58 protein-coding genes and 1 tRNA gene (2 of these 59 only partly in view) are annotated in these 55,041 nt (G+C 67.1%); 29 read left to right on the top strand and 30 right to left on the bottom strand.

Annotated features, from left to right (window positions below):
* Positions 1-586, bottom strand: partial view of a 2-isopropylmalate synthase gene (leuA, locus tag A7X12_RS00715; RefSeq protein ID WP_064309716.1) — the start only. 1,073 nt of this gene lie to the left of the window's left edge; the window shows 586 of its 1,659 coding nt (coding positions 1-586); the start codon lies at positions 584-586; the stop codon falls past the left edge of the window.
* 284 nt (positions 587-870) lie between these two features.
* Between leuA and A7X12_RS00720 the strand changes: the two genes are divergently transcribed.
* Positions 871-1,266 carry a BLUF domain-containing protein gene (locus A7X12_RS00720; RefSeq protein ID WP_064309717.1) on the top strand — a complete coding sequence of 132 codons (396 nt, stop codon included), beginning with the start codon at positions 871-873 and terminating at the stop codon, positions 1,264-1,266.
* A 261-nt stretch (positions 1,267-1,527) separates the two neighbouring features.
* Positions 1,528-1,785: an SWIB/MDM2 domain-containing protein gene (locus A7X12_RS00725; protein WP_010543335.1), complete on the top strand. Its 258-nt coding sequence runs from the start codon at positions 1,528-1,530 to the stop codon at positions 1,783-1,785.
* A gap of 111 nt (positions 1,786-1,896) precedes the next feature.
* Here the strand turns inward: A7X12_RS00725 and A7X12_RS00730 are convergent, their stop codons facing one another.
* Together A7X12_RS00730 and A7X12_RS00735 are read right to left on the bottom strand one after the other, a co-directional pair.
* Entirely contained in the window at positions 1,897-2,697 is an 801-nt protein-coding gene (locus tag A7X12_RS00730) for a universal stress protein (protein WP_064309814.1), read from the bottom strand.
* Positions 2,698-2,777: 80 nt separating this feature from the next.
* On the bottom strand, positions 2,778-3,512 hold the full coding sequence (locus A7X12_RS00735) for a Crp/Fnr family transcriptional regulator (protein ID WP_064309718.1): 735 nt from the start codon (positions 3,510-3,512) through the stop codon (positions 2,778-2,780).
* A 178-nt stretch (positions 3,513-3,690) separates the two neighbouring features.
* On the opposite strand from A7X12_RS00735, the gene A7X12_RS00740 reads away from it, so the two are divergent.
* The gene (locus tag A7X12_RS00740) at positions 3,691-4,365 is read left to right on the top strand and encodes an OmpW/AlkL family protein (RefSeq protein ID WP_064309719.1); all 675 of its coding nucleotides are present in this window, start codon (positions 3,691-3,693) and stop codon (positions 4,363-4,365) included.
* A 127-nt stretch (positions 4,366-4,492) separates the two neighbouring features.
* On the opposite strand, the gene A7X12_RS00745 is transcribed toward A7X12_RS00740, so the two are convergent.
* The 5 genes from A7X12_RS00745 to A7X12_RS00765 form a co-directional block, all read right to left on the bottom strand.
* A tRNA-Arg gene (locus A7X12_RS00745) sits at positions 4,493-4,569 on the bottom strand.
* A gap of 34 nt (positions 4,570-4,603) precedes the next feature.
* A complete protein-coding gene (locus A7X12_RS00750; protein ID WP_064309720.1) occupies positions 4,604-5,041 on the bottom strand; it encodes a DUF1178 family protein in 438 nt (145 codons plus the stop codon).
* Entirely contained in the window at positions 5,038-5,862 is an 825-nt protein-coding gene (locus A7X12_RS00755) for a carbon-nitrogen hydrolase family protein (RefSeq protein ID WP_064309721.1), read from the bottom strand. Before A7X12_RS00755 ends, A7X12_RS00750 begins: the two co-directional genes overlap by 4 nt.
* On the bottom strand, positions 5,859-6,116 hold the full coding sequence (gene grxC / locus A7X12_RS00760) for a glutaredoxin 3 (RefSeq protein ID WP_064309722.1): 258 nt from the start codon (positions 6,114-6,116) through the stop codon (positions 5,859-5,861). Before grxC ends, A7X12_RS00755 begins: the two co-directional genes overlap by 4 nt.
* 35 nt (positions 6,117-6,151) lie before the next feature.
* On the bottom strand, positions 6,152-6,883 hold the full coding sequence (locus A7X12_RS00765; protein WP_064309723.1) for a ComF family protein: 732 nt from the start codon (positions 6,881-6,883) through the stop codon (positions 6,152-6,154).
* Between the two features lie 42 nt (positions 6,884-6,925).
* On the opposite strand from A7X12_RS00765, the gene A7X12_RS00770 reads away from it, so the two are divergent.
* Entirely contained in the window at positions 6,926-7,753 is an 828-nt protein-coding gene (locus A7X12_RS00770; RefSeq protein WP_064309724.1) for a methyltransferase domain-containing protein, read from the top strand.
* Between the two features lie 17 nt (positions 7,754-7,770).
* Positions 7,771-8,355: a class I SAM-dependent methyltransferase gene (locus A7X12_RS00775; protein ID WP_064309725.1), complete on the top strand. Its 585-nt coding sequence runs from the start codon at positions 7,771-7,773 to the stop codon at positions 8,353-8,355.
* Between the two features lie 48 nt (positions 8,356-8,403).
* Here the strand turns inward: A7X12_RS00775 and A7X12_RS00780 are convergent, their stop codons facing one another.
* Positions 8,404-8,628: a hypothetical protein gene (locus A7X12_RS00780; protein ID WP_064309726.1), complete on the bottom strand. Its 225-nt coding sequence runs from the start codon at positions 8,626-8,628 to the stop codon at positions 8,404-8,406.
* A gap of 24 nt (positions 8,629-8,652) precedes the next feature.
* A complete protein-coding gene (locus A7X12_RS00785; protein ID WP_064309727.1) occupies positions 8,653-9,075 on the bottom strand; it encodes a (deoxy)nucleoside triphosphate pyrophosphohydrolase in 423 nt (140 codons plus the stop codon).
* Between the two features lie 76 nt (positions 9,076-9,151).
* Here A7X12_RS00785 and A7X12_RS00790 point away from each other — a divergent pair, with 76 nt between their 5' ends.
* The 3 genes from A7X12_RS00790 to A7X12_RS00800 all read left to right on the top strand — a co-directional run bounded on the left by A7X12_RS00790 (position 9,152) and on the right by A7X12_RS00800 (position 9,874).
* Complete coding sequence (locus A7X12_RS00790; protein ID WP_064309728.1) at positions 9,152-9,337, top strand: Flp family type IVb pilin; 186 nt, start codon at positions 9,152-9,154, stop codon at positions 9,335-9,337.
* A 127-nt stretch (positions 9,338-9,464) separates the two neighbouring features.
* Complete coding sequence (locus tag A7X12_RS00795) at positions 9,465-9,626, top strand: Flp family type IVb pilin (RefSeq protein WP_064309815.1); 162 nt, start codon at positions 9,465-9,467, stop codon at positions 9,624-9,626.
* An 80-nt stretch (positions 9,627-9,706) separates the two neighbouring features.
* Positions 9,707-9,874, top strand: a complete 168-nt coding sequence (locus A7X12_RS00800; RefSeq protein ID WP_064309816.1) for a Flp family type IVb pilin — start codon at positions 9,707-9,709, stop codon at positions 9,872-9,874.
* A gap of 85 nt (positions 9,875-9,959) precedes the next feature.
* Here the strand turns inward: A7X12_RS00800 and A7X12_RS00805 are convergent, their stop codons facing one another.
* From A7X12_RS00805 to A7X12_RS25805, 4 genes are read right to left on the bottom strand one after another with little or no spacing between them, the layout of a single operon-like run.
* The gene (locus tag A7X12_RS00805; protein ID WP_064309729.1) at positions 9,960-10,907 is read right to left on the bottom strand and encodes an acetyl-CoA carboxylase carboxyltransferase subunit alpha; all 948 of its coding nucleotides are present in this window, start codon (positions 10,905-10,907) and stop codon (positions 9,960-9,962) included.
* A gap of 10 nt (positions 10,908-10,917) precedes the next feature.
* Positions 10,918-11,829, bottom strand: coding sequence for a tyrosine-type recombinase/integrase (locus A7X12_RS00810; protein WP_084444929.1), 912 nt, complete (start codon positions 11,827-11,829; stop codon positions 10,918-10,920).
* Positions 11,826-13,634: a hypothetical protein gene (locus A7X12_RS00815; protein ID WP_064309730.1), complete on the bottom strand. Its 1,809-nt coding sequence runs from the start codon at positions 13,632-13,634 to the stop codon at positions 11,826-11,828. Before A7X12_RS00815 ends, A7X12_RS00810 begins: the two co-directional genes overlap by 4 nt.
* On the bottom strand, positions 13,615-13,752 hold the full coding sequence (locus A7X12_RS25805; RefSeq protein ID WP_198161802.1) for a hypothetical protein: 138 nt from the start codon (positions 13,750-13,752) through the stop codon (positions 13,615-13,617). Before A7X12_RS25805 ends, A7X12_RS00815 begins: the two co-directional genes overlap by 20 nt.
* A 74-nt stretch (positions 13,753-13,826) precedes the next feature.
* Between A7X12_RS25805 and A7X12_RS00820 the strand changes: the two genes are divergently transcribed.
* On the top strand, positions 13,827-14,366 hold the full coding sequence (locus tag A7X12_RS00820) for a shikimate kinase (RefSeq protein WP_064309731.1): 540 nt from the start codon (positions 13,827-13,829) through the stop codon (positions 14,364-14,366).
* Positions 14,363-15,460 (top strand): 3-dehydroquinate synthase, encoded by a 1,098-nt coding sequence (aroB, locus tag A7X12_RS00825; protein ID WP_064309732.1) that lies wholly within the window; start codon positions 14,363-14,365, stop codon positions 15,458-15,460. The genes A7X12_RS00820 and aroB overlap by 4 nt, the downstream gene beginning before the upstream one ends.
* A gap of 117 nt (positions 15,461-15,577) precedes the next feature.
* On the opposite strand, the gene A7X12_RS00830 is transcribed toward aroB, so the two are convergent.
* Positions 15,578-16,552, bottom strand: coding sequence for a methyltransferase (locus tag A7X12_RS00830; RefSeq protein WP_064309733.1), 975 nt, complete (start codon positions 16,550-16,552; stop codon positions 15,578-15,580).
* A 119-nt stretch (positions 16,553-16,671) separates the two neighbouring features.
* Between A7X12_RS00830 and A7X12_RS00835 the strand changes: the two genes are divergently transcribed.
* Both A7X12_RS00835 and A7X12_RS24895 read left to right on the top strand, forming a co-directional pair.
* On the top strand, positions 16,672-18,549 hold the full coding sequence (locus A7X12_RS00835; RefSeq protein ID WP_064309734.1) for a M1 family metallopeptidase: 1,878 nt from the start codon (positions 16,672-16,674) through the stop codon (positions 18,547-18,549).
* A gap of 4 nt (positions 18,550-18,553) precedes the next feature.
* On the top strand, positions 18,554-18,697 hold the full coding sequence (locus A7X12_RS24895) for a DUF2256 domain-containing protein (RefSeq protein WP_084444931.1): 144 nt from the start codon (positions 18,554-18,556) through the stop codon (positions 18,695-18,697).
* Between the two features lie 126 nt (positions 18,698-18,823).
* Here the strand turns inward: A7X12_RS24895 and A7X12_RS00840 are convergent, their stop codons facing one another.
* The 5 genes from A7X12_RS00840 to A7X12_RS00860 form a co-directional block, all read right to left on the bottom strand.
* Entirely contained in the window at positions 18,824-19,183 is a 360-nt protein-coding gene (locus A7X12_RS00840; RefSeq protein ID WP_064309818.1) for a hypothetical protein, read from the bottom strand.
* Positions 19,180-19,521 (bottom strand): DUF423 domain-containing protein, encoded by a 342-nt coding sequence (locus tag A7X12_RS00845; protein ID WP_064309735.1) that lies wholly within the window; start codon positions 19,519-19,521, stop codon positions 19,180-19,182. The genes A7X12_RS00840 and A7X12_RS00845 overlap by 4 nt, the downstream gene beginning before the upstream one ends.
* A 15-nt stretch (positions 19,522-19,536) precedes the next feature.
* Positions 19,537-21,318, bottom strand: a complete 1,782-nt coding sequence (locus A7X12_RS00850) for a cation:proton antiporter domain-containing protein (protein WP_064309736.1) — start codon at positions 21,316-21,318, stop codon at positions 19,537-19,539.
* Positions 21,318-21,752, bottom strand: coding sequence for an iron-sulfur cluster assembly scaffold protein (locus A7X12_RS00855; RefSeq protein ID WP_064309737.1), 435 nt, complete (start codon positions 21,750-21,752; stop codon positions 21,318-21,320). Before A7X12_RS00855 ends, A7X12_RS00850 begins: the two co-directional genes overlap by 1 nt.
* Positions 21,753-21,846: 94 nt before the next feature.
* Positions 21,847-22,425, bottom strand: a complete 579-nt coding sequence (locus tag A7X12_RS00860; protein ID WP_064309738.1) for a CvpA family protein — start codon at positions 22,423-22,425, stop codon at positions 21,847-21,849.
* A gap of 104 nt (positions 22,426-22,529) precedes the next feature.
* Here A7X12_RS00860 and radA point away from each other — a divergent pair, with 104 nt between their 5' ends.
* The 3 genes from radA (at position 22,530) to A7X12_RS24900 (ending at position 25,393) form a co-directional block, all read left to right on the top strand.
* Positions 22,530-23,909 carry a DNA repair protein RadA gene (radA, locus tag A7X12_RS00865; protein ID WP_064309739.1) on the top strand — a complete coding sequence of 460 codons (1,380 nt, stop codon included), beginning with the start codon at positions 22,530-22,532 and terminating at the stop codon, positions 23,907-23,909.
* A 252-nt stretch (positions 23,910-24,161) separates the two neighbouring features.
* Entirely contained in the window at positions 24,162-24,764 is a 603-nt protein-coding gene (locus tag A7X12_RS00870; RefSeq protein WP_232318209.1) for a PEPxxWA-CTERM sorting domain-containing protein, read from the top strand.
* Positions 24,764-25,393, top strand: a complete 630-nt coding sequence (locus A7X12_RS24900) for a L,D-transpeptidase family protein (RefSeq protein WP_084444933.1) — start codon at positions 24,764-24,766, stop codon at positions 25,391-25,393. Before A7X12_RS00870 ends, A7X12_RS24900 begins: the two co-directional genes overlap by 1 nt.
* A gap of 3 nt (positions 25,394-25,396) precedes the next feature.
* On the opposite strand, the gene A7X12_RS00880 is transcribed toward A7X12_RS24900, so the two are convergent.
* On the bottom strand, positions 25,397-26,086 hold the full coding sequence (locus A7X12_RS00880) for a CAP domain-containing protein (protein WP_232318211.1): 690 nt from the start codon (positions 26,084-26,086) through the stop codon (positions 25,397-25,399).
* A gap of 217 nt (positions 26,087-26,303) precedes the next feature.
* Here A7X12_RS00880 and A7X12_RS00885 point away from each other — a divergent pair, with 217 nt between their 5' ends.
* Entirely contained in the window at positions 26,304-26,804 is a 501-nt protein-coding gene (locus A7X12_RS00885; protein ID WP_064309741.1) for a GNAT family N-acetyltransferase, read from the top strand.
* A 52-nt stretch (positions 26,805-26,856) separates the two neighbouring features.
* Positions 26,857-28,380, top strand: coding sequence for a S10 family peptidase (locus tag A7X12_RS00890; RefSeq protein ID WP_064309742.1), 1,524 nt, complete (start codon positions 26,857-26,859; stop codon positions 28,378-28,380).
* A gap of 10 nt (positions 28,381-28,390) precedes the next feature.
* Here A7X12_RS00890 and A7X12_RS00895 read toward each other — a convergent pair whose 3' ends face one another.
* On the bottom strand, positions 28,391-28,612 hold the full coding sequence (locus tag A7X12_RS00895) for a DUF2945 domain-containing protein (protein ID WP_064309743.1): 222 nt from the start codon (positions 28,610-28,612) through the stop codon (positions 28,391-28,393).
* A gap of 96 nt (positions 28,613-28,708) precedes the next feature.
* Here A7X12_RS00895 and A7X12_RS00900 point away from each other — a divergent pair, with 96 nt between their 5' ends.
* Positions 28,709-29,860, top strand: coding sequence for a glycosyltransferase family 4 protein (locus A7X12_RS00900; RefSeq protein ID WP_064309744.1), 1,152 nt, complete (start codon positions 28,709-28,711; stop codon positions 29,858-29,860).
* 10 nt (positions 29,861-29,870) lie between these two features.
* On the opposite strand, the gene A7X12_RS00905 is transcribed toward A7X12_RS00900, so the two are convergent.
* The 4 genes from A7X12_RS00905 to ubiM form a co-directional block, all read right to left on the bottom strand.
* Complete coding sequence (locus tag A7X12_RS00905; protein ID WP_157105457.1) at positions 29,871-31,064, bottom strand: sensor histidine kinase; 1,194 nt, start codon at positions 31,062-31,064, stop codon at positions 29,871-29,873.
* A 181-nt stretch (positions 31,065-31,245) separates the two neighbouring features.
* Positions 31,246-31,569 (bottom strand): DUF2218 domain-containing protein, encoded by a 324-nt coding sequence (locus A7X12_RS00910; RefSeq protein WP_064309821.1) that lies wholly within the window; start codon positions 31,567-31,569, stop codon positions 31,246-31,248.
* Positions 31,570-31,641: 72 nt separating this feature from the next.
* Positions 31,642-32,142: a PadR family transcriptional regulator gene (locus A7X12_RS00915; RefSeq protein WP_232318213.1), complete on the bottom strand. Its 501-nt coding sequence runs from the start codon at positions 32,140-32,142 to the stop codon at positions 31,642-31,644.
* A 357-nt stretch (positions 32,143-32,499) separates the two neighbouring features.
* The gene (ubiM, locus tag A7X12_RS00920; protein WP_064309747.1) at positions 32,500-33,669 is read right to left on the bottom strand and encodes a 5-demethoxyubiquinol-8 5-hydroxylase UbiM; all 1,170 of its coding nucleotides are present in this window, start codon (positions 33,667-33,669) and stop codon (positions 32,500-32,502) included.
* Between the two features lie 250 nt (positions 33,670-33,919).
* Here ubiM and A7X12_RS00925 point away from each other — a divergent pair, with 250 nt between their 5' ends.
* The 8 genes from A7X12_RS00925 (at position 33,920) to nagE (ending at position 43,742) form a co-directional block, all read left to right on the top strand.
* The gene (locus A7X12_RS00925) at positions 33,920-35,239 is read left to right on the top strand and encodes a replication-associated recombination protein A (protein WP_064309748.1); all 1,320 of its coding nucleotides are present in this window, start codon (positions 33,920-33,922) and stop codon (positions 35,237-35,239) included.
* Positions 35,232-35,579, top strand: a complete 348-nt coding sequence (locus A7X12_RS00930) for an MmcQ/YjbR family DNA-binding protein (protein WP_064309749.1) — start codon at positions 35,232-35,234, stop codon at positions 35,577-35,579. The genes A7X12_RS00925 and A7X12_RS00930 overlap by 8 nt, the downstream gene beginning before the upstream one ends.
* The gene (locus A7X12_RS00935) at positions 35,576-36,436 is read left to right on the top strand and encodes a hypothetical protein (protein ID WP_064309822.1); all 861 of its coding nucleotides are present in this window, start codon (positions 35,576-35,578) and stop codon (positions 36,434-36,436) included. Before A7X12_RS00930 ends, A7X12_RS00935 begins: the two co-directional genes overlap by 4 nt.
* 44 nt (positions 36,437-36,480) lie before the next feature.
* Complete coding sequence (locus A7X12_RS00940) at positions 36,481-37,221, top strand: copper homeostasis protein CutC (RefSeq protein ID WP_064309750.1); 741 nt, start codon at positions 36,481-36,483, stop codon at positions 37,219-37,221.
* Between the two features lie 59 nt (positions 37,222-37,280).
* The gene (locus A7X12_RS00945) at positions 37,281-38,330 is read left to right on the top strand and encodes an SIS domain-containing protein (protein ID WP_064309823.1); all 1,050 of its coding nucleotides are present in this window, start codon (positions 37,281-37,283) and stop codon (positions 38,328-38,330) included.
* Positions 38,327-39,460, top strand: a complete 1,134-nt coding sequence (nagA, locus tag A7X12_RS00950; RefSeq protein ID WP_064309751.1) for an N-acetylglucosamine-6-phosphate deacetylase — start codon at positions 38,327-38,329, stop codon at positions 39,458-39,460. Before A7X12_RS00945 ends, nagA begins: the two co-directional genes overlap by 4 nt.
* An 86-nt stretch (positions 39,461-39,546) precedes the next feature.
* Positions 39,547-42,027: a phosphoenolpyruvate--protein phosphotransferase gene (gene ptsP / locus A7X12_RS00955; RefSeq protein WP_064309752.1), complete on the top strand. Its 2,481-nt coding sequence runs from the start codon at positions 39,547-39,549 to the stop codon at positions 42,025-42,027.
* Positions 42,024-43,742, top strand: coding sequence for an N-acetylglucosamine-specific PTS transporter subunit IIBC (gene nagE / locus A7X12_RS00960; protein ID WP_064309753.1), 1,719 nt, complete (start codon positions 42,024-42,026; stop codon positions 43,740-43,742). Before ptsP ends, nagE begins: the two co-directional genes overlap by 4 nt.
* A gap of 32 nt (positions 43,743-43,774) precedes the next feature.
* Here the strand turns inward: nagE and A7X12_RS00965 are convergent, their stop codons facing one another.
* The 4 genes from A7X12_RS00965 to A7X12_RS00980 all read right to left on the bottom strand — a co-directional run bounded on the left by A7X12_RS00965 (position 43,775) and on the right by A7X12_RS00980 (position 48,797).
* Positions 43,775-44,173 (bottom strand): STAS/SEC14 domain-containing protein, encoded by a 399-nt coding sequence (locus A7X12_RS00965; protein ID WP_064309754.1) that lies wholly within the window; start codon positions 44,171-44,173, stop codon positions 43,775-43,777.
* Between the two features lie 72 nt (positions 44,174-44,245).
* Positions 44,246-45,022, bottom strand: a complete 777-nt coding sequence (locus tag A7X12_RS00970) for a J domain-containing protein (RefSeq protein WP_064309755.1) — start codon at positions 45,020-45,022, stop codon at positions 44,246-44,248.
* Positions 45,023-45,139: 117 nt separating this feature from the next.
* Positions 45,140-48,025, bottom strand: coding sequence for a beta-galactosidase GalA (galA, locus tag A7X12_RS00975; RefSeq protein ID WP_064309756.1), 2,886 nt, complete (start codon positions 48,023-48,025; stop codon positions 45,140-45,142).
* A 34-nt stretch (positions 48,026-48,059) separates the two neighbouring features.
* Positions 48,060-48,797 (bottom strand): GntR family transcriptional regulator, encoded by a 738-nt coding sequence (locus tag A7X12_RS00980; RefSeq protein WP_064309757.1) that lies wholly within the window; start codon positions 48,795-48,797, stop codon positions 48,060-48,062.
* Between the two features lie 251 nt (positions 48,798-49,048).
* Between A7X12_RS00980 and A7X12_RS00985 the strand changes: the two genes are divergently transcribed.
* The 3 genes in view from A7X12_RS00985 to A7X12_RS00995 are tightly spaced (each overlapping or abutting the next) and all read left to right on the top strand, a layout consistent with a single transcriptional unit that may run on beyond the window.
* Positions 49,049-51,370, top strand: a complete 2,322-nt coding sequence (locus A7X12_RS00985) for a beta-N-acetylhexosaminidase (RefSeq protein WP_064309758.1) — start codon at positions 49,049-49,051, stop codon at positions 51,368-51,370.
* Entirely contained in the window at positions 51,367-53,955 is a 2,589-nt protein-coding gene (locus A7X12_RS00990) for a beta-mannosidase (RefSeq protein ID WP_064309759.1), read from the top strand. The genes A7X12_RS00985 and A7X12_RS00990 overlap by 4 nt, the downstream gene beginning before the upstream one ends.
* Positions 53,955-55,041, top strand: the 5' end (the start) of a protein-coding gene (locus A7X12_RS00995) for a glycoside hydrolase family 3 C-terminal domain-containing protein (RefSeq protein ID WP_064309760.1). The gene runs 1,475 nt beyond the window's last position; 1,087 of the gene's 2,562 nt are visible here — the first part of the coding sequence; it begins with the start codon at positions 53,955-53,957; the stop codon falls past the right edge of the window. The genes A7X12_RS00990 and A7X12_RS00995 overlap by 1 nt, the downstream gene beginning before the upstream one ends.

The following is a 55,041-nucleotide window of genomic DNA, read 5'->3' on the forward strand; positions in this document are numbered from 1 at the left end:
CCATCACCGCCTCGCAGACCTCCACCGAGAAATCGAGCTCGGCGGTGGAGAAGGTCTCCGGGCTATATTCGAAATGCCAGTCGGTATCGGGCTGCTTGGCCGCTTCGTCGCGCAGCACCTTGGCGCCTTCGATGGCGATCTGGCGCACTTCGTCGCGGCCCATGTTGAACACGATGCGGCGCCAGGCCGGCGACACGGCGTTGTAGAGATGGACGATCGCCTGCTTGGCGCCCTTGAGCGACTGGAAGCTGGTCTCGATCAGGTCCCGGCGCGATTGGGTAAGCACCTGGACGATCACGTCGTCCGGCACCTTGCCCTCGCGCACCAGGCCCGAGATGAAGTCGAACTCGGTGGCGCCGGCACTTGGGAAGCCGACTTCGATCTCCTTCAAGCCCACTTTCACAAGCAGTTCGAAGAAGCGCGTCTTCTTCTCGCCGTCCATCGGGTCGATCAGCGCCTGGTTGCCGTCGCGCATATCGGTGGACAGCCAGCGCGGCGCCTTGGTGATGGTGCGGCTGGGCCATTGGCGGTCCGGCAGATTCACCTGCGGGAAGGGACGATATTTGACGCTGGGGTCGCGCAACATGGGCCGTGTCTCTCTTCAAGGTAGGGCCGCGCCTAGCGCAGCCACGATGCGTTAGGGAAGCTCCAGTTTGCCCTTAGGGGAGACGCGCGCGCGCGAGATCGGCCCCTAAGGGCGGATAAGTCGCAGGGTAAGGCGCAGGGCGTCGGTCACGAGGCTCCTAGTGCCGCAAACGGCCAATCATGTCCAGCTTGGACTAGTGCCTCCAAACAGGAGAAGCTTTCAGCGGGCCGATCTGGTATTTACCCCGGGACGCCAAAGAAGCGTGCTCGCAGGAGAGGATTGCGATGCTGCAGCTTGTCTATGTCAGTTCCGCCAACCCGGCGATACCCTGCCCCACGCAGGATATCCTTACCATTTCCCGCCGCAACAATGCGCGCGATCGGATCACCGGCCTGCTCTACGCAGATGCCGGGCGCTTTCTCCAGGCGCTGGAGGGGCCGGAGGATGCCGTCGAAGCGGCCTATGCCCGCATCCGTCAGGATCCCCGCCACGGCGCGATCGTGCTGCTTTCGCGGCAGGTGGTGGATCGCCGCGCATTCGGCCATTGGGAGATGGCACATCGCGCGCCCGGCGCAGACGCGGCGAGCTTCCTCGCCGAGGTCGAGCGGCTGACGACACACGCGGCGCCCGGGGTCCGCGACGCCTTCGGAGCACTGGCACGCACCCGCATTCCGGCTTGAACGCGCAATATTACTATATTTTCACGTGAAAGTGTTGCGCCCCTGCACCACCGCAGCGCCGCAAAACGACGGTTCGCCGCGCTTCGGTCATGTCTGCGCTGGACAGAGGGCCATTCCCACGATCAAAGGCATACAGGGACGTGCATCACCGCACGAACCGCAGTACATCGTTGGTTGCGACAAGGGGGAGGAAGCCTCTCAATCCCGAGGCGCTGACGAAGGAATAGCCCCAATAAGGGGTACGAACAGGAGTTAGACACGATGGCCGAGACCAAAGCACGCGGTGGCATTGCCAAGCCGGTTACCCCTTCGCCCGAGCTCGCGAAGATTGTGGGCACCGCCGATCTGCCGCGCAGCGAGATCGTCAGCAAGGTGTGGGAGTACATCAAGAAGAATAACCTGCAGAACCCTGCAAACAAGCGGGAAATCCTGGCGGACGATACGCTGAAGCCGATCTTCGGCGGCGATAAGGCGACCATGTTCGAAATGAACAAGCACCTCGCCAAGCACGTCAAGTAAGGCGGCTGGCAGCGCCCTTTCGGAGCGCACAGCCAAATAAGGGGGAGGCATCCCAGGATGCCTCCCCCTTATTGATTCCCGGACCAAATGACTCGGCACTCCACGCGCGGATTAGTGCGCCATCACCAGCGCTACGGGGCTTTCCGCCAGCATGCGCCGCGTGACGCCGCCAAACGCGGCCTCCAGCAAGCGGCTATGGCCGAAGCCGCCCATCACCAGATAGGCAGCGCGAACAGCCTCCACCTTGGCCAGAATGGCGCCGGCCACCGTATCGGTTTTCGGAACAGTCTGCACCTCCGGACGGATGCCGTGGCGAGCGAGATACTCTGCCGCTTCCGTCGCCGACAATCGCAGCGCACCCTCGTCGACAACGAGGATCGTCACCGTTCCCGCATGCTTGAGCAGCGGCACGGCCGCCTGCAGCGCCGCCTCGGCAGCGCGCGAACCATCCCAGGCAACAACCGCATGGCCGTAGAGATCGAAACCGATCATGCCCTCGGGCACGGCCACGATCGGCTTGCCGGTTCTCAGGATGGTGTCGCAGATCAGGTCGCGCATGTCAGGATAGGCGATCTTGTCGAGCGCACGGTTGAGCACGACGATATCGGCCAGCGCTGTCGCGTCCCGCAGGCATTCCCTCGCAAAACCGGTCGCATCCACCCAGTCATAGGGCACATCCTCGGTCTTGAGGCGGCCTTCCATCCGGACGCGATTGGCGGCCTCGCGGGTCTGTTCGTCCGCCAGAAGCGCAGCGCCGCCACCGAATTCCACATAGTCGCCGACATAGGCCGGCACCATGGCAATATCTACGCAGCGGAGATGACCTTCCAGACCCCGTGCCAAGTCGAGAGCCGCCTGAAACCGCGCCTCCTGTCCGGCGTCGTCATGCATCAGAACGAGTACATTCTTCATGGTCGCCTCCATTTCATCCCGGTCTTCTTTTTGGATGAATGAAGGCTAGGACTATAATCTAGCCGGCGACATGCGGTTAGTTACGGAGTCTCCGCTGCAAGGGCGGCGAGTGCCCGATGATCCGCGATCACGAAGCTGCGCAGATCGGGCAGTTCGATCACGCCGTCGCGTTTCATCGCAGTCAACTTGCGACTGACGGTTTCGATGGTCAGGCCCAGCAGCTCGGCCATTTGCTGGCGCGTTAGCGGCAGCGCTACCGGTGCCCCCGAACTGCAGGTGCCGCGGGCGGCGAACTGCATCAGCAGGCTCGCAACACGTTCTTCGGCGGACTTGCGTCCCAGCAGCAACATCCAGCGCCGAAGTTGATCCAGCTCGTCATATGCGCGAGTGAGCAGCGCCTGGCCGATCTCCGGATGCGCCTCGACAAGGGCAGGAAGCGCGGTGCGCGGAAAAACGCAGAGCTCGGTCTCGGTGAGCGCGGTGACGCAGTGGCTCGACGGCCGCTCGCTGATCGCGCCGACGAAATCAGCGGGGAATGCAAGTCCCAGCATCTGCTCCCGACCGTCCTCCAGAGAGGCGGAGAGCTTCAGAAGGCCGTGATGCAGGATTCCGACCTGTTCGGCGATGTCGCCCTGCCAGATCAGCACTTCCCCTCGCCGGAGCACACGCTTGCGCCCGATGCGATTCAGCGCCTCCAGCGCCCCGGCGGATATACCGCCGCACAGCGACGCCATCCGCACGCCGCACGCCGCACAACGCGACGGCAGGCTCCACTCTGCGGCACCAATATCGGGCTGATTTCGATCCATGAACATGACGGCCTCCACGCGTTGCATGCCGCGCGCGCGCGTCCCTTGTCGTTACGTATAGGTCCGCAGCCGGACAGCTGACCTCCTTGGGAACATTACCTACGCGCAACGTTGCGTCCGATCAAAAACCTCGTCGTTTCTTGCGAGTACCCGGTGCCTCGTCGAACACGAGGAGAAATGAACCATGCGTACTTCGCTTTTTGTCGGTCTGGCCGCTGCCGGCCTGCTGGCCTCGACCGCGAGCGCCCAGGCACAGGACAGAGCGGGCATCGCGGCCGGCGACTGGCTGGTCCGCCTGCGCGGCATCGTCGTCGCCCCCAATGAGTCGTCGAGCGGCATCACGCCCGGCATCCCTACCGGCAAGGTGGGCGTGGGCGATGCAGTAATGCCCGAAGTCGACTTCACCTACATGGCGACCGACAATATCGGCGCCGAGCTGATCGTCTCGAGTACCCGCCACGACATCCAGGGCCGCGAGGCGATCTCGTCGCTGGGCAAGGTGGGCCACACCTGGGTGCTCCCGCCGACGCTGACGCTGCAATATCACTTCATGCCCAAAGCGGCGGTGCGCCCCTATGTCGGCGCGGGCATCAACTACACCACCTTCTACTCCGCGAAGACGAGCGATTCGTTGAACAAGGCGCTCGGCAAGACCAGCCTCTCGCTCAAGGACAGCGTGGGCTATGCGCTGCAGGCCGGTGTGGACATCGACCTGAACAAGAAGTTCTTCCTGAATCTCGACGTCAAATACATCGATATGGGCACCACCGCACGCCTCAACACCGGCGGCACGATCAACCAGACGAAGGTCGACATCAATCCGCTGGTGTTCGGCTTCGGCGTCGGCACGCGCTTCTGAGGGCACATCCCTTCGCTTGTGCATACCTCATCCCGCAAGCGGGGGATCGACTGGGGAGCCGCGCTCTAGGGACGCGGCTCCCTTTCTTTATGAAGACGCGCGCTGCGCGATCGCGACCGCTGCGAGTTGGTGACCCGGAGAGGATTCGAACCTCCGACCTCTCGATTAGGAATCGCTTGCTCTATCCTGCTGAGCTACCGGGCCACGCCATCGCTCGTATAGGCGTCCAGCGGGCAAATCAATTGCGCGCCTCGGGTGGAACCACCGGAACCAGCAACGGCGCGACGGGCACGCCTTCGTCGACCAGTGCCTTTGCCTCCGCGAGCGTCGCCTGGCCGTGGATCGGTGCCTCCGGCGTATCGCCCTGGTGCATCGCCCGGGCCTTCTCCGCAAAAGCATCGCCGACCCATTGTGACGTTTCGAGCTGCTTGGCCTGGATCTGGGCAAGCGCGGCGAGCGCGGCCTTGAACGCGTCCGGCGAGACCGGCGACTTCTCTGCCACCTGATTCCCTTTGGCGCCCACCGCTGGCGCCATCACCGCCTTGCCGACCGAGGCATCGCCGCAGAACGGGCAGGCGATCAGCCCCTGGGCGCGTTGCTCCTCAAACGCATTGCTCGACTTGAACCAGGCCTCGAAGACATGATCGCCACTACACTTCAGATCGAAGACAATCACGCCCGGATCGCCTCCGGGATCACGCGGCGGTGCCGCAGCACGGGCACGCGAGCGCGGACATCCTCGAGCCGGGCTGCATCGATCTCCGCGAAGCCGAGGCCGGCAGGCATCCCCATGTCCAGCAGCACGTCGCCCCAAGGATCGATGGCCAGGCTGTGGCCATAGGTGGCGCGGCCGTCGGCATGCTCACCGGTCTGGGCGGCAGCCAGAACAAACGCTCCGGCCTCGATCGCCCGCGCACGCAACAGCACGTGCCAGTGCGCAGCACCGGTCGGGCGGGTGAACGCTGCCGGCACGGCCAGGATCGTCGCGCCGGCGTTGCTCAGTGTGCGGAACAGGTCGGGGAAGCGCAGATCGTAGCAGATGGCGAGGCCGAGCTTGCCCAGCGGCGTGTCGACGACCACCGGCCCCTCCCCCGCCGTATAGCTGTTCGACTCGCGCCAGCTCTCACCGGTCGGCAGATCGACGTCGAACAGGTGCATCTTGTCGTAACGCGCGCGGACCTCGCCGGTATCGTCGATGACGAAGGCGCGGTTGGCGAGCTTGCCGTCCTCGCGCAGCACCGCGAGGCTGCCCAGATGCACCCAGAGTCCGTGCCGAGCCGCCGCGTCACGCACCGCCGCCAGCACCGGATCCTCGGTTTCGGAACGATAGTTCGGACGCGCGCGATCACGGTTGCCGTCGAGCAAGCCGGACATTTCCGGGGTGAACACCATCGCCGCGCCCCCAGACTTCGCCTGGGCGATCGCCTCCACCAGCGTCCGGGCATTGGCGGCGGGGTCGATCCCGCTCGTCATCTGGAGCAGCGCGGCCCGGCTCATGCGGCGAGCAGCGGGTCCAATCCGCCCTTGCGATCCAGCGCAGCCAGATCGTCCGAGCCGCCGATATGCTGGCCGTCGATGAAGATTTGCGGAACGGTGGTGCTACCGGGTGCACGCTCCAGCATCTCGGCGCGCTTCGGCCCGCCCATGGTGATGTCATACTCCTCGAACGTCGCGCCCTTGGCGGTGAGGAGTTGCTTGGCGCGCGTGCAATAGGGGCAGAACGCCTTGGTGTAGATTTCGACCTTTGCCATAATGTCTCCAGAGGTGTGCGCGAGACCCCCGCTTGTCAATCCAGGGTCTCGTCCGCCAGAACACGTGCCCAGCAGATAAGGACAACGCGCGACGCGCCGCCGCGTTTGAGCAGCCGGGCGCAGGCATCCCCCGTCGCACCGCTGGTATGGACATCGTCGACCAGCAACACCCTGCGCCCCTGCAGCCGCGCGCCCGCGCCCGGGGCAAGCGCGAACGCACCGGACACTGCCCGCGCCCGCGCGTTCCGACCCAGACCCTGGAGCTTTGGCGTTGCCTTCACCCGGCGGAGCAGATCGGCTTCGACTGGTAGCCCGTTCCGCTTCGACACCCCCTGCGCGATCAGCAGCGCCTGATTGAACCCACGCGACCAGAGACGCCAGCGATGAAGCGGCACCGGTATCAGTAGGTCCGCATCGTCCGGTACGAGCCGCACCATGGCGCGCGCCATTGTCTCCGCTGCGGCCAACCGGCCGCCATATTTGAGCTTCAGCGCAAGCTTGCGCGCGACCTCGCCATAACGCACCGCCGCGCGTACCCCGTCGTGCGGCGGCGGATGGGCCAGGCAGTCACCGCAGCGCGCGCCCTCTCCGCGATCATAGTCGAACGGCATATGGCATCCTGCGCACCAGGGCGGTCCCAGAAATTGCAGGCTCCCCCAACAGCTTGCACAAAAGCGATGATCCGCCTCGACGATCGCGCCGCAGCCGGGGCAGCGCGGCGGCAGCGCGAGATCGATCAGCCGGAGCAAGGGCGTTCGCGGATCCACGCACCTCTTGTTCCAAGGCCCGCGCCGCTGCACAAGCGCGGCGTGTCCGACTCCGAAATCTTCGACCGTGCGCTACGCCGCAAACGCCGCGACCGCGCTGCCCGCAGCTATGAAAGCTTCCTGCGCGACCACATGCTGGACGGCCTGTACGAACGGCTGGAGGGTGTAAAGCGCACGTTCCGCACGGTCCTCGACCTGGGCAGCGCCGACGGCAGCTTCGTCTGGCCGGGCGCGACGATCACGCGCCTGGAAGCGGGAGCGGCCTTCGCCGCCGCCTCGGGCGCGATCCACGCAGACGAGGACATGCATCCCTTCCCCGAAGCGAGTTTCGACCTGGTCATCTCGGCGGGCGTGCTGGACACGGTGAACGACGTGCCGGGCGCCCTCGCCCTTGCCCGCCGCGCGCTCAAGCCGGACGGGCTGTTCCTCGGCGCATTCCTTGGCGCAGGAAGCCTCGCGACGCTGCGCGCCTGCCTGCTCGCCGCCGAGTCCGACCGACCGGTCGCGCGCTTCCATCCGCAGATCGACGTGCGCGCGGCCGGGGACCTGCTGTCGCGCGCGGGCTTCACCCTGCCGGTGGCGGACGTGGAGACGCTGACGGTCCGCTATGGCGGCCTGGGGGGGCTGATCCGCGATCTGCGCGGCATGGCGGCCACCAACCTGCTGCCCAAGACGCCGCCGCTCCGCCGCGAGACGCTGCTCGGCACTGCGGCCGCCTTTGCCGAGCGTGCGGATCCGGACGGCCGCACGCCGGAACGCTACTCGATTGTGTACCTGACAGGATGGGCCCCCGACCCCTCGCAGCCCAAGCCCGCTCGCCCGGGCAGCGCGACGACCTCGCTGGCCGACGCACTCAAGCCGAAGGGCTAGGCGGTGGCAGGGCGTCGGTGACGAACCAGGACGCCTCGGCCGGCTGGGACGCGGTTGCCGATCGGTTTGCGGCGCTGCGTTCGGATGTCGGCACCGACATTGTCCTGCGCTGGTCCAGCCAGCTGCCGCGCGGCGGCGCCGTGCTCGATATCGGTTGCGGCACCGGCATGCCGATCAGCGCGCGACTGGCGGACAAGGGTTTCGCGTTGTTCGGCATCGACCCCGCACCGCGCATGATCGCGGCCTTCCGCCGGAACCTGCCCGGGGCCGGCGTTGCGTGCGAGCCGGCGGAAACCAGCAGCTTCTTCGGCCGCCGCTTCGACGGCGTGGTCGCGATCGGCGTGCTCTTCCTGCTGTCGGAAGCCGCTCAGGCCGCGGTATTTGCCCGTGTCGGCCGCGTACTGCACCCCGGTGGCCACTTCCTGTTCAGCGCACCCCGCGAACGATGCGCATGGGAAGACAGCCTTACCGGCCGCCGCTCGCAGTCACTCGGCGAAACCGCCTATGGCGCGCTGCTCGGCTCGACCGGGTTGAAGGTGGTGGGGTGCCATCTCGACCGCGGGAACAATCATTATTTTGAAGCCGTGGCGCCTGAGGGTTAGAGACTGCGCCACCTGATCCGCGCCTGTGCAACAGCTAGCATGCTGCGCTCAGCCAGGCACGCTACCGCAATCATAGTCGACCCGGTCGACCTCGCGTCCGCTCCGGATGGCATCGTTGAAGATGCGATGGTCGTGCGGCACCTCGACGTCTACCTCCTGCCCAACGAACTTCATGCGGATCGTGCGGCGGCGATGGTCCCAATGGAAGAATGCCTCCTCGAACGGCTCGAACAGATAGCAGTCCCGGTCCTGGAAGCGGTCACCCTTCATCATCGTCCTGACTCAGACCCCGATATTTCAAAGCGTTCCGGTCCCAAGCAACGGCGCCAGTATCTCAAGAAACGGCAGATCCGCTGGCGGCATCGGCAACGCGCGCAGTATGGCCATGTCGGCCCAGGCGAGGGCACTGGCATGGCGCGCTTGCGGCACGCCTTCCCAATGATCCAGTCGGTAGAGCAGCAACACGAGGTGCCGGTCGGCCAGCGGCTCGCTTGCGAAGACGAGCGGGGTCAGCGCGGCCGGATCCACCGTCACGCCCAGTTCCTCCTCCAGTTCGCGGGCCAGCGCTGCCTCCGGGCTCTCGCCCGCTTCAATCTTGCCGCCGGGAAATTCCCAAAGTCCCGCAAGCGCGGTGCCCTCGGGGCGTTGCTGCACCAGCACCCTGCCCCCGTCGATCATCGCCGCGGCCACCACCAGCAGCATCGGCCCTGCCTCGCGCATCACCTTGCCTCGCTAATCACTTCGAAACCAAATCCTGCAATGGTTCCGGTGATTTCCTGAACGAGATGGATTGAGGATGCGAGCCCTGATTCACACCCTGCGCGCGCTGGTCCTTTCCGAACGCGGCGCCACTGCCGTGGAATATGGCCTCATCATTTCCCTGATCGTGCTCGCCATGGTCGCGGCGCTCGGCAATTTCGGCAACGCCACCGGCGGCATGTGGAACAACGTGTCGCAAAAGGTCCAGCACGCAGGCGAATGAGCCGCGGTAACCTTTCCCTAACCGTCTGATTTAGGCCGTCCTTAACGCCTCTCGCATAGGGTCGCAGGGCCTTGCCGGATCTCTCGGCAGGCCGGTGTTTGAAGTTACTGGGACGATGGAGACGGGTATGAAGAAGATTCGCAATTTCCTGAAGAATTCCAAGGGCGCAACGGCGATCGAATATGGTCTGATCGCCGCGCTGATCGCCGTAGCCGCGATCGCCGCCATGCAGGGCCTGGGCAACAAGCTGGGCACCACGTTCAACGCCGTTGCCGGCAACATGCACTAAGCGTTCATCTTTCGCTGGTATTGGGGATGGCGGCGCTGCCGGGCATTGCCATCCCCCGGTATCAGGAAGGATACGCTGCCATGAAGACGCTTCGTAGGCTGGTTCGCAACTGCCGTGGTGCGACCGCTATCGAATATGGGTTGATCGCCGCGCTGATCGCGGTTGCAGCCATCGCCGGTATGCAGGGCTTGGGCAACAAGCTCAGCTCGACCTTCGGCCGCGTCGATACGAGCATGCAGCCCTCCTGAACCTGATCGGCCGGAGAGCCTGATCGGACGGCAGGATGGATAAGAAGAAGGGGCGGCGCCCGGCGCGCGCCCCTTTTTTGTGTTCTTATACCCGGCCCATTGCCAGGAACTTGGCGCGACGTGCCTGACGCAGCGACTCCGGCGACATGCCGCTCAGGCCTTCCAGCGCCGTTTCGATCGCGTCGCCTAGCGCCTGCACGGCCTGGCCCGGCGCGCGGTGCGCCCCGCCCAGCGGCTCCGGCACGATCCGGTCGATCACCTTCAGCTCCTTCAGATGCTGTGCGGTGACCTTCATCGCTTCGGCAGCGTCGGCCGCCTTGTCGGCGGTGCGCCACAGGATCGAGGCGCAGCCTTCCGGCGAGATCACCGAATAGACCGCGTGCTCCATCATCAGCACCTGGTTGCCCGCGGCCAGCGCCACCGCGCCGCCCGAGCCGCCCTCGCCGAGGATCGATGCGACCAGCGGCACGCCCAGCGAAAGGCATGCCTCGGTCGAACGGGCGATTGCTTCCGCCTGGCCGCGCTCTTCCGCCTGCACGCCCGGGAAGGCCCCCGAGGTGTCGACCAGCGTGATCACGGGAATACCGAACCGGTCGGCCAGCTTCATCAGGCGGATCGCCTTGCGATAGCCCTCCGGCTTGCCCATGCCGAAATTATGCTTGAGCCGGCTGGCGGTATCGTCGCCCTTTTCGTGGCCGATCACCATCACGCGGCGGCCGCGGAACCGGCCAAGACCGCCGATGATCGCGGCATCGTCGGCAAAGGCGCGGTCGCCGCCCAGCGGCATGAAGTCCTCGATCAGGCCGGCGACATAGTGCTTGAAGTGCGGGCGCTCGGGATGCCGGGCAACCTGCGTCTTCTGCCACGGCGTCAGCTTGGCATAGGTGTCGAGCAGCAGCTTGTCCGACTTGGCCTGGAGCGGCGCGATCTCGGCGGCGATGTCCACGTCGCCGCCCTGGGCGGCGCTGTTCAGCTCGTCGATCTTGCCCTGGAGCTCGGCGATCGGCTTCTCGAAGTCGAGGAATGTCGTCATGGGGCTGGCGCTACCGGGAGCCGCGCTTCGCGTCAACGAGGGCCTCGCCCAGCGGGTGCCGCTCGTTGACGAGTTCGACCAGACGGCGACTGTCGACATGGGTATAGATTTCGGTCGTCGCAATATCGGCATGGCCGAGCATCGCCTGGAGCGCGCGCAAGTCCGCACCGCCCTCCAGCAGGTGCGTGGCGAAGGCGTGGCGAAGGACGTGGGGACTCGCCCGCTCGGGCGGGATGCCGGCCATCGCCGCCAGCGCTCGAACGATCTGGTAGAGGCGGATGCGGGTAAGGTGCGTCCTGCCTGAGGGAAAGAGCCAAGGGCTGTCCGGGGGGATCTGGGTCCGCCAAAGCGCGACGGCGGCACGGGCGCGGTCGGAAATAGGAACCAGCCGCTCGCGCCCGCCCTTGCCCTTCAGAATCAGGAACGGACGATCGGGATGAATGGCGTTGCGGGGCAGCGAGACGAGTTCGGTCGCGCGCAGCCCCGACCCATAGAGCAGTTCGATGAGGGCGGCGAGCCGCAGGTCCAGCGGATCCGGCGGCACCCGCGCCTGACGCTCGGCGATCGCAGCGAACATCGCGTCGACATCGGCCGTGCTCAGAATCTTGGGCAGGCGTCGCGCGGTGCCCGGCCGCGGCAGGGCGTTGCCGGGATCGTCGGCGCGGTGCCCCTCCTCCGCCAGGAAGGCGAAGAAGCGACGCAACGCTGCGGACTTGCGCGCGACGGTGGACTTGGCGAGTTCCGCCCACCCACCGGAAAGCCGCTCGATTTCCTCGCGTCCCGCATTCACCAGATTACCGCCCAGCGCCTCCGACGCGAGACGGAGATCGGTGCCATAGGCCGCCACGGTGTTCGCCGCCGCGCCAGCCTCGGCGCGAAGCATCTCCAGAAAGCGCTCGATCAGGTCGCGATCGCCACTCACTCGGCGCGCGTGACCGCCTCCACGGCGATCATCCGGGCATAGTTGGCCATCCCCGCCGCCCGCATCGCCGCGACGATGTGGTAAAGTGCCTCGGGCGTCACCTGGTCCCAGCGCGGCGACTGCATGCCCACGCCGGCGAGCAGCGCGACCATAGCGGGCTGGTTGCGCGCGCCGGCACCATCTATCGCCTGGGTCCAGCTATTCACGCCGGTGATGCCGACTTTGGTAGCCTCGGCGCCGCGCTGCGTATCGCTGGCCGACAGTCGGCCGAGACCTGCGAGACCAGCGAGCAGCATCGCCGCCTTGCGGGGGCTCGCGGACCCTGCATAGCGCTCGAAATCGCCATACCCTACCGTTCCAGAAGGCTCGGCGAGGGTCAGAAGCGCCCAGCCCTCGCTGCCGGCGGCAACCACGCCGCGCCATTGCAGCGCCGCCGAATCATAGCCGGCGGAGAGCATGGACGCGATCAGCCGGTCCGGCTCTGCCGCGTTCTTGTCCGCCGGGATCCAGGCAGCGGCCTTGGCGGTCAGCACCAGTCGGGCATAGCGCAGCCGGGGGCTTTCAGCCGCGTCCCACAAGCCCTTCATCGCCTGCACGCGCTCGGCGGCAGAGCCCGTATAGGCACTGCGGAGATCGCGAACGGTCTTCTGCAGCGGATCGGGCAAGTCGCTGGCCTGATCGAGCTCGGCATAGAGATCGACCAGCGCGGCGTTCGACAGCACGCCTGCCGCCGCCGCCAGTTCGGCTGCACCCGCGCGGTTCGCTGGCGACACTGCCGGTGACAGCGCCTGCCAATAGCGGAACTCGGGGCCCACCGTGGCGAAAAGATTATCAGGAATGTCGACGCCCGCCGCCGTCGCCATGCCGAAACGCCAGGCGGAGAGCGCCGGTACGCCGACCCAGTCGATCGTCACCGCACGACGCGAATCGACGCCCATGCCCACCACCTTGGTGGCGAGCAGCGTGTCGAGATCGTTGCGCGGCTTGCCCTTGCTCGCCGCATCGAGCCGCTGGTCGGCTTCGCTCGGCTTGCCGGCAAGCCCCGCGCAGATCGCCTGCGCCAGCGCCCAGCCGCGATCCGGGATGTTGGACGCCGCATCGTCGACGATCGGGCACACCGAAGCCGGATCGCCGGTCGCCAGCGCCACCTGCATCGCCACGCGATCCAGCGCATTGGTATAATCGTCGATGTCGACATAGCTGACCAGCCCGCGCGCGGCGGTCGCCTCGCCCATGCGAAGCAGCAGCCAGGCGCGCTCGGCGGCATAGTCGGCGCCGTCGATCCCGCGCGGCGTATCGAGCGGCGACATCAGCGCCCGGCGCAGCGCGATCGACACCCAGCGCGACGCGACCGGCGCGTCAAGCCGGCGCATGAGAGTCACCTGGGTGCCGCCCGGCACCGCACCGAACGCATCTGCCGGGAACGGTGCGTTGCCTGCTGCCAGGATGCCGACGCGGTTCAACGGCCGACGAACGCCCTTGGGCAGATCATATTGCGACAAATCGATCGTCGGCGCCGCCGCCATGGCGCTGGCGTTGCTTTCCTCGACGTCGAACGCATCGGGCCCCATGTCGCCACCAGCCGGGACGACGTCACTTCCCGGAGACGGCGCGGCCGCGGGTGGCGCACTCGGTGCCGGGCTCGGGCGCGCCGAAGGCTGCGGTCGCGGTACCGGCTGGTCAAAGCCGGGCGGCAACAGCGATTCGGGGGCCTTCTGCTGCTGGCTGAACGCCGGAACGCCGATCGCCGCGAGCAACGCCGCCGCAATCGCGAGCCGGGAAGCCCTAGTTGGCGAGGTTTTCAAGCGCGACCGCCTTCTCCATGCGCACCGGCTCCTTGACGGTGTTGCGCCCGGCCAGCGCGAACATGCCGCCCACCACAACCACCAGAACGACAAGCAACACGACAAGCATACGCGGCATGAAAAACAGTCCAATCCTTGAGCGATACGGGCCTTTTGCCCGAGACGGTCCCTCGCTGTATAGCCCTTCGCACAATGTTACAAACGCATGCGCATCTTACACGCTGGACCGGCAAGCCGATCGTATTGGTGGGGCTGATGGGAGCCGGCAAAACCACGGTGGGGCGCCGTCTCGCCCAGCGCCTGCACCTTCCCTTCGTCGACGCCGATGCGGAGATCGAATCGGCGGCGGGCATGTCGGTTTCCGACATCTTCTCGAAATTCGGCGAACCGCATTTCCGCGACGGCGAACGGCGGGTGATCGCCCGGCTCGTGGACGGCACGCCCAAGGTGATCGCCACCGGCGGGGGTGCATTCATCAATGACGACACACGCGCGCTGATTCTCGACCAGGCCATCTCGATCTGGCTGGATGCCGAACCGGCGGTGCTGGCGGATCGCGTGCGGCGGCGGGATACGCGGCCGTTGCTGCGCGGCAAGGATCCCCTGGCGACGCTCGCCGAGCTCGCGCAGGTCCGCAACCCATATTACGCGCTTGCGCAGATTCGGGTGCCCAGCGTAGCGGCTCCGCACGAAACCACTGTCGAAGCGATCATGAAGGCCCTGCGCAAGTGACCACCATTCCCGTCGCTCTGGGCGCACGCAGCTATGACGTGCGCATCGAACCCGGCTTGCTGGCGCGTGCCGGCGAGGTCCTGGCGCCGCTGTCGCGCGGCCGGCCGATGCCGATCGTCACCGATGCGAACCTCACAGCCCATTGCGACACGCTGGTCGCCAGTCTCGCCGCGGCAGGAATCGCCGCGCCTGTTCGGGTATTGCCGGCGGGTGAAAGCACAAAGAGCTGGGCCCAGCTCGAATCGCTGACGGACTGGCTGCTGGAACAGGGCGTGGTCCGCAGCGATCACGTGATCGCGCTGGGCGGCGGCGTGATCGGCGATCTCGTCGGATTCGCGACCAGCATTCTCAAGCGCGGCTGCAACTTCGTTCAGATCCCCACCACGTTGCTCGCGCAGGTAGACAGCTCGGTAGGCGGCAAGACCGCGATCAATTCCAAGGCGGGCAAGAATCTGATCGGCGCGTTCCACCAGCCTTCGGTGGTGCTGATCGATCCGCAGGTGCTCGACACCCTGCCCCAGCGCGAACTGCGCGCGGGCTATGCCGAAGTGGCGAAATACGGGCTGATCGACGACGCTGCGTTCTTCGCCTGGTGTGAGGGAAATGCAGCGGCGCTGTTCGCGGGCAGCGCCGAGGCGCGGGCGCTGGCGATCGGCCATTCAGTCGCAGCCAAGGCGAGGATCGTCGCCGCAGACGAGCGCGAGACCACGGGAACGCGGGCGCTGCTCAATCTCGGCCATACCTTCGGGCATGCGCTGGAGGCGGAGATGGGCTTTTCGGACAAGCTGCTCCACGGAGAGGCGGTGGCGGCGGGCATGGCCTTGGCCTTCGCCTTCTCGGCACAGCAAGGCCTGTGCCCGGCGGAGGATGCCGAGCGTGTGGCGGCGCACCTGCGTTCGGTGGGGCTCCCGGACGGGCTGGCCGCGGCAGGCGTAACGGCGAACGGCGCAACGCTGGTCGGCCACATGCTCCACGACAAGAAGATGGAGGGCAGCACCCTGCCCTTCCTGCTCGCGCGCGGGATCGGGCAGACGTACCTGGACAAGACGGTTGATCTGGCGAAGGTCGCGGCGTTTTTGGATTCGCAGCGCTGAAGCGTTCTTAAGCCCCTCCCCTTCAGGGGAGGGGTTGGGGTGGGGCAGTGTCTCGCAGAGACCGACCGACGTTCTGGAATCCCTCCCCCCCAAACCCCTCCTCCAAGGAGGAAGGGCTTAATAAGGGCGCGCCCGCTCGATCACCGCCGTCACGAGCGCGATCCGTTCGACGTCCGCATAGGACGCCGTCTCCAGCTCCTCGCCGAACACGTCGGGGTCGATTTCCTCGTAGCGCAGCCGGCAGCCTTCCGCCGCAGCGAGCTGCACCAGCCGATCGTGCAGCGCATCCGCCCCGCGCACGATGGCGCTGCCGGTGTAGAGCAGGAACCGCCCGCCCTGCGCCAACCGCGGCACCGCCTCGCACGCCATAGCCAGCGCTACCCCGGCGCCATGCAGATCGCCGCCGTCGCGATAGGCGCGACCGGCAGGGTCGATGATATAGGGCGGGTTGGCGAGCACCAGGTCCAGCGCGCCGGTGATCCCCGACAGATCCTCGCCCTGCACGAATCGCGCCGCGACGCCCGCCGCCTGCGCATTCACCCGCGCCAGCCGCAGCGCCGCCGGGTTGATGTCGGTCATCACGATGTCGACCTTCGGGCAGCAATGCGCGGCGGCGATCGCACCTGCCCCGGCGCCGGTACCGATATCGACCAGCGTCGAGCCTTCCCGCTCCGGGCAGCGCCTTAGCTCGTCGGCGATGAAGCGGGCGAAGCGATAGCTGTCCGGCCCGAAGAACACCGCATCGGTGTCGTCGGTCGGATAAGCGGAGTGCACCAGCAGGTCGGGCCCGAGCGTTGAGACGCGGACCTTGCTGCGCAGAAGATCGCCCGCCGCCTCGATCAGGTCAGCAGCCCCCAGCGCTTCCAGCAGCGAGGCTTCGAGCAGATCGCGCGCGAAGGGCAGGCTCCAGCCGAAGACATCGCGCAGATCGGCGGCACGGTGCCGGTCCGCCCGGGCGAGCACCCGGGCATGGGTGGCGGGCGTCGGCGTGATGAAGTGGTAGTCCCGCCGCTTGAGATAGGCGATCAGGTCGCGCAGCACTGCCGCCTCGCCCTCCGCCGCCACCGGCCGCTCCGCCACCGTCGTTACCATGCGCACCCCCTGAATATCGTTCGGTATCAACGTTACGGGTCCGCAGAGGGTCCAGCGCCATAGGATTGATCCATGGCAACAACCTTGCCCCGTGACGCGGCAGCGCCTAGCTCCGTGGCATGCGCATTCTAGCCCTGGCCCTCGCCGCTTCGACCATGCTCGTCTCCCCCGCCCTCGCCCAGCAGACCGCGCCCGCGCCGATCCTCACCACGCCCGAGGCGAAGGACGTGTGGACCTATGCGCGACCAGAGATTGCCCGCGTCACCCATGTCGCGCTCGACCTGAAGGCGGATTTCGCGACCAAGGCGCTCAGTGGCACCGCGACGCTCGACATTCTTGCAGCACCCGGCGCGAGCGAAATCGTGCTCGACGATGACGGGCTCGTGATTGCCAAGGTGACCGACGCCGCCGGCAAGCCGCTGCCCTTTACGGTGGGTGCCGCAAAGCCGGACCTCGGCGCGCCGCTTATCGTGCAGCTGAACGGCGCGCGCAGAATCATGGTCCATTACGCCACCGCGCCCGGTGCCTCGGCGCTGCAATGGCTCGCGCCGACACTGACCGCCGGCAAGAAGAAGCCCTATCTGTTCAGCCAGGGCCAGCCGATCAACAATCGCAACTGGATTCCCACCCAGGACAGCCCCGGTATCCGCCAGACCTGGTCCGCGACGCTCACCGTCCCCGCCGACCTCGTCGCGGTGGCGAGCGGCACGCGGATCGACGGTGCCAGGGGCGTGCCGGCGGGCAAGGGATGGCACAAGTTCCGCTTCCGGATGGACAAGCCGGTGCCGCCGTACCTGATCGCCTTCGCGGTCGGCGACCTCGCCTTCCAGCCCGTCGGCCCGCGCGCGGGCGTGTGGACCGAGCCGAGCATGCTGGCCGCCGCGGCGAAGGAAGTGTCCGATGTCGAGAAGATGATCGACGCGGCACAGGCGCTGTATGGCCCCTATCGCTGGGGCCGCTACGACATGCTCGTCCTGCCGCCAAGCTTCCCCTATGGCGGCATGGAGAACCCCACCCTCACCTTCCTGACGCCCACCATCATCACCGGCGACAAGTCGAACGTCGACGTGGTGGCGCACGAGCTGGCGCATAGCTGGTCGGGCAACCTCGTCACCAACGCGACCTGGTCGGATAGCTGGCTGAACGAGGGGTTCACGACCTATTTCGAGAACCGCATCATGGAGGCGGTGTACGGCAAGGAACGCGCCGCGACCGATGCCGATCTCGAATGGGACGGCCTGCAGAAGGACATCGCCGATGCCGGCGGCATGGAAGCTGCCACGACGCGGCTGCACGGCGACCCCGGCGCGACCTTCGGCCAGCTCGACTACTTCAAGGGCTCGACCTTCCTGCGCACGATCGAGCGCACGGTCGGTCGCGCGCGCTGGGACGTGTATCTGCGCGGCTATTTCGACCGGCATGCCTTCCAGCCGCAGACCACCGCCGGCTTTCTGGCAGATCTGCGTACGAACCTGATCCAGGGCGATGCCGGGCTCGAGGCCAACCTGCAGCTCGACAAATGGGCCTATGCCGCCGGGTTGCCGAACAATGCGGTGCACGTCCAGTCGGCGACGCTGAAGGCGGTCGACGCCCAACTGGCGGCGGTGAATGCGGGCGGGCCGGTCTCGGCAGTGCACCCGCAAGGCTGGGCGACCCAGCAATGGCTGCGCTTCCTCAACGGACTGAACCGTCAGCAGACGACGGCACGGCTTAAGGAACTCGACATGGCGCTGGGGTTGTCGGCATCGAACAACGCCTATGTCCGCTCGGCCTGGGGCGAGCTGGCGATCGCCAACCGCTACGACCCGGCGGTGCCGAGCATGGCGAAGCTGGTCGGCAGCGTCGGTCGCGGCCTGCTGATCTATCCGATCTACAAGGACCTGATGGCGCAGGGCGACTGGGGCAAGCCGATCGCGCGGCGCTTCTACGAAGCCTCCAAGGCAAGCTACCACCCCACCGTCGCGGCGGGCTTGGCCAAGATCGTCGGCGCGGAATGAGGCCATGCCGCGCGGCGTCGCCAAGCGGGACCTGCCCACCAAGACCTGCCCGGTCTGCCAGCGCCCCTTCGCCTGGCGAAAGAAGTGGGCGCGAGACTGGGAGAGCGTCGTCTATTGTTCGGAGCGGTGCCGGCGGGCGGCGAAATGAACGCTATTCAAGCCCCTCCCCTTCAGGGGAGGGGTCGGGGTGGGGCATGACCGACTAGCGAAGGACTCGCTCCCAGTTCAGCCCCCACCCCCAACCCCTCCCCTGAAGGGGAGGGGCTTTTAGACGTCACTGATACCGCAGCGTCTTCCCGAAGCCGGTATTCGTCTTCACCATCTTCATCAGCTTGCGCAGATACGCCTTCACCTCGCGTTCGAACCGTTGCTCGCTGCGCACTCCGGCGCGGTAGAAATCGTCCTTCGCCAGCAATGCCTTCACCGCTTCGGCGAACCGCGCCTGATCGTCGACCGCGTCGTTATGCCGGAACTGCTCGCACACCCATTCCTCGGCGGCGGCCTTGTCATAGTCGTCCTCGCGGTCGCGGCCGTAGCGATCGGCGACATCCTGGTCCGAACGCGCCGCCTTGATCCGGCGTTCGAGCCACAGGCGAACCTGCGCCGCATCCCAGGGAACCTGCGCCTCGCTCATCGCGCGCCCCGGGAGGCCAGCACCCAGGCCAGCCACAGCCAGCCGAGGATCATCGCCGCCCCGCCGATCGGCGTCACCGCGCCCAGCCAGCGCGGCAGGCCCAGCGCCATCAGGTAGAGCGTGCCGGCGAACACCAGCCCCCCGCCGACGAACAGCGCCGCCGGCCCGCGCGCGCCGAGCTGCAGCGCGACCAGCGCCGCCACCGCATGCACCAGCTGATAATGGCCGCCGGTCTTGAGCCATTCGACCGCCGGCCCCTGCGCGCCATGCGCACCAAAGGCGCCGGCCGCCACCGCCATCGCGCCCGAGAGCGCCGCCAGCACCGCGATCCAGTTCATGCGCCTGCTCCCCGATCAACCATCGCCGCGATCCTGCACCGCCGCGGCCGCCGCCGCGGCCTGGCTGAACATCCCGTCTCGCCCGGCATAGATGTCGCCGGTCTCCTTCTGCGCCTTGAGCCGCGCGAGATCGGTGCGGCGATATTCGGCCTCGGTCCGGTCGATCTCGGCACCGTCGACGCCCACCGCGTCCATCGCCCGCCGCGCCATCACGATGGCACTCTCCAGCACCTCGCGCACCACGCCGGACAGCGGCGCACCGTTGAGTTTCATCACGCTGCGGCGGTCATAGGCGCGCACGAAGATGCTCGCATGCGGGAACGCTGCGTGCACGCCCTCCACCACCTCGGTGTCCATTACGTCGCCGTCCTGGCAGAACATGATGAGCTCGGCTTCCGCGGCCCCCGCCTGGCGGAGCAGATCGATGCGGGTGCCGTCGCCATAATAGACCTTCATCCCGAAGCTGCCGGCGGTCTCGATCATCTCGACGTCGCGGTCGATGATCGTCACCGGGATCCCTTGCGCGATCAGCATCTGCGACACCGTCTGGCCGAAACGGCCATAGCCGACCACCACCGCGTTGGCCCCTTCCTGCCGGGGACCATCGGGCGTCGCGCCGGCCTTGACCGGTTCGGCACGCAGGCGCCTGGTGGCCATCATCAGGAACGGCGTGGTCGCCATCGAGACGGTGACGATCGCGCTGAACACGCTTGCCGCCTGCGGCTCGATCAGCAGCGCCTTCTGCGCCTGGGCGAACAGCACGAAGCCGAACTCACCGCCCTGGCTGAGCAGCACGCCAAGCGCGAAGGCACCGCGCGTCTTCATTCCGAACAGCAGCCCCAGCCCCATGATCAGCGCCGCCTTGGCGGCGATCAGCGCCAGCGCCATGCCGGCGACGAAGAAGGGCCGTTCGGCAATCGCGTGGAGGTCCAGCGTCATGCCCACCGCCACGAAGAACAGCCCGAGCAGGATCGCACGAAACGGCTCGACATCGGCTTCGATCTCGTGGCGGAACGGCGAGTCTGCGAGCATCACGCCCGCGATGAACGCACCGAGCGCCGCCGACAGGCCCAGCGCCTCCATCACTGCCGCGCTGGCGATCACCGTCAGCAGACCGGCGAAGACGAACATCTCGCGCTCGTCCAGATTGCCGATCAGCCGGAACAGCGGCCGCAGTAGAAAGCGTCCCGCCACCACCAGCCCGACGATCGCCCCGACGGTATAGAGACCCAGCAGCCAGCCCGGCGGTCCGCCCTGGTCGGCCGGATTGCGCGACAGCGCCGCGACGATGGTGATCAGCGGCACGATCGACAGATCCTGGAACAGCAGGATCGCGAAGGCGCGCTCGCCGAACGGGGTGCGCAAGCGCCCGGCGGATTGCAGCAGCGGCAGCACCTGGGCGGTCGAGGACAAGCCCATCGGCAGGCCGAGCGCCAGCGCGGCGGCAAGCGTGGAGCCCGTCACCGCCCAAACGATCGCCGCGATCGCGATACCGCAGAGCGCCACCTGCAACAGCCCGAGCCCGAAAATATCGCGCCGCATCCGCCACAGGCGCGACGGGCTCAGCTCCAGCCCCACGAGAAACAGGAGGAGCGCGATGCCGAGTTCGGCGATCCCCATCTTGCCCTCGGCATCGCCGACCAGCCGCAGCACATGCGGGCCGACCAGCGCACCGGCGACAAGGAAGCCGAGGGTCGCACCAAGTCCCAGCCGCCGGAACAGCAGCACGAAGAACAGCGCGAAGCCGAGCATCGGCACCGCATCGACCAGCATTGAACCGTCTGCAGCATGCTCCATCAGACGCGCGCCTCCACCGCCTGGGCAGCGGCTTCCGCCGCGGCCTCGAAGGCCAGCCGGATCGAGGCGTGACGACCGCGGTGCGGAAGGGCGGGGATGAACAGCTCCATGCCGGGCCATTCGGGCGGCGCATCGCGCTCACCCGCCAGCCACGCCGTCAGCTGGTCGCGTGCCGTGGCGATGTCGGCGGGGGTGCGACCTACCACCGCCTCGCCCATCAGCGCCGCCGACGCCTGACCCAGCGCACAGGCCCGGACCAGCATGCCAACCGCCCCCACCCGGCCGGACTCATCGACCGAAATGTCGACGGTCACCCGGCTCCCGCATACCGGCGAGCGTTTCTCGGACGTGCCGCCGGGCTGCTCCAGCCGCGCATGATGGGGGATGGCAGCAGCCAGGCGCAGGATTTCCATATTGTAGAGCGGGGCGTTCATCCCCCCGATCTAGGGTAGCCGCCCGGCAGTTGCGAGCGCGAATTACCCATCCTTCGTATGGGTTGCGCGGTGCGGCCCCTTGGCTTCCAGCGGATCAGTCCGCCTTGCGGCGGCGCGGATGCGCGTCCTCCGGCTCGGCCGCATCCGTGCTCCCATTGTCATCGCCGAACACCGGTTCGCCCTTGCGACGGCGATCGACGAAGTCGGCGATCGCCGCGCTGGTCGTGTCGAGGAGCGGATAGGTGACCGATCGGGTGATCCATTTCGGCCGGTGCGTGCGGCCGCCCTCGAACGTATCGAGTACCAGCATCATCACCAGGAAACCCATGCTGACCAGAATTAGCCCCTTGGCCACGCCGAACCCGACCCCCAGCGCGCGATCGATCGGGCCCAGCATCGAGTTGCGCATTTGCCCGCCCAGCGTGTTGGCGATGAGCCGCCCCCCGAAATAGCTGAGCCCAGCCAGCACGGCGAAGGCGAGCACCGCCGCCCCGCCCTCGGTGCCGATCATGGGCGCGAGCAGCGCGGTAAAACCGGCATGGAAGAACTTTACCGCCACGACCACGAGGATCCAGGCGAGGAATGCCAGCACCTCGGTGGTGAATCCGCGCAAGAAGCCGAGAATGGCCGCACCTGCGATGATGAGAAGCGTGACGATGTCGAGCCCGGTCATGGCCGCTCCATAGCAGCGTGGCGCGCGCGGTGAAGAGGCCGTGATTGCGAAACCGTCCCGCGCACCATGTTCCCTTTTCGTTTCCGCTTCGCTACAGAGCGGCCATGGCAAAACTCCAGAAGCGCTATGTGTGCCAGGCCTGCGGCTCGGCGACCTCGAAATGGGCGGGCCAATGCGCCGATTGCGCGGAATGGAACACGTTGGTCGAGGAAGCCGGCGGCCCCGCCACGCCGTTCCAGGCGAAGCACCACCTGCAATCGGGCGGGCGGATGATCCTGCTTTCCGGCCTCGATGCGGAAGTGACGCTTCCCGAACGCATGCCGAGCGGCATCGCCGAGTTCGACCGTGCGCTGGGCGGCGGCTTTGTGGAAGGCTCGGCGACGCTGATCGGCGGCGACCCGGGCATTGGCAAGTCGACGCTGCTGCTCCAGGCCGCAGCCCGGATCGCGAGCCGCGGCCTATCGGTCGCTTATGTCTCGGGCGAGGAAGCGGCGGACCAGGTGCGGCTACGTGCGCGCCGCCTCGGGCTGGGTCAGGCGCCGGTGCAGCTGGCCGCGGCCACGTCGGTGCGCGACATCCTGACGACGCTGAGCATGGCGACCCCGCCCGACCTGTTGATCATCGATTCGATCCAGACGATGCATTCGGACCTGATCGAAGGCGCGCCCGGCACGGTCAGCCAGGTGCGGGCCAGCGCGCAGGAACTGATTCGCTTTGCCAAGGAACGTGGCACCGCGCTGGTGATGGTGGGCCACGTCACCAAGGATGGCTCCATCGCCGGCCCGCGCGTGCTGGAGCATATGGTGGATACGGTGCTCGCTTTTGAAGGCGAGCGGAGCCATCTCTACCGGATCCTGCGGGCGGTGAAGAACCGCTTCGGCGGTACGGACGAGATCGGCGTTTTCTCGATGCAGACCGAGGGACTGACGGAAGTGGCGAACCCCTCCTCGCTGTTCCTTACCCAGCGCGACGAGAATGTGACCGGCGCCGTCGTGTTTCCGGCGCTGGAGGGCACGCGCCCGGTGCTGGTGGAGGTCCAGGCGCTGACCGTGCGGCTGGCCTCCGGGGCTACGCCGCGGCGATCCGTGGTCGGGTGGGATTCCTCGCGCCTGTCGATGGTGCTTGCGGTGCTGGAGGCGCGTTGCGGGCTGAGCTTCTCCGCCTGCGAAGTCTATCTGAACATTGCCGGCGGCTATCGGGTGCAGGATCCGGCCGCCGATCTGGCGATCGCGGCAGCACTTGTGTCCGCGCTTTCCGAACGGCCGCTGCCGGCGGACGCGGTGGTATTCGGGGAAATCGCCTTGTCCGGCGAAGTACGACCGGTGGCACACGCCGCGCTGCGCATGCGGGAAGCAGCAAAGCTCGGATTTTCGAAAGCGCTGGCGCCGCTCGCGGCACAGACGAAAGGAAGCGACTCGGCGCCGCTGGCCGTTTCCAACTTCCGCAGTCTTCAAGCGCTGGTGGGGCAATTATTGGGGCGTTAACCTTGAGCATGCGCATTTCTGCACATCTAATGGTAAACCGGCTTTCGTTTTGATACAGTAGGAACAGCCGGGGGGCTGACGATTCTCCAGGAACGTCTTGTAGCGCGGCATGGCGGGAACTATCCCGGTGTGGCGGCAGTTCCGCTATGTTAAGTATTTTCCTGTATTTTCGGAACGTTGACGAAGACGTAGGACAGGCAGATGGGGGCGAAGTTGGGCAGCAAGCAATGGAAGACGGGAGGAGCGCCGAAGGTGGCCGTTCCCCTGCGCAAGCTTGGTGCCGCCGTGACGGCGGTTTCCCTGCTCTCCGCAACCTCCGCCGGCATCGCGGTGCCGCCCCTGGCGGCTGCGGTGGAGCATGTCTCGACGGCGCTCTCCGTTCTCTCGTCGCGGTCGCCAGGCGTCCGCGCGGCGGGTGCGTACAGCGTGAAGGGTAAGTATCACGTTGATACCCCACCCCCACCCTCCAAACCCGATGCTGCAAGCGTCTTCGATTTCTCGCTGCCGCCCGCGCCGGTTCCGGAGGCTGCGCCTCTGCCGCCCGATCTGCCGCTAGTCGACTCGCCGCCGCCGGGAAGTGACATCTTTTCGCCGATTTCGGACGTGATCCCGGCAGGCGCGCCCGGTGGCGTCATCGGTACCAACTCGATACCGCCTGGCGGTGGCGGTGGCGGTGGCGGCGGTGGCGGCGTTCCGCCCATCGGCGGCAATCCGACGCAGCCGCCGAATCCGCCGCCGCCACCGCCGCCGCCCACGGCCGTTCCCGAGCCGGCGCAGTGGCTGATGCTGCTCACGGCGTTCGCATTTGTCGGCGGCGCAATGCGCCGCCGCAGGCGGAGCCACATGCCCGCCTGATGATTACGACCCGCCAGATCGGCATCTGGGTTTCGGTAGGGGCGGCGTCGCTGCTGGTGTGCGCGCTGGCGGCGAAAGCGCTGGCGCCCCAGCTCGTCGCGCCCCAGGCGGTAATCACCCCTTCTGCACCGAAAACCACGCAGGCAAAGGACCGCATCCGTTTCTCCAATGCCGATCTCCAGCAGGTGCCGCTGGCGGATGGTACGACACGCGTGATCCGCAGCCTGTTGCAGGTACCGAACCGAATGGCGTTCGGCGATTTTGCCTGGGACGAGACCGGTGTGCCCGCAGGGCCGATCTGGATGCGCGTGGATCTGTCCCGCCAGATCCTTTCCGTGTTTCGCGGCGAGGACGAGATTGGCACCAGCGTGATTCTGTATGGTCAGGACGCAACACCGACGCCGACCGGCAACTTCCCCATTCGTGGACTGGAAACCAACCATCGGTCGCGCAACTATGACGCGATGATGCCCTATACGCTGTGGCTTACCGCCGACGGCGTCGCCATCCATGGCAGCAATGTTCAGCAGGGCCTCGCCACCCATGGCTGCATCGGTGTACCGCTCGCCTTCGCGCAGAAGCTGTTTGCGGTGGCGAAACGCGGCGACGTGGTTTCCGTCGTCCCCTGAAATTCAAGGCTGGCCGGCGCCGCTGCCGCCCGCGCGGGCCTCGTTCTGCGCGAAGGATGCGTAGACCGACATGCCGTTACGAGTGCGGCTGACATCGATCACGCACATATGGCCATAGCGGCTATGGCTACCGCAGCCGACCCCTGCATAGCGGAGTTCGCGGTTGAACAGCAGATCGCGGTGGCCGCGATCGGGCACGCCGTCGTCGATCACCAGCTGGCGCACGACATCGTCCGGATCGGCATATCCGTAGGAAATATCCTCGCCGACCAGCGGGCCGCCACCTCGCCGCTGCACGCGCTGCCCCGGCGTGGATCCGTCCGGCGAGATATGTCCACGCGTGCCGAGCGAGCCCTGCACCGCGACATGCTCCCGCGCGGCGAGGTCGAGCAGCGCCCCACGACTGAGCGGCGGCAGCGGCGACTGCAGCTCTAGATAGGCGATCGCCTCTTCCAGCGCGGCCACGCCCTCTTGCGTAAGAAGTCCGCGGTCGCTGCCGGGCAGAAACAATGTCCGGCCGCTGAAGCGCGCGCGCAGGCTGCGCAAGTGCTGCGCATAGCCGACCGGGTCTTGGCGAACCTGATTGATCCGCGCCAGAACCTGATCTTCCAGATCGGGCGCATCACCTGCCGCGACCAGCATCGGTGCGCCGGCTGCCAGCATTAGGCCAAGTAAAACGCGAACTCCTCGCATGGCAAACTCCGCCGCGAACGGCCATCGATCGGCCGACTATTCGAGACTGACCTTGCCACCTCCGGGAAAATATCTAGTTTCCTGCCTTGGTTAGTAGCCGCGGTTAATCGCTTCTTAACTATGCGCGTCCGGGCGGATGCGGAGGCTGGACTCTACGGTTTTCGTGGCATTGTTACGGATGTGGCCCGTCGGTTCCGGACATGGCAGACCGCCGCGCATGACCCAGATTCTGTTCATGCCGTTCGAGCCGCGCCATCTGCCGCAGGCACTGGCGCTCCAGTCGCAGGCCTATCCTGCGTTTCTCGTCGAGGCCGCGCCTGCATTCGCCAGCCGCCTGCAGGTCGCAGCGCCGTACAATGTCGTCGCGGAGCGGGACGGCGCGTTGCTCGGCTATTTGTTGGCGCATGGCTGGACGGGTGAGTCGCCGCCCCCGGTGGGTGTGGTCCTGGATCCCGACGTCACCGGCGACACGCTGTACCTGCACGACTTGGCCGTTTCCGATGCGGGGCGTGGTTCTGGAATCGGACGCATGCTGGTGGAGCACGCCCTCAGCCGCGCGGCGGCGGATGGGCTGGTGTCCGCCGAGTTGATCGCGGTGGAAGGCGCAGCCGAGTACTGGGCCCGGCTGGGTTTCGACGTGGAACCACCCTCGCCAGCCCTCGCCGCCAAGGTCGCGGGCTATGGCGCGGCCGCCCGGTGGATGCGCCGAACACTTTGAGCGGGCGATGGATTCGTCTCTGTCCCGGCGCTAGACAGCTGCATCAACATTCATGCCGGGGGACAATATCTTGCGCCGTTCGACCCTAATCGCTGCTTCCGTCGCCGCCCTTCTGCTCGCCCCCCAGGCACCCGCGCAGGACAAGAAGGCGGATACCGCCGAAGCCAAATCGGAGTCGAACGCCGACAAGAGCGATCTGCCACCACTCCCCGACGACAAGACAATCAGCCAGAGCGCGGTCATCGGGGGCAAGGCGATCCGGTATCAGGCGACCGTCGGCAAGCTGCCGGTCTATGACGACAAGGGCAAGAAGATCGGCGAGGTCGTCTACACGGCCTATGTCGTACCCGGCGGCGGCGCCCAGCGGCCGGTGACTTTCGCGTTTAATGGCGGCCCGGGCGCGGCCTCGGTCTATCTCAACCTAGGCGCGGTGGGACCGAAGCGCGTGCAGTTCGGCGACAAGGGCGACGCGCCCTCCGATGCGCCGCTGCTGGTCGACAACCCTTCCAGCTGGCTGGACATGACCGACTTGGTGTTCATCGATCCGGTCGGGACCGGCTTCAGCCGCAGCCTGGTCGACGCGGACGCGACCAAGAAGGCGTTTTATGCCACCGAGCCGGACGTCAAATATCTCTCGCGAATCGTCTATGACTGGCTGGTCAAGAACGAGCGGCTGCGTTCGCCGAAGTTCGTGATGGGCGAGAGCTATGGCGGCTATCGCGCACCGCGCATTGCCTATGAGCTGCAGACTCAACTCGGCGTCGGCATCAACGGTATCGTGATGGTGTCGCCCTATCTCGATCCGGCCGCGACGGCGGGATCGGATGCACTCTCCCCACTCCCGTGGATGATTACCCTTCCCTCGATGGCGGCAGGCCATTTCGAGCGCGAGGGCAAGCTGACGCCGCAAGCCATGGCCGGCGTGGAGGCCTATACGCGCGGTGGCTTCGCGACCGACCTGCTCGCGGGCCGGTCCGATCCCCAGGCGACGGCGCGACTGAGCGGCAAGGTGGCGGAACTGACTGGGCTCGATCCCAAGCTGGTCGGCCGCCTGGACGGACGAATCGACGAGGGCACCTATCTGCGCGAGGTGCACCGCGACGACGGCAGGATCGGCAGCGTCTACGATTCGAACGTCGACGCCTTCGATCCCTTCCCCAACGCCGCCGAGCGCAAGTCCGGCGACCCGATCCTGGAAGGAATCATCGCGCCGACGACCAGCGCGATGGTGGACTTCATCACCCGCGAAGTAGGCTGGAAGACGACTGCGCGGTACAATGCGCTGTCCTTTTCGGTGAACTCGGCCTGGGACCGTGGCACGCCGGACGACGCGCCGGTCAGCGATCTACGCAAGGCTGTTGCCAACGATCCGAAAATGGGTGTGCTGATCGTTCATGGCTATAACGATCTGTCCTGCCCCTATTTCGGATCGCGGCTGATCATTGACCAGATGCCGCGCTTCGGCGTGGAGCAACGGGTGAAGCTGGGGGTCTATCCCGGCGGCCATATGTTCTATTCCCGCAAGGCGAGCGCCGAGGCGTTCAAGGCGGATGCGCGGGCGCTGTACGTACGGTGAGGACGGGGGGCTATGAGCTAGCGTCCAGCTCGCTTTCCAGCTTCAGCGCACGGCCCCCGCCTTCCTGCTCTACGAGATAGGCGGGGTTTTCCTTCGTTCCGTTCCGCACGATCTTCTCGCCCTTGATCGTGCGCTGCACACGGCGCTCGAAGCGTTCGGCCACCTTGCCATGCGCCTGGTGGCCGCCCCAGTTCCAGCGCACCGCGGCGCCCTTCGCGAAATGCTTGCTCATAATGGGCATAATCGCCCGACCCTGAGCCATGTTCCGCTGCTGGGACAAGTCGTCCGCTTGCCCGCCCCGCCGCTGCCGATTAAGGCGCGGGTACAAATGCAACCCTCCGATCTTCGCGTCGCGCTCTTCAGCGGCAATTACAACTATGTTCGCGATGGCGCGAACCAGGCGCTCAACAAGCTCGTCGGCTATCTGCTGGACCAGGGCGTGAAGGTCCGCGTCTATTCACCCACCACCGATACGCCCGCCTTCGCGCCCACCGGTGATCTGGTGAGCGTACCTGCCTTGCCGGTGCCAGGCGGCCGCGCCGAGTACAAGTTTGCGACCGGCCTGCCGAAGAGCATCCGTGCGGACCTCGAAGGGTTCGCCCCGAACATGGTGCATGTGTCTGCGCCGGAGTTCCTGTGCCACGGGGCCGTGCGCTGGGCGCGCAAGCACGACATTGCTACACTTGCCTCGCTGCACACGCGGTTCGAGACCTACCCCGCCTATTACCATCTGGGCTTCGTGGCGCCGGTTATCATCAAGCTGCTGACGCGGTTCTACAATCGCGTCGACCAAGTGGTGACGCCCGGTGATTCGACCGCCCAGCTGATCCGCGACTGGGGCGTGACGACACCGATCCGCATCTGGTCGCGCGGCGTGGATCACGATCGCTTCAATCCGGCGCGCCGCAGCCTGGAATGGCGCCGCGCTTTGGGCATCGCCGATAATGAATTCGCGGTCGGCTTTCTCGGGCGGCTGGTGCTGGAGAAGGGCCTGGATATCTTCGCCGAGGTCTGCAACGCACTCACCGCGCGCGGCGTACCGCACAAGGTTCTGGTCATCGGCGAAGGCCCCGCCCGCCCCTGGTTCGCCGAGCATGTGCCCGGTGCCATCTTCACCGGCTTCCAGCGTGGGGACGATCTGGCGCGGGCGGTCGCCTCGATGGACGTGCTGTTCAATCCCTCGGTCACGGAGACCTTCGGCAACGTCACGTCGGAAGCGATGGCGTGCGCCGTGCCGATCGTCGCCGCGCGCGCGACGGGCGCGATCGACCTGGTGGAGGAAGGCGTGAACGGCTTCCTCGTGCCGCCACGCGACGTGAATGCCTATGCCGATGCGATCGCGCAGCTGATCCGCGACCCGGCGCTGGCCGCGGCCGCCGGGGCGGCCGGACACGAAAAGGCGCAAGCCTATGTTTGGGACCGGGTGAACCGCGCCGTGCTGGACAGCTACATCGAAATCCTGGCCCGAAAAGGCCGATAATCGCCGAGGCCTAGCCGGCGAGCCCGCCGCGCGCGGCCAGGACAAAGCCCAGCCGCGAACCGCCTTCGGGCGGTGTGTGCAATTTCAGCGCCGTCTGATGGGCTTCGAGAATCCGCTGGGTGACGTTGAGGCCGATGCCCTGCCCGCCGCTGGTCGACCGGCCCGGCTCGGGCAGCACCCCACCGGGGAAACCCGGACCATTGTCGGCCACGGACATCTCGACGCCGTCGCTGACAGCGCACGCGGAAAGCCGGATCCACGCGCCCGGCGTTCCGCGAAGCGCCTGCGCAGCATTGCGGAGAAGATTGGCCAGCACTTGCCCGATCTGCACCCGATCGGCCAGCAGCGCGCCCAACCCTTGCTGCACCTTCACCGCGATCTCCGGCGCGGGCCCGCTCCATGCCGCGCCGAAAAGCTCCAGCGCTTCCTCGAACAGGGTTTCCGCTGCGACGAATTCAGCGTCGATCTCGCCATGCTCGACCAGCGCCCGCGTTCGCGCGACGATCTGTGACGACCGCCCGATCTGCGCGCGGGCCTGGGCGAGCTGGCGCAACACGTCGGGACCGCCAGTGCCGCGCAGCGCCATTTCGACGGTCGCAATATAGTTCGACGCGGCGGACAGCGGCTGCACCATTTCGTGCGCCAGCATGGCAGCAGTAGCAGCGTCTTCTTCCGCGGCGCTGCGCGAGATGCTCCCGATCAGCGCGCGCTGCGCCTTTTCCAGGGCGTCGCGCGCCTTCATCGCAGCGAGCATTTCCCGCTCCACCAGCAGGCGATTCTTCGCGACCGCGACATAGCTGCAGATGGTGCGGAGGAACCGCAGCTCGGTTTCGGTGAACGGAACGCCGCTGCGCCGCCCGAAGCCGAGGGTGCCGAGCAGAACCTCGCCGTGCAGCAGCGGCGTGCAGGCATAGCTGTCCAAGCCGACGTCGCGAATGAAGTTGGTCATCGGATTGTCGCTGCCCTGCACCTGTGCGACCACACGCGGGGTGCGATCGCGCGCAACCATGCCGCACACCGCCTGGCCAAACTGAAGCCGCGCCCCTGCCTGCTGCTGCGCCTCGTTCAGGCCACCACAGGCTTCCAGCACCAGCAAATGATCGGGCTCAGCGCGATAATGGAAATAAACGTCCAGCAACAGCTCATCGCGGACCATCTCAAACAGATAGTCGATCATCGCCGTCGGATCGGAAGCGCCCAACATTTTGCCCGCACAATCTGCAAGCAAGCCAAGCAACCGGGCTTCGCGGCGCTCCGTTGCACTCGCAACGTCTTCCTGGATCCGCGACCCGATCACTCGCCCTCTCCCAAGCACCGCCAATGCAACCTTCTTATGGAAGGTTCATACCGGCAAATTCTCGCGGATTAAACGGCAACTTGCGCGCCTACTGCCAATCGAAGCGCAGTTCGCCCTCGCGGAAGGCGAAGCGATCGAGATGTCGGGCGACCGCGCCCTTCAGTCCCTCCAGCTGATCTTCCGAGGTGGCGTCGATCCGCACGTCGAGACCGGTTTCGGCGACGTTGAACGCTACCACCGCATCGCCGGGGTGATCGGCGCCGCGCGCATCCTTGGGAAATACCACGGTGCCGTTCTCGGGCGTGAACTCCACCTGCAAATTATGCTGCCAGTGCTTGCACAGTTGCTGGAGGTAGCGACTGGCGTGCTCGGTAGGCACGAGCGCGTGGCTAGTGAATGGGGCAATCGTCATTCTGCTCTCCTTGGCCGCGACGGGGACGATCCCCAGCCGACGGCGTAACACCTCGATCCGGGGCATCGTTGCTTACAGCCGTTCGATCTTGCGCGCGGCCTCGTCGAGGATCTCGGCGATCGCGTGCAGGCGTTCGGGATCAACCTCCTCGTCGAACACGCTGGCGGCGAGCACGGTCTTGAGGTTATGCATCGCCCGGCGCACCGGGCCGCCGCTGGTGCGCGCATGGCGCTCGCCGAGATCCGCCAGCCGCTGGAACAGGGCTTCCACCTCTGCGGCATTCTCCTCGAGATGGGCGGTGCCGGCTTCGGTGATGGCGAACTGCTTCTTGGCACCGTCACTCTTGTGTTCGGCAATCAGGTCCATGTCGTCGAGCATGGTCAGCGTCGGATAGACGACGCCGGGGCTCGGAGCATAGGCGCCGTTCGAGCGCGCCTCGATCTCACGGATAAGATCATAGCCGTGGCGCGGCGCTTCCGCGATCAGCTTGAGCAGGATCAGGCGGAGCTCGTCGCCGCCGAACATCCGTCGGCCACGGCCGCCATGGCCACGCTCGCCCATTTCGAAACGCATGTCGAAGCCGCCGGGAAAGCCCCCGCCCCAGCCGCCGCGGCCACGAGGACCGAAATGGCGACCGTGAGAATGTTGATGATGGCCATGACGGCCAAATTGGAAAAACATGGCAATGCACATCCTGTGTGAGTCTTGATGCGCACAAGATATATCTTGAAAGAGATTGTGCAAGGGCTTTCTTTAGCCCCCTCTCCTCGGAGGAGGGGTTGGGATGGAGGAATTCCAGACCAGAAGTTGGTCTCGGTGAGACACGCTCCGCCCCAACCCCGCATCAGGTGAACAGCGCCCGCGCTGTGCCGACGCTGCCGGGGCAGCGCCGACCTGATGCGCCTGAAGGGGAGGAGCTCCAGATCTGCCTTAATGCGTCAGCATCGCCCGCACCGTGGGCCGGACAAAGGGCAGCCCCGCGCCCAGCCGCAGCACCGCATGCCGCATCGCGCGGGCCGGCAGTCGCTCGTCGGTGAACAGGCGCACCAGCAGATTGGTCCCGGTGTAGAGCGGCTTGCACGCCGCGCGATGGCCGTTCTCGAACCGCCGCAACACCGCCGGCATCGCCGGATCCATGCCCCGCCGCACCGCGTCCCGTACTTCCGTCGCAAGCAGCGCCTGGCCGCTCAATCCCAGGTTGAAGCCGTGTGCCGTAACCGGGTGCATGCCCACCGCCGCATCACCGATCAGCGCCGCGCGGCCGCTGACGAACTGATGCGCCCAGGTTGTGACCAGCGGATAGATGTTGCGATCGCTCACCACTTCCATCCGTCCCAGCCGCTGGCGGAAACGGCGGGTGAGGTCGCGGCCGAGCGCGGCATCGTCGAACGCGGCGACCCGCCGCGCGGCATCTTCGGGCAGCGTCACCACTGCACCGGCGAGATTGCCGTTCAGCGGCAGCAGCGCCAGTGTCTGGCGGTGGTCGAACCATTCCAGTGCGGTTTGGCCATGCGGTAGCTCATGCTGCACGCGCATGACCATCATCGATCGGCCCAGCGGATTGATATCGGCCTCGATCCCCAGCGCCTCGCGCGTCCTGGAAAGGCGCGAGTCCGCAACCACCAAGAGCCGCGCCCGCACGACCTCGCCCGAGGAAAGCAGCACTTCCGCGCGTGGCCCGGTGGCCCCCGAGCGCGCGTGCACCACTTCGGCCCCCGTCACCAGCCGCAGCCCGGGCTGGTGCTTCACTGCATTGTACAGCGCTGCGCGAATGCGGTGATTGGGCACGAGATAACCGAGCTGGTCGTCTTCCTTACTGGCGGTGAAGTTTAGCGAGAACGGCGAATCGCCGTTTACCACCTTGGCCGCGTGCATCGGCGCGATCTCCTCGGCCGGTAGCCGCCCCCAGGCTCCCAGCTGCTCGAGGATTCGCTTCGAACCATGCGTGAGCGCGATCTCGCGCCCGTCGAAGCGCGGACTTGCCAGCGCCTCCAGCGGCGCGCGCTCGAGCAGCACGATGCTAAGCCCGCTATCTTCCAGCGAACGTGCGAAGGCGAGGCCGGCCGGCCCTCCCCCGACGATGACGACGTCGCAGTCCATGCCCGATCCTCCGCTACTCCGCCCCACCCCGCCCTATGGCGTTCGGGGGCCACTTCCCCACCACCCGCCATGGTCCGGCGAAGGCCGGATCCAGACGCTTACCGCGTCGGCTCCCGCTGCACCGGAGGGGCGAACGAACCCCGGCCTTCGCCGGGATTGCCCACGGTTTGAAGGGGCATGCGCGGCGCGGCCTTGCGCCCGATCAACCAGCGGGATGCAAATCGCAGCACAGCCGCCTATCTTGGCCGCAATGGCCGACCTTTTCGCGACCCACGAACAACCCGCCGCCGACTCGCCCCCTGCCGGCGGCCCGCTTGCCGATCGCCTGCGTCCGCAGAAGCTTGACGAAGTGGTCGGTCAGGAACATCTCACCGGGCCACAGGGCGCGATCGGGCGGATGGTCGCGGCGGGCAAGCTCAGCTCGATCATCTTCTGGGGTCCGCCGGGCACCGGCAAGACCACCATGTCGCGCCTGCTCGCCGATGCGGTGGGGCTACGCTTCGTCGCCATCTCCGCCGTGTTCTCGGGTGTTGCCGACCTCAAGAAGGTGTTCGCCGAGGCGCGCGACCATGCCCGGATCGGCAAGCGCACCCTGCTGTTCGTGGACGAGATCCACCGCTTCAATCGTGCGCAGCAGGACGGCTTCCTGCCCTATGTCGAGGACGGCACCGTCACGCTGGTCGGCGCCACGACCGAGAACCCCTCGTTCGAGCTCAACGCCGCCTTGCTCAGCCGCGCCCAGGTGCTGATCCTCCATCGCCTCGACCATGCGGCGCTGAGCCAGCTGCTCGATCGCGCCGAGGCGCTGGAGGAACGCCCCCTGCCTCTTACGCCTGAAGCACGCGACGCGCTGGTGGCGAGCGCGGACGGCGACGGCCGCTTCCTGCTCAACCAGGCCGAGACGCTCTTCTCCGTGCAGTTCGAGGCGCCGCTCGATCCCGCCGGGCTTTCCGCCTTTCTCCAGCGCCGCGTCGCGGTCTACGACAAGGATCGCGAGGGGCATTACAACCTGATCTCGGCGCTGCATAAATCGGTGCGCGGCTCCGATCCGCAGGCGGCGCTCTATTATCTCGCACGCATGCTCACCGCGGGCGAGGAGCCGCTGTACCTGCTCCGCCGCCTCGTCCGCATGGCCGTGGAGGACATCGGCATGGCCGATCCCAACGCGCTGGTGCAGTGCATGGCAGCCAAGGACACCTATGATTTTCTCGGCTCGCCGGAGGGGGAGCTGGCGATCGTCCAAGCCTGTCTCTACCTGGCGACAGCCCCCAAATCGAACGCCGCCTACAAGGCGCAGAAAGCGGCCTGGAAGGTGGCGAAGGAAACCGGCTCGCTGATGCCGCCGCAGAACATCCTCAACGCGCCGACCAAGCTGATGAAGCAGATCGGCTACGGCACCGGCTATACCTACGACCATGACGCCGAGGGCGGCTTCTCCGGCGACAATTACTGGCCGGCAGAGATGGAGCCGCAGACCTTCTACACCCCCACCGATCGCGGGCACGAGAAGCGCGTGGCCGAGCGGCTCGCCTGGTGGGCGGCGATGCGGGAGCAACGGCGCGATGGATGATTGGGAGGATGCCTGTGCCTATGCGTGTTCGCTGCCGGAGGTCGAGATCGGCAGCTGGTGGAACACGCCCTGTCCGAAGATCAACGGCAAGGGGCTGCTTTCGCCCAGCCGGGAGCCGGGCAGCTTTGGGCTGATGATCCGCCAAGACGAGAAGCCGATGCTGCTAGAGACCGATCCCGAGACCTTCTGGCAGACCGATCATTATCGCAACTACCCGATGCTGCTCGTCCGCTACGGCACGTCGGCACGCGCGCGGATCGAGCTCTACATACAGCGCGCCTGGTGGGATCGCGCAAAGAAAGCACAACGCCTCGCCGCCGGTCTGGGAACGCGCCCCTGACCCTCACCGATTTCATTGCGATCGACTGGTCCGGCCAGGCGGTCGAGCGCCCCAAGGGGCTGGCAGTGGCCCATGCGCGCGCCGGTGACGCGGCACCGACACTGATCGACCGGCCCTGGTCGCGCGTCGATATCCTAGCTTTTCTCGACCAACTGGCAGAGTCTGGTACGCGGGCGCTGATCGGCCTGGACCTGTCCCCGGCATTCCCCTTCGCCGACGCGGGCGCTTATTTTCCCGGCTGGGAAGAAAGCCCTGCCGATGGACCCAAGCTGTGGGCGCTGGTCGAGCGGGTTTCCGAGGCAGATCCCCACCTCGCCGCCAGCAGCTTCGTTCGACATCCCGAGGCGCGTCGCCACTTCCGTCAGACGGGCGATTGCGGCGACCTGTTTCCCGGAGGACGCGGCCGGTTCCGCGTCTGCGAGTTCGGCCAGGAAAAGATGGCGCTCTCGCCCTACAGCTGCTTCAATCTAGTCGGCGCAAGTCAGGTGGGAAAATCGAGCCTCACCGGCATGCGCGTGCTGCACCGTTTGCGCGGACGCATCGGAATGTGGCCTTTCGACCCGTTGCCGGAAACCGGCCCTGTTTTGGTGGAGATATACACCTCGCTCGCTGCGCGGCTAGCGGGGATGCGCAAGGGCATTTCCAAGATCCGCGACGCGGAGACGCTGAATATCATGCTAGCCGCCTTCGGCTCTGCCCCGCACGCACCGCTGCCGCGCTATGACGATCACGCGACCGACGCGATCCTGAGCGCCGCCTGGCTGCGAGTGGCAGCAAGGCAAGCGCCGCTATGGCATCCCGCAGGGCTGACGCCCGAACTTGCCCGCACCGAGGGCTGGACGTTCGGCGTGCCCTGAGGAATAGGACTTTTCTAGAACCTTCCTTGCTGGGCCGAATACCTATGCGTCGATCGCTCGAAGTCTGTGTGGAAGACATTGCCGGAGTAGAGGCGGCCGTGGCGGGCGGCGCGGACCGGATCGAGCTGTGCGCGGCGCTGGCGGTTGGGGGCCTTACCCCGCCCGCTTCGTTGATCGCGGCGGCCGCGAAGGCGCCGATACCCGTCCATCTGCTCGCGCGCCCCCGCGACGGCAATTTCGTCTATACCGCCGCCGAGGCGGGGCTGGTAGCAGCCGACATTCGCGCCGCGTCCGAGGCGGGCCTCGCCGGAGTAGTGATCGGTGCCAGCTGCGTCGACCATCATCTCGACGCTGAAGTGCTGGCCGCATGGATCGCGGTCGCCAGGAGCGGCAGCCGACCGCTTTCGCTCACGCTGCATCGCGCCTTCGATCTGTGCCCCGATCCCGTGGCGTCGCTGGAAACGGCGATTGCCCTCGGCTTCGATCGGATCCTCACCTCCGGCTGCACACCCAAGGCAATCGACGGGCGGGAGATGCTGGCCAAGCTCGTCGCAGCCGCAGGCGATCGCCTCACCATCCTGGCAGGGAGCGGCGTCGACGCGACAACGCTGCCGCCGATTCTAAATACGGGCGTGCGCGAGGTCCATGCCTCGTGCAGAAGCCCGCAGGAAACTGCGAACGCCCGGGAAATCGCGTTCGGATTCCAGACAGGACCACGCCTCGCTACCGATGCGAAGAAGGTTCGTGCCCTGCGTAAATTGCTGGACGCGCAAGCTAGCGCTTGAACAATACCAATATGTAACTTATCCCTGATTCTGTCATAGCCAGTGGAGGCATGGGGGACATGATCGCCGAAATCGAAAAGCCCGCAGGTGGCACGACGCTGATGGCGTCGGAGGCTGCTGAAGCCGGTGCGGCAGTTCGCCGCCTGCTTGACGCGAATGGCCCCGCCCTCGCCGCGCTGGCGCGGGACCTGCGTGCCAATACCCCCGCGCTGGTCGTCACGTGCGCGCGCGGTTCGTCCGATCATTCGGCGACCTACGGCAAATATCTGATCGAGACTTTGATCGGCGTGCCGGTCGCCTCGGCGGCGCCGTCGGTGGCATCGGTGTTCGAGGCTTCGGTCGCCACCACGCGCGCGCTTTGCATCGCCGTGTCGCAGAGCGGCCGTAGCCCGGATCTGCTCGCCACGGTGAAGGCATATCAGGATGCCGGCGCTCGCGTGGTCGCCTTCGTGAACGACGAGGAATCGCCGCTCGCGGCGATGGCCGACACCACGATCGGGCTCAAGGCGGGCCCGGAGCGATCGGTCGCCGCCACCAAGTCTTACATCACCGCGCTGGCGGCTTTCGCCGCGCTGGTCGCCGAATGGGCACAGGACGAAGCGCTGGCGACCGCTTTGACAGCGCTGCCCGCGCAGCTGGAACGGGCCCGAGACTTCGACTGGAGCCCGGTCGTCGACACGCTGCGCAATGCCACCAACCTGTTCGTGATCGGTCGCGGCTACAGCTTCGCCGTAGCCCAGGAAGCAGCACTGAAGTTCAAGGAAACCTGCAGCCTGCACGCCGAAGCGTTCAGTGCCGCCGAAGTCCGCCATGGCCCGATGGCAATCGTGGGTGACGGCTTCCCGGTGCTCGCATTCGCAACGTCGGACACCGCAGGCGACAGCGTCCGGGAAGCATGTGCCGAGTTCGCCGAACGCGGCGCGCGTATCTGCCTGGCAGATGCCAAGGCGAACGACGCCTCGCCGCTGCCGGTGATCGCCGCCCACCCTGCGGTGGAGCCGATCCTGATGGTCCAGAGCTTCTACCCGATGGTGAACGCACTTTCACTGGCGCGCGGCAACAATCCCGATGCGCCGCTATATCTCCGCAAGGTAACCGAGACTCGATGAGCAGTTTCCGCTTCGTCAACGGCCATGTCATCACCGCCGCCGGCACGCTGCCGGAAGCCGTGATCGAAGTCGATCAGGGCCGCATCGTCTCTATCGCATCCGAAGGCACCGGCACCGACACGATCGACCTGGATGGTGGCTGGATCGTTCCCGGTTTCATCGACGTCCAGGTCAATGGCGGCGGCGGCGTGCTGTTCAATGATGTGCCGACGGTGGAAGGCATTGCCGCCATCGGCGCGGCGCATGCAACGTTCGGCACCACGGCCTTCCTGCCGACGCTGATCAGCGACGTTCCCGAAGTGATCGCCAAGGCGCTCGATGCAGCCGATGCCGCGATCGAGGCAGGCGTGCCTGGCTGCGTGGGCGTGCACATCGAGGGCCCGATCCTCAACAAGGCGCGCAAGGGCATCCACGATGCGGGCAAGTTCCGTGGCCTGGACACCGCCATGGTCGAACTGCTCGGCCGCCCGCGCCGCGGCAAGGTGCTGGTGACGCTCGCGCCTGAGATGGTCGACCTCGCCGATGTCCGCCGCCTGGCGGAGGCCGGCGTGCTGCTCGCGATCGGCCATAGCGACGCCACCTATGAGACCGCGGTTGCCGCCTTCGAGGCCGGCATGACCGGCGTCACGCATCTCTACAACGCGATGTCGCCGCTGCTCCACCGCGCGCCTGGCGTGGTGGGTGCCTCGCTCGAGAACCAGACTGCCTATTGCGGCATCATTCCCGACGGCTTCCATGTCCATGACGCGGCGCTGCGCATCGCGCTGCACGCGCGGCCGCACGATCGCTTCGTGCTGGTTACCGACGCAATGCCCAATGTAGGCTCGGACATGACGTCGTTCGATCTGCACGGCCAGCATATCCGCGTCGAAGGCGGGCGGCTGCTCGGCGTCGACGGTACGTTGGCGGGCTCGGCGCTCGACATGACCGGCGCGTTCCGCCACATGGTCACCCGCATCGGCACGTCGCCCGAAGATACCGCGATGATGGCCGCCGCCAGCCCCGCCGCCTTCCTCGGCCTGTCGCACGAACGCGGCACGCTTGCGCCCGGCCTGCGCGCCGACTGGGTGCAGATGACCCGCGACTTCCAGCCCGCCGGTTGCTGGATCGGCGCAACCCGCTTCCCCTGAGCCCACGGAGACCCGCCCTGAGCACGATCGCGCCGCCCTCTTCCCATGACGACGCCAAGGCCGGGGCCCTCGCCATCGGCGCACCGATGGCCGGCTGGCTGATGCCGCTGGAGGAGGTTCCAGACCCCGTCTTCGCGCAGCGAATGCTGGGTGACGGCGTGGCGATCGATCCTACCGAAGGCTGCCTCTACGCGCCCTGCGACGGTGAAGTGACGGTACTGCAGCCGACCGGCCACGCGATCACCCTGCGCGCCGGCGACGGCATGGAACTGCTGATGCACATCGGCATCGACACGGTGCAACTGGGCGGCGCCGGCTTCGATCCGCAGGTGAAGGTGGGCGATCGGGTGCGCGCAGGCCAGGCCCTGATCCGCTTCGACCTAGACGCAGTGGTATGCGGCGCACCGTCCGTGGTGACGCCGGTGCTACTGATCGCACAGGACGGCCTGACGATCACGGGCAAGCACGGCGGCGGCATGGTTGCACCGGGAGAGCCAATCTTCGCGATCCGGCGCGGCGATGTCTCGGCCGAGGCGAGTACAGAAGCCGTGGGTGAAACCGCCTTCCGCGACGTGATCGTGCCGCTGGCGCACGGCATCCACGCCCGCCCCGCCGCAAAGCTGCGCGAAGTGCTGGTACCGTTCGCCGCCAAGGTGACGATCACCAAGGGCACGCAGAGCGCCGATGCGCGGAGCCCGGTGCGGCTGATGACGCTGGGCATCAAGCTGGGCGATGCGATCCGCATCACCGCCGAGGGCGGCCGCGCCGACGAAGCTGCGGCAACACTCGCCGCGCTGATCGAAAGCGGCATGGGCGAGAAGGCCGATCCCACAACCGCTGCGGCGCCCTCTCCTGCCGCGGCCGTCATCGTTTCGCCGACAGCAAATGAGCCTGGCCTGCTCGCGGGCGTGCCCGCCGCGCCGGGCCTCGCCATCGGAACCGCCCGCTTCTTCCGCCTGCCGGAACTGACGATCGATCCGATCGGCAAGGGCGCGAGCCTAGAGCGCGCGCGGCTGGAGGATGGCATTGCCCGCGTCATTCGGGCGATCGATGGCGATCTGAGCCACGCAGCCGGTCCGATGCGTTCGATCCTGGCTGCGCATCGCTCGATGCTCGACGATCACGAGCTGCTGGAGGCCGCGCGTCAGGCGATCCTCGACGGTGCCAGCGCCGGCATGGCGTGGCGCCAGGCAGTGCGTCCCCAGGCCGAACTGCTCCGCCAGAGCGGCGACGCGCATCTCGCCGAACGGGCCGACGACATGGTCGACCTGGAGCGCCGGGTCATCTCGGCGATCGAGGGCGTACAGGACGCCCCACTGTCGTTCCCGCCCGATACCATTCTTCTGGCCGACGACCTCCTGCCCTCGCAGGTAACCGCGCTCGATCCGGCACAGGTGCGCGGCTTCTGCACGGTGCGCGGCGGCCCGACGTCACACGTCGCCATCCTCGCCGCGAGCCTGGGCATTCCTGCCCTCGTGGCGATGGGCGCACCGTTGCGCGCCGTGCGGGAAAGCGAGACGGTCATCCTCGATGCCACCGCAGGCACGCTCCGGGTGGCACCGACCGGAACCCAACGCAGCGACGCTCGGACCCGCGTCGATGCCCGCGCCGCCGCGCTGGCGGCCGCGCGGGCCGCAGCTGGCGCGCAGGCCAAGCTCGCCGACGGCACGCGCATTGAAGTGTTCGCCAATCTCGGTTCGGTACGCGATGCCGAGCGTGCGGTGGCGGCGGGTGCCGAGGGCAGCGGCCTGCTGCGGACCGAATTCCTGTTCCTCGATCGCGAGACGCCCCCCGGCGTCGCCGAGCAGACCGCCGAATATCAGGCGATCGCAGACGCGCTGCAGGGCCGCCCGCTGATCATCCGCCTGCTCGACATCGGCGGCGACAAGCCCGCGCCTTATCTGCCGATCGCGGCGGAGGAGAATCCGGCGCTGGGGCTGCGCGGCATCCGTGTCGGCCTCGCCCATCCGCAGGTCCTTGAAGACCAGCTACGCGCGATCCTGGGCGTGCGCCCGATCGGCATCGCTAAGATCATGCTGCCGATGATCGCCAGCGTAGGCGAGCTGCGCGCGGTTCGGGCGGTTCTCGATCGCCTGCGCGGCGAGCTCGGCATCGTCGAGAATGTCGAGCTCGGCATCATGGTCGAGACGCCGGCCGCGGCCGCAACCGCCGACCTACTCGCCGCCGAAGCCGACTTCCTGTCGATCGGCACCAACGATCTCACCCAGTACACGCTCGCCATGGACCGCGGGAACCCGGCGGTGGCCAGCGGCATCGACGGGCTCCACCCGGCGGTGCTGCGCCTGATCGCCGATACCTGCCGGGGCGCCAGCGCAAAGGGCCGCTGGGTCGGCGTGTGCGGCGGACTTGCCTCCGATCCGCTGGCGGTGCCGATCCTGGTCGGCCTCGGTGTCACCGAGCTTTCCGCCACCGTCTCGGTGGTGCCGGAAGTGAAGGCGCTGCTCGCTACCCTCACGCTGGAGCGCGCCCGCGCCCATGCCGCCGCCGCGCTGGCCTGCGCCACCGCCGCCGATGTCCGCCGCCTTGCCCGGGAATTCACCGCATGAAGCAGATCCTCGAAACGCTCCAGCCGCTCGGCCGCGCGCTGATGCTGCCGATCGCGGTGCTGCCCGTGGCCGGCCTGCTGTTGCGGCTCGGCCAGCCAGACCTGCTCAACATCGCCTTTGTCAGCGCCGCCGGCGACGCGCTGTTTTCGCATCTTGGCCTGCTGTTCGCGATCGGCGTGGCGACCGGCTATGCCAAGGACGGCAACGGTGCGGCCGCGCTCGCCGGCATCGTCTGCTTCCTGGTCTCGACCGAGGCGGGCAAGAGCCTGCTTGCGGTACCGGACACGATCGGTGCGGGCCTCGACAAGGATCAGGCGGCGCTGGCCGTGGCGGCATGGAAGGCCAAGGCGGTCGCCCGGCTCGACGTGCCGATCGGCATCGCCTCGGGCCTGATCGGCGGCGTCTTCTACAACCGCTTCTCGGCGATCAAGCTGCCCTCCTATCTCGCCTTTTTCGGCGGGCGGCGCTTCGTGCCGATCGTCAGCGGGCTGGCGGGCCTGTTCATCGCGGTGATCGTCGGCGTGGGCTTCCCCCACATCAGCGCGGGCGTGGACGGGCTGAGCCACGGCATTGCCGGCGCGGGCGCATTCGGCCTGTTCGCCTTCGGCGTGCTCAACCGCGTGCTGCTGGTGACCGGTCTCCACCACATCCTCAACAACGTGTTCTGGTTCGTCCAGGGCGACTATAACGGCGCGACGGGCGACCTGCGCCGCTTTTTCGCGGGCGATCCGAGCGCCGGCGCGTTCATGGCCGGCTTCTTCCCGGTGATGATGTTCGGCCTGCCCGCCGCCTGCCTCGCCATGTACCGCGCCGCGCTGCCCGAGCGCCGCAAGGCAGTGGGCGGTCTGCTGTTCAGCCTCGCGCTCACCTCGCTGCTGACCGGCGTCACCGAGCCGATCGAATACAGCTTCATGTTCCTCGCCCCCGCGCTCTACGTCGTCCATGCGGTACTGACCGGCGTGGCGATGGTGGTGATGGACCTGCTGGGCGTGAAGCTCGGCTTCGGCTTCTCCGCAGGCCTGTTCGACTATATCCTGAATTTCGGCAAGGCGACCAAGCCGCTGCTGCTGATCCCGGTCGGGCTGGTCTATTTCGCGCTCTATTACGGCATCTTCAGCTGGGCGATCCGCCGCTTCGACCTGAAGACCCCGGGCCGCGAAGCCGAGGCGCCCACGACGACGGAAGCTGCCGGCACCGCGACGGCGGGTTCGCGCGGCGAGGCGTTCGCTCGCGCGTTGGGCGGCCCAGCAAACCTGGTCGAGATCGGCGCCTGCACCACCCGCTTGCGCTTGATCGTCGCCGACCAGAGCAGGGTAGACGATGCAGCGCTCAAGGCGCTTGGCGCGCACGGCATCCTGCGCCCTTCGGAGCGCGCGCTGCAGGTGGTGCTCGGCCCCATCGCCGATGTCGTGGCGGTAGAGATCCGCGACGCGACTGCGCGCGGCGGCGTTGCGGCGCCTGCGGCTCCCGTGACCGCCCAGGCGCCCGAAGCGCCCGTGGCGCTCCAACCTGCGGCGCTGGCAGCACTGGGCGGCGCGGCGAACATCCGCTCGGTCAGCGCGCATGACCATCGCCTGCGCGTGGAGATTGCGGACGCCGCGCGTGTGGACGACAGCGCGCTGGTCGCACTCGGCCTTCGCGGGGTTGCCCGCCCCTCGGCCGCGGTGCTGCACCTGCTCGGCGACGATACCGCGCTCGAAAAGCTCCGCCGCTGACGATTCCGGCGCAGCCCCGAAGGGGCCCGCGCTCAAGCGTTACCCGCGTTCGTCCCTTCCTCGGCTGGCCCCGAAGCGTCGTCGCCAAGCAGCCAGTCGAGGGCGCTATCCGCATCGTCGAAGACGCGGAGGTACGGCTGCGTCATCACCCGCAAGACCTGCATCCGCTGCAGGGCGCTGGCCGTGACGACGGCGATGCGCGAGGCCTTGGGAAAGTCCCGGAAATTGTGCGCGAAGGATTCGAGCGTGTCGCGCGGCTGCACGGCGCTCCGGCGCATGTCCATGCGTAGCAGGTACCCTGGCTTTAGCCCTTCGGCGAGAAACTGTCGCAGGCATTGCTGGGCATATTCCGGAACTTGATCGGGCAGGAAGATGCTGTGCCAGGCGATGTCGAGGAGGCTGCGCTCGGGCTGGAAGCGGATCGTGTACATCGCCACCCATTATAAAGCGGGCGCCTTTGCAAAGGCTTAATTGCCGCAAGAGGAGCCGGGACGGGATCCGCCTTACGCTGTGCAACTTGCCTTGGCGGCGGCACGAGCCTCGGCGAGCGCCTTGAGGATGCGTATCGTCTGATGCTCGGCCTGCGCCTTCAGGTGCCGGGGCGCGGTCATCCAGCGATCGGGGTGATATTGCTTCAGTAGGGTGCGCCCCTGCGCCTCGAACTGGGCCCTGGTTGCGTCGGGCGCTACTTCCAGCACGGTCCACCAGGCATCCTCGACTGTCGGCGGCGGCGGCGGGGGAGGCCCTGCCGCCGCGTTCTCGGAGGCACGGCGGCGGGCCTCGTGCCACGCCAGCCGCGCCTTCCGCTCACCGTCCAGGCGCAGGCGGTCTGCGGCGAACAACGAGGACACCGCGATCGCGACCGTGCCGCCGCCGATAAACAGCAGCGAGGCGAATTCCAGGCTTTGCCAGGGAAGCGCGGCGAGGCCGTGGGCCTTCATCTCGCCGAAGATCGCGGCGCAGAAGATGCGGATTGCGACATAGGCGGCGCTGAGCGCCATCACCCACCGCGCCGTATAGCCGATCGCGTTCAGCATCGCCTGCTTCAGCCCCGATGCGAGCGGGCGCCGAAGACAGAGTAGCAGCGCCAGGCCCAGCGCCCCGATACAGCCTGGCACGGCCCAGTGCTTGCCCAGGTTGTAGGTAGCAGCCGTCGCGCCCAGCCAGCCCACCCCCCACCAGAGGAAAAGGCCCCAAAGCGCGTTACCGGTTGCAAAATCATGCGCACGGAAGGCGCGCCCGACGCGCTCGCCGACCAGCCATCCGATCAATCGATTCATGGCGCCCCCTTGGTGCCGAAGCCCTAAGGTTAGCGGTACCAACCAGCCATGAACGGACTTGGTTAACGTGGTGGAGGGGTATCGGATCGCCCGGCCGAGCGCCCCTCCCCGATCAGCTCAGCGCGGCGTCAAGGTAACCTTACCGAGCAAGCCGGACGGCGCGTTCGCGACTGCCTGGACGATCAGCTCGATTGTCCGCTGGCCGGCCCCGGCGGGAAACTTCGCGTCCAAGGCGGCGGGCGCAGCGTCGGTCTTCTCGGCGACTTTCTTGCCGTCGATCCACAATTCGGCTCGGCCGCCGATGCTGGCGAAGCGCAGGGTTCCGCCTTCGGCAGCGACGCGCTTCCATGGCGTCACCCGATTGGCATAGACGCGCCAACCCGCCTGGGGTTCGGCAGGCGTCGGTACGGCGCTGCGCAGGCTGGACCAGCTATTATTGTCCGGCACGAGTCCGGGCGTCGGCTTCGCCGCCGTGGATGGCGAACGGCGCCAGTCCCCCAGCACCATCAGCGGCGGGGTGACGCCGATCTGCGGGCGCGGCGTGATATCGGCGCGGTCGATGGTCAGCAGTGCGGGTTTCAACCCCTCGGCGGTCGCTCGAACGGTGATCTTGCCGCGGCCGGTGCCCGCCTGCACCAGGATCTGGGCGAGGCCGTTGAACAGCGAGCGGGCATTGCCCTTCTCCGGCTCATGGCTGTTCGGGTCACCATTGCCCACGCCGAGGATCGCCGCGCCCTCGACCGTGAAGTTGGCCATCAGGTTCGCCGTCGGCACGTGCCGCCCCTTCGCGTCCACCGCGTCGATGGTGATCGGCTGCACGTCCTCGTCGTCGCCCGCCATCACCGTGCGCGCCGGGGTGAGCCGCAGCGCGACCGGCTTGCCGACCGTCTCATGCACCATGCGCGCGACGACCTTGCCCCCGCGCATCGCCTGCGCCTCGAGCCGGCCGGGCGCATAGGGCACCTGCCATTCATTGCCCTGCAGCCGATCGACCTTTTGCGTGCCGATCGTCTTGCCGTTGAGCAGCAGCGTCACGCTCTCGGCATTGGAGGCGACGAACACCTTGATATTCTGCCCTTCCTTTCCCGGCCAGGTCCAGTGCGGGACGAGCCACACTACCGGCGCATCGTCGATCCAGGCGGCACTGTGGATACCGAACGCGGTCTTGGGGAAGCCGCACAGATCCATGATGCCGAAGAAGCTGGCGATGGTCGGCCAGTCATAGGGCGTCGGCTCGCCGTGATAATCGAATCCGGTCCACACGAACCCACCCGCGATGAAGGGCTTGGCGGCAATCAACTGCCACGCCCTGCGATGGGTATTGCCCCAGGCAGCAGCCTCGTCATCATAGGAGGTGATGACGTGCTTGGCCGGATCGCTCGCAAAGGCGCCCCGCGTCTCGAAGGCGCTGGTATCCTCGGAGCTGGTGCTGGGCCGGCCCGGGTTCAGCCGGTGCCACTTCTCATATTCGTCCTGGTAATAGTTGAACCCCATCACGTCGACGACCGAGGACACGTTCGACGGATTGTAGAAGGAGCCGTTCATCGCCGAGGTGACCGGCCGGCTGTCGTCGAGCTTGCGCACGGCGGCTTCCATGCGGCGGACCATCTCGACGCCCGCTTCGGTGCCCTGCATCGGTTCTTCATTGAACACCGACCAGAGGATCACGCTCGGATGGTTGCGGTCGCGCCGCACCATCCAGCTGAGCTGGGCAAGATAGTCGGGCGCGGGATTGAAGTGGCGGTTCTCGTCCATGACGAGGAAGCCCATCCGGTCGCACCAGTCGAGCAGCTCCGCGGTCGGCGCATTGTGCGACATGCGGATGGCATTGCAGCCCATCGCCTTCAACCGCTCCAGCCGCCAGCCAAGCAGCGCGTCATATTGCGCGACGCCGACCCCTGCATGGTCCTGGTGGATGCACACGCCCTTGAGCTTGACGTGCTGATCGTTGACGAACAGGCCCTGATCGGCATCGAATCGGATCGTGCGGAAGCCGATCGCGGTGCGGCGCTCGTCGATCAGCTTGCCATCGCGCAGCAGGCGACTGTGGATGGTGTACAGCGTCGGCGTGTCCACCGACCAGAGCCTGGGGCTGCCCAACGACAGCGTCAGTGCAAGCTCGGCCCGGTCCAGCACCGGGACGCTGCCGGCGGTGGTGCCGGACGCCACGCGCTTGCCGCTGGGATCCAGCAGTTCCACCTCAAGCGCCACCGCCACGGGCACGCGCTCGATATTTCCCGCGGTGACGGTGACCGGCACGTTCCAGCCCGTGTCCGTCTTGCGGGGATCGCAATGCACACCGTCGGTGATGATCGAGACCGGCGCGCGGCGCACGAGCCAGGCATGGCGATAAAGCCCCGCCCCTTCATACCACCAGCCTTCCATCGCCTCGGCATCGACGCGAATCGCAATGACATTGTCTTCATCGCCGAACCGCGCGAACGGCGTCATGTCGACGATGATGCTGGCATAGCCGGACCAGCTGTGCGCGACGATGCTGCCATTCACCCACACCGTCGCATTCGTGGCGACGCCGTCGAGGTGCACCTCGATCGTCTTGCCGTGATCGGCGGGATCGAGCGTCAGGCGTCGACGGTACCAGCCGATGCCGCGCTTGCGATAGCCTTGCGAGACATTGGCGGTCTTCTCGAACGGCTGGAACGACGCCCAGTCATGCGGCAAGCGCACTTCCATCCAATCGCTATCGTCATAGGCGGGTGCGGCGGCGCCGCGTGCGGCTCCAGCCTTCACGCTGCCATAGGTTTCGTCATGGTCCCGCGGCGCGGGCGGGACCACATCGCCCTCATGGAAGCGCCAGCCATGCTCGATGCGGGTCCGCGTGGGATCGCCGTCCGGCAGGCGCGGCATCAGCAGCGTCTTCGGCGCGGGCATGGGCAGGCCATCGCCCTCTACGATTCGCGCCGCCGCCTCGGCCTCGGGCATCCCAAGCGAGGCAAGCACCCCCAACCCCGCGCTGCCGAGCAGCAACTGGCGACGATCCATCAACAACACTCCCCCCAACGCAAAACAGACCGGCTCAGACGTCGCTGAGTTCCGCCACGAAATCATAGGCATCGCCCCGATAGTAGGAACGCGTCACCTCAGCCGGACGCCCGTCGCGCAGGAAGGCGCGACGCTCGATCAGCAGGCCGGCATGGCCGGGATCGACACCAAGCATCTTTGCGTGCTCGCCCAGGAACGGCACCGCGCGCAGCCGCTGAAGCGCGCGCACCGGCCGGTTCCCGGCAGCTTCGAGTGCGGTGTATAGCGAGTCCCCCACCGCATCGACGGAGGGCAGGCAATAGCCGGCGATGGTCGAGAACTCGAGCGCCATCGGCTCGCCATCGGCAAAGCGGATACGCGAGAAGCGCAGGACGCCCGCGCCCGGCGACAGGCCCAGCGCCATTGCCTCTTCCGGCGTTACCTGACCGACGGAGCGCGCGATCCAGCTGCTGCTTGCGGCGCGGCCGCGGGCAGCCATGTCTTCGGTGAACGAGGAGAGCTTGGAGAAGCTCTTTTCGACACGCTCGGCAACGAAGGTGCCGGCGCCGCGGCGGCGCGTGAGCAGCCCTTCCTCGACCAGGCCGCCGATCGCCTTGCGCACGGTGATACGCGACACGTCATATTCCACGGCGAGGTCGCGCTCCGGCGGAATCGCATCACCCTGGCTCAATAGCTTGCCGCTGATCGCCTCTCGGATCAGTTGCTGCAGCTGCAGATACAGCGGCGACGGATTGCCTTCGCGAAACCGGCCTATCTGATCCGAAAACGTCATCTGTCCTCCCCCTTGCCTGACACCGTTGCCCGACCGGACCACAGTGCCTACAGCAGGTTTCCCGCAGAACGAACCCGCGTTCCTACGGACTTACATTGGTACGATGATACCAACAGCCGCAAAGGTCTAGGTCAAGAGGCTAAATGCAAAGAACTTTGTCCGTTCGCGCAAGCCTATTGTCCGATAGGATCTAAATTGGTTACACCCTTGCTTCGGCCCCGCTCGGCGGCCGCACGAGAGGGGAGTATCGGATGGGCGCGTTTTTGAAGCAGGCAAGGTATTCGGGCTGGATGGCCCTCTTGCTGTCCTCCACCGCGATTGCCCAGACCGTGCCGCCGCTAACCCCCCTTCCCGCCAGCGTCACCATGGGCAAGGGCAGCTTCACGGTGAGCAACGGCACCGCCATTTCCGTGCCGGCGGGCGACAACGCCGCCGCTGCCGCCTCCCGCCTACTGGCGGCGCATGTGAAGACGGAACGCGGCCTCACCCTTGGCACCGCCGGCTCCAACGGCTCGATTCGGTTCGAACGCGATCCGGCGATCAAGGGCGACGAAGCCTATCGCATGACCGTCGACGCCAAGGGCGTGCGCATCGCCGCCTCGGGCGATCGCGGGCTGCTGTACGGCGCGATGACGCTCGCGCAGTTGCTCAGCCCCGATCACGGTTTCGGCAAGCCAGTGAAGCTGCCCGCCCTGGACGTGGAAGACGCGCCCCGCTTCGGCTGGCGCGGGCTGATGCTCGACGTCGCCCGTCACTTCCAGCCGATCGAATTCGTGTACGGCGTGGTCGACCAGATGGCGTCCGTGAAGCTCAACACGCTCCACCTGCATCTCACCGACGATCAAGGGTGGCGCTTTGAGGTGAAGCGCTATCCCAAGCTCACCGAAATCGGCGGCTGGCGCACCCCGCCGAGCACGGGCGGCGCGCCCGGCCCCAAGGTCGGCGGCTTCTACACGCAGGAGCAGCTGAAAGCCCTGGTCGCCTATGCCGCCGAGCGCGGCGTGACAATCGTCCCCGAAATCGATTTGCCCGGCCACGCCCAGGCGCTGGTCGCCGCCTACCCGGAACTCGGCATCTTCGGCGACCATACCGAAGTGTCGCACGACTGGGGCGTGAACCCCTACCTCTTCAACCCCGGCCCCAAGGGCATCGCCTTCGTCAAGCAACTGCTCGACGAGTTGATGGCCGTGTTCCCCGGCACCTATGTCCATCTCGGCGGCGACGAGGCGGTGAAGGACCAGTGGGAGCGCTCGCCGGAGGTGCAGGCGCAGATCAAGGCGCTCGGCCTCAAGGACGAGAATGCGCTGCAGAGCTGGATGATCGAGCAGTTCGGCGCCTATCTCGAACAACATGGCCGCCGCCTGATCGGCTGGGACGAGATCCTCGAAGGCGGGCTGCCGAAATCGGCCTCGGTAATGTCGTGGCGTGGCGAGAAGGGCGCGGTGGAAGCCGCGAACCAGGGGCATGACGTGGTGCTGACCCCCGCCCCGACGCTCTATCTCGACAGCCTGCAGAGCGACCGGCGCGACGAGCCGCCGGGCCGCCTGTCGATCCAGACGCTGGCCGACGTGTACAAGTACGAGCCGATGCCGGTCGGCATCGACGCCGCCAAGGCGAGCCATGTGCTGGGCGCGCAGGGCAACGCGTGGAGCGAGTATCTGATCACGCCGTACCAGGTGCAACACATGCTGTTCCCGCGCGCCGCGGCGATCGCGGAGATCACCTGGTCGGGCAAGGACAAGCGCGACTTCACCGGCTTCGTCACGCGCCTTCAGCCGCAGATGGCGCGCTGGCGCCGATCGGGCATGGAAGTCGCCGACAGCGCCTTTGCGGTCGACTACAAGCTCCAGGGCACCCGCGGCGATGCGCTGCGGGCGAACCAGGCCAAGGTGGCGCTGACCACCCAGACCGGCTTCGGCACGATCCGCTACACGCTCGACGGCAAGCAGCCCACGGCGAAGTCGCCGGTCTACAAGGCGCCGCTGACGCTCAAGCCCGGCACGACGATCGCCGCCGCGGCGTTCGACGCTGCGGGCGTGGCCACCGCGACGCCGCGCACCTTCGACACCAGCCGCGCCGCGCTGCTCACCCGCACCAGCTCGGACATGATCGCCTGCCCCAAGGGCGCGTTGGGCCTGCGCGTGCCGCTCAATGCCGAGGCGCAGGAGAATGCGCCGGTGTTCAACGTCAACCTGTTCGACACCTGCACGGCATACCCGGCCGCGCCGCTGGACGTCGCGACCGGCTTCACCGTCGATGTCGCCCGCACCCCGCGCAACTATGGCCTCGCGCACGACTTCAACAAGGTGCGGGCGCATTACAACGTCAGCACGTACGGCGAGCTGATCGTCCGCGCGCGCTGCATCGCCGCCGCCAAGGACCCGTCGATCAAGCCGATCGTGGTCGGCACCTTCCCGCTGCCCGATCCCGCCAAGGCGCCGCAGCAGTTCCGCTTCACCGGCACGCTGCCCAAGCTCGGCGGCGACGAGGATCTGTGCTTCCAGTTCACCTCCCCGCTCAGTGACCCGTTCTACACGGTCGAGCGCGTGGTGCTGACGGAGAACGCGAAGTGACGGCCCGCTCGCTCGCCCTGCTGCCGCTGCTTGCACTGGTCACGCCGGCCTGGGCCGATCCGCGCCAGTCGATCTCGCTCGACGGCACCTGGCAGGTCCGCATCGACCCCAGCGACGCCGAGGCGGCCAAGGCGCATCCGAAGGAAGCCGCCTGGTTCCCCGCCAAGGTCCCCGGCAGCGTCCAGCAGGACCTGATCGCGGCGAAGCGCGTGCCCGATCCCTATAAGGGCATCAACGAGGCGCCGATCCAATGGGCCGGCCTCACCCGCTGGCAGTTCCGCCGCACGCTGAATGTCACGCCCGAGATGCTGGCGCGCGACCATCTCGACCTGGTATTCGACGGGCTCGACACCTTCGCGAGCGTTACGCTCAACGGCCGCAAGCTGATCGAGACCGACAACGCCCACCGCCGCTGGCGGGTGGACGCCAAAGATGCGCTGAAAGCCGGCGCGAACGAGCTGGTCGTCACCATCGCCTCGCCGATCAAGACGCTGCAGCCAATGGTGCTGGCGGAGAAATTTCCGCTGCCCGGCGAATATGATTCCGCGTTCGGCGACGAACCCAAGGGCAAGCAGACCTCGCCCTATATCCGCAAACCCAAGTACGATTACAGCTGGGACTGGGCGCCGCGCCTGGTCAAGATCGGCCTGTGGCGGCCGGTACGGCTGGAGGCCTGGGACGATGCCCGCATCGACGGCTTCCGCGTCGATCAGGAAGCGCTGAACCCCGCCGAGGCCCGGCTGGTGGCACGGTGGAAGCTGCTCGGCGACCGCGCGCGCGCCGTCACCGTCCGCACCCGCATCACCGGCCCCGACGGACAGACCGTCGAAGCGGCGCGCACGCTCACCCTCGGCGCTGGCGAGAACGCGGTCAGCGTGCCGCTCACGTTAGCCAAGCCCCAGCTCTGGTGGCCGGCGGGCTATGGCGCGCAGCCCCTCTACAAGGTCGAGGCGACGCTGGAAGAAGACGGCGCGGTCAGCGACCGCGTCTCGCAGCGCATCGGCCTGCGCACCGTCGAGCTGCTCACCCAGGGCGGCGGCTTCGGCTTCCGCGTCAACGGGCTGCGCATCTTCGCCAAGGGCGCGAACCTGATCCCGTTCGACATGTTCCCCAACAACGTGTCCGAAGCGCGCATGCGCCGCATGCTCACCGATGCGCGTGACACCAACATGAACATGATCCGCGTCTGGGGCGGCGGATACTATCTCGACGACGCCTTCTACGCCGCCGCCGACGAGCTCGGGCTGATGGTGTGGCAGGACTTCATGTTCGGCGGCTCGATCACCCCGCCCGACGCGGCGTTCCGCGAGAATGTGCGCATCGAGGCAGAAGAGCAGGTCGCCCGGCTCCAGCCGCATCCGTCGATCGTCGGCTGGAACGGCGGCAACGAGATCCTGTCGGGCTGGGAAAACTGGTCCGATCGCAAGGCGTTCAAGAAGAATGTCGGCGCCGACGAGCAGGAGCGGATCGGCGCGGGCATGGCGGTGCTGTTCGATCGCACGCTGCGCGACGCGGTGCTGAAGGAAGCGCCGGGCACCACCTATTGGCCGGGCTCGCCATCCAACGACTATACCGGCCCGGTCGATACCGATGCGACCGGCGACCGTCATTTTTGGGACGTGTGGTCGGGTTCCAAGCCGGTCGAGAACTACCTGAACGGCTGCGCGCGGTTCATGTCCGAGTACGGCTTCCAGGCGATGCCGAACCTGTCGACGATCCGCGGCTTCGCGGGCAACGGCCCGCTGGCGATCGACAGCCCGATACTCAAGGCGCACCAGAAGTTCCTGGCTGGCGAAGGCAATAGCCGCCTCCAGCTCTATCTCGACCAGCGGCTGCGCAAGCCCGCCGACTTCGCCGATCTCGTCTACCTCACCCAGGTGAACCAGATGCAGGCGATCGGCATGGCCGCACGCCACCACCGTGCCTGCGCGCCGATCACCATGGGTTCGCTTTACTGGCAGCTCAACGATGCCTGGCCGGCGATCAGCTGGGCGAGCATCGACTATGACGGCCAGTGGAAGCTGCTCCAGTACGAGGCGCGCCGGATGTTCGCGCCCCAGGCGATCGTCGCCGAGCACAAGGACGGCGTGACCCGCCTTGCTGCCGTGTCCGACGCGACCAGGCTGATCGCCGCCGAATGGCGCGTGAGCGGTTTCACCATGGACGGCAAGCCGCTGGGCGCAAAGGCGTCGATATTCGACCTGTCGCCGGGCGCGCTCGAACTCGCCACCATCGCCGATGCCGATCTGTTCGGCGCCACTGCGCCCGCCGACAGCTATGCCGTCGCCGAGTTGTGGATCGACGGCAAGCCGGTCTCGCGCGCCATCCTCGAACGGTCCCTGCCCAAGGACATGGCCTATCCGGCCCCGCGCCTGTCCGTCCGCTGGCAGGGCAAGCAGGTGACCATCACCGCCGGCGCCCTCGCCCGCGCGGTGATGCTCGATTTCGGCACCACCGTCGCGCAGCCGAGCGACAACGGCTTCGATCTGCTGCCGGGCGAAAGCCGTACGCTCACCGTCACCTCCGAGGCGACTGCTGCTGCGCTCGCCCGCGCCCTCACCCTTCGCACGCTGGGACCCCGTTGATGCCCCTTCTTCCCCTGCTTCTCCTCGCCGGCGATCCCGATCCGGTCGCTGCCGCCATCGCCAAGATGACGATCGAGCAGAAGGCCGCGCAGCTCCAGAGCACCGCGCCCGCCGATCCGACCATCGGCCTGCCCGCCTATGACTGGTGGAACGAGGGCCTGCACGGCCTCGCCCGCGACGGGTACGCCACGGTGTTCCCGCAGGCGATCGGCCTCGCCGCCACCTGGGACGTGCCGCTGCTCCACAAGGTGGGCGACACCGTCGCCACCGAGGCGCGCGCCAAGTTCAACGCGAAGCCGGTAAGCGCCGACCGCAAGATCTATGAGGGGCTGACGATCTGGTCGCCCAACATCAACATCTTCCGCGATCCGCGCTGGGGTCGCGGCCAGGAAACCTATGGCGAGGATCCCTTCCTCACCGGCCATCTCGCGATCGGCTTCATCCAGGGGCTGCAGGGTCCGGACCCGGCACACCCCAAGGTGCTCGCCACACCCAAGCATTTCGCGGTGCATAGCGGTCCCGAAGCCGGGCGCGACGGCTTCGACGTCGATCCCAGCCCGCAGGATCTGGAATCGACCTACACCCCCGCCTTCCGCCTCGCCATCACCGAGGGCAAGGCGCAGTCGCTGATGTGCGCGTACAACTCGATCCACGGCACGCCGGCCTGCGCCGCGGGCGGATTGCTCAACGACAAGCTGCGCAAGGACTGGGGCTTTACCGGCCTGACCGTCTCGGACTGCGACGCGGTGGCCAACATCCACAGCTTCCACCATTACAGCTTGGATGCAGCGGAAGCCGCTGCGGTCGCGATCAAGGGCGGGAACGACCTGAATTGCGGCACCACCTATGCGGCGCTGCCCGAGGCGGTGAAGCGCGGGCTGGTCAGCGAGGCGGAAGTGGACGTGGCGCTGAAGCGCGCGCTCGACGCCCGCCGCGCGCTCGGCATCGCGTTCGGCGGCGCCAATCCGTGGGGCAAGATCAAGCCGAGCGAACTCGGCACCCCGGCCCGCCGCGCGCTGGCGCTGGAGGCCGCGCGCAAGGCGATCGTGCTGCTCAAGAATGACGGCGACCGCCTGCCGCTCGCGA

The sequence above is a fragment of the Sphingomonas sp. TDK1 genome, assembly GCF_001650735.1.
Lineage (GTDB): Bacteria > Pseudomonadota > Alphaproteobacteria > Sphingomonadales > Sphingomonadaceae > Sphingomonas.

Excerpts from the sequence above, each read along its gene's own strand:
- A7X12_RS00720 (WP_064309717.1), top strand. The coding sequence starts at position 871 with ATGCTGCAGCTTGTCTATGTCAGTTCCGCCAACCCGGCGATACCCTGC.
- A7X12_RS00725 (WP_010543335.1), top strand. The coding sequence starts at position 1,528 with ATGGCCGAGACCAAAGCACGCGGTGGCATTGCCAAGCCGGTTACCCCT.
- A7X12_RS00730 (WP_064309814.1), bottom strand. The coding sequence starts at position 2,697 with ATGAAGAATGTACTCGTTCTGATGCATGACGACGCCGGACAGGAGGCG.
- A7X12_RS00735 (WP_064309718.1), bottom strand. The coding sequence starts at position 3,512 with ATGTTCATGGATCGAAATCAGCCCGATATTGGTGCCGCAGAGTGGAGC.
- A7X12_RS00740 (WP_064309719.1), top strand. The coding sequence starts at position 3,691 with ATGCGTACTTCGCTTTTTGTCGGTCTGGCCGCTGCCGGCCTGCTGGCC.
- A7X12_RS00755 (WP_064309721.1), bottom strand. The coding sequence starts at position 5,862 with ATGAGCCGGGCCGCGCTGCTCCAGATGACGAGCGGGATCGACCCCGCC.
- grxC (WP_064309722.1), bottom strand. The coding sequence starts at position 6,116 with ATGGCAAAGGTCGAAATCTACACCAAGGCGTTCTGCCCCTATTGCACG.
- A7X12_RS00780 (WP_064309726.1), bottom strand. The coding sequence starts at position 8,628 with ATGATGAAGGGTGACCGCTTCCAGGACCGGGACTGCTATCTGTTCGAG.
- A7X12_RS00785 (WP_064309727.1), bottom strand. The coding sequence starts at position 9,075 with ATGCGCGAGGCAGGGCCGATGCTGCTGGTGGTGGCCGCGGCGATGATC.
- A7X12_RS00790 (WP_064309728.1), top strand. The coding sequence starts at position 9,152 with ATGCGAGCCCTGATTCACACCCTGCGCGCGCTGGTCCTTTCCGAACGC.
- A7X12_RS00795 (WP_064309815.1), top strand. The coding sequence starts at position 9,465 with ATGAAGAAGATTCGCAATTTCCTGAAGAATTCCAAGGGCGCAACGGCG.
- A7X12_RS00800 (WP_064309816.1), top strand. The coding sequence starts at position 9,707 with ATGAAGACGCTTCGTAGGCTGGTTCGCAACTGCCGTGGTGCGACCGCT.
- A7X12_RS00805 (WP_064309729.1), bottom strand. The coding sequence starts at position 10,907 with ATGACGACATTCCTCGACTTCGAGAAGCCGATCGCCGAGCTCCAGGGC.
- A7X12_RS25805 (WP_198161802.1), bottom strand. The coding sequence starts at position 13,752 with ATGCCGCGTATGCTTGTCGTGTTGCTTGTCGTTCTGGTGGTTGTGGTG.
- A7X12_RS00820 (WP_064309731.1), top strand. The coding sequence starts at position 13,827 with ATGTTACAAACGCATGCGCATCTTACACGCTGGACCGGCAAGCCGATC.
- A7X12_RS00830 (WP_064309733.1), bottom strand. The coding sequence starts at position 16,552 with ATGGTAACGACGGTGGCGGAGCGGCCGGTGGCGGCGGAGGGCGAGGCG.
- A7X12_RS00835 (WP_064309734.1), top strand. The coding sequence starts at position 16,672 with ATGCGCATTCTAGCCCTGGCCCTCGCCGCTTCGACCATGCTCGTCTCC.
- A7X12_RS24895 (WP_084444931.1), top strand. The coding sequence starts at position 18,554 with ATGCCGCGCGGCGTCGCCAAGCGGGACCTGCCCACCAAGACCTGCCCG.
- A7X12_RS00840 (WP_064309818.1), bottom strand. The coding sequence starts at position 19,183 with ATGAGCGAGGCGCAGGTTCCCTGGGATGCGGCGCAGGTTCGCCTGTGG.
- A7X12_RS00845 (WP_064309735.1), bottom strand. The coding sequence starts at position 19,521 with ATGAACTGGATCGCGGTGCTGGCGGCGCTCTCGGGCGCGATGGCGGTG.
- A7X12_RS00850 (WP_064309736.1), bottom strand. The coding sequence starts at position 21,318 with ATGGAGCATGCTGCAGACGGTTCAATGCTGGTCGATGCGGTGCCGATG.
- A7X12_RS00855 (WP_064309737.1), bottom strand. The coding sequence starts at position 21,752 with ATGAACGCCCCGCTCTACAATATGGAAATCCTGCGCCTGGCTGCTGCC.
- A7X12_RS00860 (WP_064309738.1), bottom strand. The coding sequence starts at position 22,425 with ATGACCGGGCTCGACATCGTCACGCTTCTCATCATCGCAGGTGCGGCC.
- radA (WP_064309739.1), top strand. The coding sequence starts at position 22,530 with ATGGCAAAACTCCAGAAGCGCTATGTGTGCCAGGCCTGCGGCTCGGCG.
- A7X12_RS24900 (WP_084444933.1), top strand. The coding sequence starts at position 24,764 with ATGATTACGACCCGCCAGATCGGCATCTGGGTTTCGGTAGGGGCGGCG.
- A7X12_RS00880 (WP_232318211.1), bottom strand. The coding sequence starts at position 26,086 with ATGCGAGGAGTTCGCGTTTTACTTGGCCTAATGCTGGCAGCCGGCGCA.
- A7X12_RS00885 (WP_064309741.1), top strand. The coding sequence starts at position 26,304 with ATGACCCAGATTCTGTTCATGCCGTTCGAGCCGCGCCATCTGCCGCAG.
- A7X12_RS00890 (WP_064309742.1), top strand. The coding sequence starts at position 26,857 with ATGCCGGGGGACAATATCTTGCGCCGTTCGACCCTAATCGCTGCTTCC.
- A7X12_RS00895 (WP_064309743.1), bottom strand. The coding sequence starts at position 28,612 with ATGAGCAAGCATTTCGCGAAGGGCGCCGCGGTGCGCTGGAACTGGGGC.
- A7X12_RS00900 (WP_064309744.1), top strand. The coding sequence starts at position 28,709 with ATGCAACCCTCCGATCTTCGCGTCGCGCTCTTCAGCGGCAATTACAAC.
- A7X12_RS00905 (WP_157105457.1), bottom strand. The coding sequence starts at position 31,064 with ATGTTGGGCGCTTCCGATCCGACGGCGATGATCGACTATCTGTTTGAG.
- A7X12_RS00910 (WP_064309821.1), bottom strand. The coding sequence starts at position 31,569 with ATGACGATTGCCCCATTCACTAGCCACGCGCTCGTGCCTACCGAGCAC.
- A7X12_RS00915 (WP_232318213.1), bottom strand. The coding sequence starts at position 32,142 with ATGCGTTTCGAAATGGGCGAGCGTGGCCATGGCGGCCGTGGCCGACGG.
- ubiM (WP_064309747.1), bottom strand. The coding sequence starts at position 33,669 with ATGGACTGCGACGTCGTCATCGTCGGGGGAGGGCCGGCCGGCCTCGCC.
- A7X12_RS00925 (WP_064309748.1), top strand. The coding sequence starts at position 33,920 with ATGGCCGACCTTTTCGCGACCCACGAACAACCCGCCGCCGACTCGCCC.
- A7X12_RS00930 (WP_064309749.1), top strand. The coding sequence starts at position 35,232 with ATGGATGATTGGGAGGATGCCTGTGCCTATGCGTGTTCGCTGCCGGAG.
- A7X12_RS00940 (WP_064309750.1), top strand. The coding sequence starts at position 36,481 with ATGCGTCGATCGCTCGAAGTCTGTGTGGAAGACATTGCCGGAGTAGAG.
- A7X12_RS00945 (WP_064309823.1), top strand. The coding sequence starts at position 37,281 with ATGATCGCCGAAATCGAAAAGCCCGCAGGTGGCACGACGCTGATGGCG.
- nagA (WP_064309751.1), top strand. The coding sequence starts at position 38,327 with ATGAGCAGTTTCCGCTTCGTCAACGGCCATGTCATCACCGCCGCCGGC.
- ptsP (WP_064309752.1), top strand. The coding sequence starts at position 39,547 with ATGGCCGGCTGGCTGATGCCGCTGGAGGAGGTTCCAGACCCCGTCTTC.
- nagE (WP_064309753.1), top strand. The coding sequence starts at position 42,024 with ATGAAGCAGATCCTCGAAACGCTCCAGCCGCTCGGCCGCGCGCTGATG.
- A7X12_RS00965 (WP_064309754.1), bottom strand. The coding sequence starts at position 44,173 with ATGTACACGATCCGCTTCCAGCCCGAGCGCAGCCTCCTCGACATCGCC.
- A7X12_RS00970 (WP_064309755.1), bottom strand. The coding sequence starts at position 45,022 with ATGAATCGATTGATCGGATGGCTGGTCGGCGAGCGCGTCGGGCGCGCC.
- galA (WP_064309756.1), bottom strand. The coding sequence starts at position 48,025 with ATGGATCGTCGCCAGTTGCTGCTCGGCAGCGCGGGGTTGGGGGTGCTT.
- A7X12_RS00980 (WP_064309757.1), bottom strand. The coding sequence starts at position 48,797 with ATGACGTTTTCGGATCAGATAGGCCGGTTTCGCGAAGGCAATCCGTCG.
- A7X12_RS00985 (WP_064309758.1), top strand. The coding sequence starts at position 49,049 with ATGGGCGCGTTTTTGAAGCAGGCAAGGTATTCGGGCTGGATGGCCCTC.